This is a genomic window from Pseudomonas haemolytica (genome assembly GCF_009659625.1).
GTDB classification, from domain to species: Bacteria; Pseudomonadota; Gammaproteobacteria; order Pseudomonadales; family Pseudomonadaceae; genus Aquipseudomonas; species Aquipseudomonas haemolytica.
This window is the reverse complement of sequence record NZ_VOIW01000001.1, coordinates 1,023,208-1,080,878: the sequence shown is the minus strand read 5'-3', so window position 1 is coordinate 1,080,878 and position 57,671 is coordinate 1,023,208. Positions and strand designations below refer to the sequence as shown.

Annotated in this window: 54 protein-coding genes (2 of these 54 only partly in view); 16 read left to right on the top strand and 38 right to left on the bottom strand. The window is 57.0% G+C overall.

Translation table 11 applies throughout. From position 1 onward, the window contains the following. Both eat and FRT59_RS05065 read left to right on the top strand, forming a co-directional pair. A protein-coding gene (gene eat, locus FRT59_RS05070; protein WP_034118766.1) for an ethanolamine permease crosses the window boundary here: on the top strand, positions 1 to 548 show its end. 817 nt of this gene lie to the left of the window's left edge; only the last 548 of its 1,365 coding nucleotides appear in the window; its start codon lies beyond the left edge, outside the window; the stop codon is at positions 546 to 548. 111 nt (positions 549 to 659) lie between these two features. Further along, positions 660 to 827 (top strand): DUF2897 family protein, encoded by a 168-nt coding sequence (locus FRT59_RS05065; protein ID WP_153870561.1) that lies wholly within the window; start codon positions 660 to 662, stop codon positions 825 to 827. Between the two features lie 8 nt (positions 828 to 835). On the opposite strand, the gene FRT59_RS05060 is transcribed toward FRT59_RS05065, so the two are convergent. The 3 genes from FRT59_RS05060 to FRT59_RS05050 form a co-directional block, all read right to left on the bottom strand. Continuing rightward, the gene (locus FRT59_RS05060) at positions 836 to 1,684 is read right to left on the bottom strand and encodes an urea carboxylase-associated family protein (protein WP_034118765.1); all 849 of its coding nucleotides are present in this window, start codon (positions 1,682 to 1,684) and stop codon (positions 836 to 838) included. 14 nt (positions 1,685 to 1,698) lie between these two features. Then, positions 1,699 to 2,343: a GntR family transcriptional regulator gene (locus FRT59_RS05055; protein ID WP_034118764.1), complete on the bottom strand. Its 645-nt coding sequence runs from the start codon at positions 2,341 to 2,343 to the stop codon at positions 1,699 to 1,701. A 141-nt stretch (positions 2,344 to 2,484) separates the two neighbouring features. Next, complete coding sequence (locus tag FRT59_RS05050; RefSeq protein ID WP_034118763.1) at positions 2,485 to 2,817, bottom strand: ComEA family DNA-binding protein; 333 nt, start codon at positions 2,815 to 2,817, stop codon at positions 2,485 to 2,487. Between the two features lie 621 nt (positions 2,818 to 3,438). On the opposite strand from FRT59_RS05050, the gene FRT59_RS05045 reads away from it, so the two are divergent. Continuing rightward, positions 3,439 to 3,999 (top strand): acyltransferase, encoded by a 561-nt coding sequence (locus FRT59_RS05045; protein WP_034118762.1) that lies wholly within the window; start codon positions 3,439 to 3,441, stop codon positions 3,997 to 3,999. 257 nt (positions 4,000 to 4,256) lie between these two features. Here FRT59_RS05045 and FRT59_RS05040 read toward each other — a convergent pair whose 3' ends face one another. From FRT59_RS05040 to mtnA, 23 genes are all read right to left on the bottom strand, one after another. Further along, entirely contained in the window at positions 4,257 to 6,251 is a 1,995-nt protein-coding gene (locus tag FRT59_RS05040) for a polysaccharide biosynthesis protein (protein WP_153870560.1), read from the bottom strand. A 128-nt stretch (positions 6,252 to 6,379) separates the two neighbouring features. Then, on the bottom strand, positions 6,380 to 7,558 hold the full coding sequence (locus tag FRT59_RS05035) for a DegT/DnrJ/EryC1/StrS family aminotransferase (RefSeq protein ID WP_034118760.1): 1,179 nt from the start codon (positions 7,556 to 7,558) through the stop codon (positions 6,380 to 6,382). 106 nt (positions 7,559 to 7,664) lie between these two features. Further along, entirely contained in the window at positions 7,665 to 8,288 is a 624-nt protein-coding gene (locus tag FRT59_RS05030; protein ID WP_034118759.1) for an acetyltransferase, read from the bottom strand. Then, on the bottom strand, positions 8,285 to 8,881 hold the full coding sequence (locus FRT59_RS05025; protein WP_034118758.1) for a sugar transferase: 597 nt from the start codon (positions 8,879 to 8,881) through the stop codon (positions 8,285 to 8,287). The genes FRT59_RS05030 and FRT59_RS05025 overlap by 4 nt, the downstream gene beginning before the upstream one ends. A gap of 85 nt (positions 8,882 to 8,966) precedes the next feature. Then, complete coding sequence (locus tag FRT59_RS05020) at positions 8,967 to 10,118, bottom strand: glycosyltransferase (RefSeq protein ID WP_153870559.1); 1,152 nt, start codon at positions 10,116 to 10,118, stop codon at positions 8,967 to 8,969. Between the two features lie 17 nt (positions 10,119 to 10,135). Then, complete coding sequence (locus tag FRT59_RS05015; protein ID WP_153870558.1) at positions 10,136 to 11,110, bottom strand: NAD-dependent epimerase/dehydratase family protein; 975 nt, start codon at positions 11,108 to 11,110, stop codon at positions 10,136 to 10,138. 55 nt (positions 11,111 to 11,165) lie between these two features. Beyond that, complete coding sequence (locus tag FRT59_RS05010; protein WP_153870557.1) at positions 11,166 to 12,218, bottom strand: hypothetical protein; 1,053 nt, start codon at positions 12,216 to 12,218, stop codon at positions 11,166 to 11,168. 52 nt (positions 12,219 to 12,270) lie between these two features. Beyond that, entirely contained in the window at positions 12,271 to 13,533 is a 1,263-nt protein-coding gene (locus FRT59_RS05005; protein WP_153870556.1) for a glycosyltransferase family 4 protein, read from the bottom strand. Between the two features lie 33 nt (positions 13,534 to 13,566). Further along, positions 13,567 to 14,799, bottom strand: a complete 1,233-nt coding sequence (locus tag FRT59_RS05000) for an O-antigen translocase (protein WP_153870707.1) — start codon at positions 14,797 to 14,799, stop codon at positions 13,567 to 13,569. Positions 14,800 to 14,866: 67 nt separating this feature from the next. Continuing rightward, positions 14,867 to 16,003, bottom strand: a complete 1,137-nt coding sequence (gene rffA / locus FRT59_RS04995; RefSeq protein ID WP_153870706.1) for a dTDP-4-amino-4,6-dideoxygalactose transaminase — start codon at positions 16,001 to 16,003, stop codon at positions 14,867 to 14,869. Positions 16,004 to 16,183: 180 nt separating this feature from the next. Further along, positions 16,184 to 17,056 (bottom strand): glucose-1-phosphate thymidylyltransferase RfbA, encoded by an 873-nt coding sequence (rfbA, locus tag FRT59_RS04990; protein WP_153870555.1) that lies wholly within the window; start codon positions 17,054 to 17,056, stop codon positions 16,184 to 16,186. A 540-nt stretch (positions 17,057 to 17,596) separates the two neighbouring features. Beyond that, entirely contained in the window at positions 17,597 to 18,907 is a 1,311-nt protein-coding gene (locus FRT59_RS04985; protein ID WP_198809593.1) for a Wzz/FepE/Etk N-terminal domain-containing protein, read from the bottom strand. 348 nt (positions 18,908 to 19,255) lie between these two features. Continuing rightward, the gene (locus tag FRT59_RS04980) at positions 19,256 to 19,486 is read right to left on the bottom strand and encodes a LapA family protein (RefSeq protein WP_153870554.1); all 231 of its coding nucleotides are present in this window, start codon (positions 19,484 to 19,486) and stop codon (positions 19,256 to 19,258) included. Between the two features lie 24 nt (positions 19,487 to 19,510). Continuing rightward, positions 19,511 to 19,807, bottom strand: a complete 297-nt coding sequence (gene ihfB / locus FRT59_RS04975) for an integration host factor subunit beta (RefSeq protein ID WP_003189779.1) — start codon at positions 19,805 to 19,807, stop codon at positions 19,511 to 19,513. A 131-nt stretch (positions 19,808 to 19,938) separates the two neighbouring features. Beyond that, complete coding sequence (locus tag FRT59_RS04970) at positions 19,939 to 20,223, bottom strand: lipoprotein (protein WP_034118750.1); 285 nt, start codon at positions 20,221 to 20,223, stop codon at positions 19,939 to 19,941. Between the two features lie 160 nt (positions 20,224 to 20,383). Then, positions 20,384 to 22,069, bottom strand: a complete 1,686-nt coding sequence (gene rpsA / locus FRT59_RS04965; RefSeq protein WP_034118749.1) for a 30S ribosomal protein S1 — start codon at positions 22,067 to 22,069, stop codon at positions 20,384 to 20,386. Between the two features lie 119 nt (positions 22,070 to 22,188). Next, complete coding sequence (gene cmk, locus FRT59_RS04960) at positions 22,189 to 22,878, bottom strand: (d)CMP kinase (protein ID WP_012722932.1); 690 nt, start codon at positions 22,876 to 22,878, stop codon at positions 22,189 to 22,191. Beyond that, positions 22,875 to 25,085 carry a bifunctional prephenate dehydrogenase/3-phosphoshikimate 1-carboxyvinyltransferase gene (locus tag FRT59_RS04955; protein ID WP_233094164.1) on the bottom strand — a complete coding sequence of 737 codons (2,211 nt, stop codon included), beginning with the start codon at positions 25,083 to 25,085 and terminating at the stop codon, positions 22,875 to 22,877. The genes cmk and FRT59_RS04955 overlap by 4 nt, the downstream gene beginning before the upstream one ends. Before the next feature lie 28 nt (positions 25,086 to 25,113). Further along, on the bottom strand, positions 25,114 to 26,226 hold the full coding sequence (hisC, locus tag FRT59_RS04950) for a histidinol-phosphate transaminase (protein ID WP_153870553.1): 1,113 nt from the start codon (positions 26,224 to 26,226) through the stop codon (positions 25,114 to 25,116). A gap of 9 nt (positions 26,227 to 26,235) precedes the next feature. After that, positions 26,236 to 27,330 (bottom strand): prephenate dehydratase, encoded by a 1,095-nt coding sequence (gene pheA, locus FRT59_RS04945; RefSeq protein WP_003172650.1) that lies wholly within the window; start codon positions 27,328 to 27,330, stop codon positions 26,236 to 26,238. Further along, positions 27,330 to 28,415, bottom strand: coding sequence for a 3-phosphoserine/phosphohydroxythreonine transaminase (serC, locus tag FRT59_RS04940; protein WP_034118747.1), 1,086 nt, complete (start codon positions 28,413 to 28,415; stop codon positions 27,330 to 27,332). The genes pheA and serC overlap by 1 nt, the downstream gene beginning before the upstream one ends. 110 nt (positions 28,416 to 28,525) lie before the next feature. Then, positions 28,526 to 31,180, bottom strand: coding sequence for a DNA gyrase subunit A (gene gyrA, locus FRT59_RS04935; RefSeq protein ID WP_034118746.1), 2,655 nt, complete (start codon positions 31,178 to 31,180; stop codon positions 28,526 to 28,528). Positions 31,181 to 31,604: 424 nt separating this feature from the next. Further along, positions 31,605 to 32,675 carry an S-methyl-5-thioribose-1-phosphate isomerase gene (gene mtnA, locus FRT59_RS04930; RefSeq protein ID WP_153870552.1) on the bottom strand — a complete coding sequence of 357 codons (1,071 nt, stop codon included), beginning with the start codon at positions 32,673 to 32,675 and terminating at the stop codon, positions 31,605 to 31,607. Between the two features lie 109 nt (positions 32,676 to 32,784). On the opposite strand from mtnA, the gene FRT59_RS04925 reads away from it, so the two are divergent. The 4 genes from FRT59_RS04925 to FRT59_RS04910 all read left to right on the top strand — a co-directional run bounded on the left by FRT59_RS04925 (position 32,785) and on the right by FRT59_RS04910 (position 36,485). Further along, positions 32,785 to 34,116 (top strand): TRZ/ATZ family hydrolase, encoded by a 1,332-nt coding sequence (locus FRT59_RS04925; RefSeq protein ID WP_153870551.1) that lies wholly within the window; start codon positions 32,785 to 32,787, stop codon positions 34,114 to 34,116. A gap of 64 nt (positions 34,117 to 34,180) precedes the next feature. Continuing rightward, positions 34,181 to 34,879, top strand: a complete 699-nt coding sequence (gene ubiG, locus FRT59_RS04920; protein WP_003172645.1) for a bifunctional 2-polyprenyl-6-hydroxyphenol methylase/3-demethylubiquinol 3-O-methyltransferase UbiG — start codon at positions 34,181 to 34,183, stop codon at positions 34,877 to 34,879. 4 nt (positions 34,880 to 34,883) lie between these two features. Further along, on the top strand, positions 34,884 to 35,555 hold the full coding sequence (gene mupP / locus FRT59_RS04915) for an N-acetylmuramic acid 6-phosphate phosphatase MupP (RefSeq protein WP_162524826.1): 672 nt from the start codon (positions 34,884 to 34,886) through the stop codon (positions 35,553 to 35,555). A 189-nt stretch (positions 35,556 to 35,744) separates the two neighbouring features. Further along, positions 35,745 to 36,485, top strand: a complete 741-nt coding sequence (locus FRT59_RS04910) for a YciK family oxidoreductase (protein ID WP_153870550.1) — start codon at positions 35,745 to 35,747, stop codon at positions 36,483 to 36,485. A 69-nt stretch (positions 36,486 to 36,554) separates the two neighbouring features. Here FRT59_RS04910 and FRT59_RS04905 read toward each other — a convergent pair whose 3' ends face one another. Genes FRT59_RS04905 through FRT59_RS04880 form a run of 6 tightly spaced genes read right to left on the bottom strand, consistent with a single transcriptional unit; the run spans position 36,555 to position 42,715 of the window. Continuing rightward, on the bottom strand, positions 36,555 to 38,069 hold the full coding sequence (locus tag FRT59_RS04905; RefSeq protein WP_153870549.1) for an ABC transporter substrate-binding protein: 1,515 nt from the start codon (positions 38,067 to 38,069) through the stop codon (positions 36,555 to 36,557). 32 nt (positions 38,070 to 38,101) lie between these two features. Further along, positions 38,102 to 39,073: an ABC transporter ATP-binding protein gene (locus tag FRT59_RS04900; protein ID WP_153870548.1), complete on the bottom strand. Its 972-nt coding sequence runs from the start codon at positions 39,071 to 39,073 to the stop codon at positions 38,102 to 38,104. Beyond that, entirely contained in the window at positions 39,070 to 40,026 is a 957-nt protein-coding gene (locus FRT59_RS04895) for an ABC transporter ATP-binding protein (RefSeq protein ID WP_153870547.1), read from the bottom strand. Before FRT59_RS04895 ends, FRT59_RS04900 begins: the two co-directional genes overlap by 4 nt. Beyond that, positions 40,023 to 40,880, bottom strand: coding sequence for an ABC transporter permease (locus FRT59_RS04890; protein WP_153870546.1), 858 nt, complete (start codon positions 40,878 to 40,880; stop codon positions 40,023 to 40,025). The genes FRT59_RS04895 and FRT59_RS04890 overlap by 4 nt, the downstream gene beginning before the upstream one ends. Next, positions 40,877 to 41,824 carry an ABC transporter permease gene (locus FRT59_RS04885; RefSeq protein WP_153837767.1) on the bottom strand — a complete coding sequence of 316 codons (948 nt, stop codon included), beginning with the start codon at positions 41,822 to 41,824 and terminating at the stop codon, positions 40,877 to 40,879. Before FRT59_RS04885 ends, FRT59_RS04890 begins: the two co-directional genes overlap by 4 nt. Before the next feature lie 3 nt (positions 41,825 to 41,827). Beyond that, on the bottom strand, positions 41,828 to 42,715 hold the full coding sequence (locus FRT59_RS04880) for a proline iminopeptidase-family hydrolase (RefSeq protein ID WP_153870545.1): 888 nt from the start codon (positions 42,713 to 42,715) through the stop codon (positions 41,828 to 41,830). Between the two features lie 183 nt (positions 42,716 to 42,898). Here FRT59_RS04880 and FRT59_RS04875 point away from each other — a divergent pair, with 183 nt between their 5' ends. Next, positions 42,899 to 43,663, top strand: coding sequence for a LuxR family transcriptional regulator (locus tag FRT59_RS04875; protein WP_153870704.1), 765 nt, complete (start codon positions 42,899 to 42,901; stop codon positions 43,661 to 43,663). A gap of 92 nt (positions 43,664 to 43,755) precedes the next feature. Further along, complete coding sequence (locus FRT59_RS04870; protein ID WP_153837765.1) at positions 43,756 to 44,688, top strand: proline iminopeptidase-family hydrolase; 933 nt, start codon at positions 43,756 to 43,758, stop codon at positions 44,686 to 44,688. 37 nt (positions 44,689 to 44,725) lie between these two features. Here the strand turns inward: FRT59_RS04870 and FRT59_RS04865 are convergent, their stop codons facing one another. Further along, entirely contained in the window at positions 44,726 to 46,228 is a 1,503-nt protein-coding gene (locus tag FRT59_RS04865; protein ID WP_153870544.1) for a nucleobase:cation symporter-2 family protein, read from the bottom strand. Positions 46,229 to 46,386: 158 nt separating this feature from the next. Between FRT59_RS04865 and FRT59_RS04860 the strand changes: the two genes are divergently transcribed. Next, positions 46,387 to 47,220 carry a nucleoside-binding protein gene (locus tag FRT59_RS04860; RefSeq protein WP_153837764.1) on the top strand — a complete coding sequence of 278 codons (834 nt, stop codon included), beginning with the start codon at positions 46,387 to 46,389 and terminating at the stop codon, positions 47,218 to 47,220. 63 nt (positions 47,221 to 47,283) lie between these two features. On the opposite strand, the gene punC is transcribed toward FRT59_RS04860, so the two are convergent. Next, positions 47,284 to 48,474: a purine nucleoside transporter PunC gene (punC, locus tag FRT59_RS04855; protein WP_153870543.1), complete on the bottom strand. Its 1,191-nt coding sequence runs from the start codon at positions 48,472 to 48,474 to the stop codon at positions 47,284 to 47,286. Between the two features lie 122 nt (positions 48,475 to 48,596). Between punC and punR the strand changes: the two genes are divergently transcribed. Further along, the gene (gene punR, locus FRT59_RS04850) at positions 48,597 to 49,511 is read left to right on the top strand and encodes a DNA-binding transcriptional activator PunR (RefSeq protein WP_153870542.1); all 915 of its coding nucleotides are present in this window, start codon (positions 48,597 to 48,599) and stop codon (positions 49,509 to 49,511) included. 121 nt (positions 49,512 to 49,632) lie between these two features. Here punR and FRT59_RS04845 read toward each other — a convergent pair whose 3' ends face one another. Further along, a complete protein-coding gene (locus FRT59_RS04845; RefSeq protein WP_153870541.1) occupies positions 49,633 to 50,802 on the bottom strand; it encodes an acetylornithine transaminase in 1,170 nt (389 codons plus the stop codon). A gap of 102 nt (positions 50,803 to 50,904) precedes the next feature. Between FRT59_RS04845 and FRT59_RS04840 the strand changes: the two genes are divergently transcribed. Beyond that, a complete protein-coding gene (locus FRT59_RS04840) occupies positions 50,905 to 51,810 on the top strand; it encodes a LysR family transcriptional regulator (protein WP_153870540.1) in 906 nt (301 codons plus the stop codon). Here FRT59_RS04840 and FRT59_RS04835 read toward each other — a convergent pair. Together FRT59_RS04835 and fabV are read right to left on the bottom strand one after the other, a co-directional pair. After that, positions 51,807 to 52,430: an HAD family hydrolase gene (locus FRT59_RS04835; RefSeq protein WP_153870539.1), complete on the bottom strand. Its 624-nt coding sequence runs from the start codon at positions 52,428 to 52,430 to the stop codon at positions 51,807 to 51,809. The genes FRT59_RS04840 and FRT59_RS04835 overlap by 4 nt on opposite strands. Positions 52,431 to 52,656: 226 nt before the next feature. Next, complete coding sequence (gene fabV, locus FRT59_RS04830; RefSeq protein ID WP_153870538.1) at positions 52,657 to 53,850, bottom strand: enoyl-ACP reductase FabV; 1,194 nt, start codon at positions 53,848 to 53,850, stop codon at positions 52,657 to 52,659. 275 nt (positions 53,851 to 54,125) lie between these two features. Here fabV and FRT59_RS04825 point away from each other — a divergent pair, with 275 nt between their 5' ends. The 4 genes from FRT59_RS04825 to FRT59_RS04810 all read left to right on the top strand — a co-directional run bounded on the left by FRT59_RS04825 (position 54,126) and on the right by FRT59_RS04810 (position 57,297). After that, positions 54,126 to 54,950 (top strand): aspartyl/asparaginyl beta-hydroxylase domain-containing protein, encoded by an 825-nt coding sequence (locus tag FRT59_RS04825; protein ID WP_034118726.1) that lies wholly within the window; start codon positions 54,126 to 54,128, stop codon positions 54,948 to 54,950. A gap of 148 nt (positions 54,951 to 55,098) precedes the next feature. After that, entirely contained in the window at positions 55,099 to 56,472 is a 1,374-nt protein-coding gene (gene ppnN, locus FRT59_RS04820; RefSeq protein ID WP_034118725.1) for a nucleotide 5'-monophosphate nucleosidase PpnN, read from the top strand. A gap of 175 nt (positions 56,473 to 56,647) precedes the next feature. Beyond that, positions 56,648 to 56,905 (top strand): AbrB/MazE/SpoVT family DNA-binding domain-containing protein, encoded by a 258-nt coding sequence (locus FRT59_RS04815; RefSeq protein ID WP_034118724.1) that lies wholly within the window; start codon positions 56,648 to 56,650, stop codon positions 56,903 to 56,905. Continuing rightward, a complete protein-coding gene (locus FRT59_RS04810) occupies positions 56,902 to 57,297 on the top strand; it encodes a type II toxin-antitoxin system VapC family toxin (RefSeq protein ID WP_034118723.1) in 396 nt (131 codons plus the stop codon). Before FRT59_RS04815 ends, FRT59_RS04810 begins: the two co-directional genes overlap by 4 nt. Before the next feature lie 199 nt (positions 57,298 to 57,496). Here the strand turns inward: FRT59_RS04810 and mqo are convergent, their stop codons facing one another. Further along, positions 57,497 to 57,671, bottom strand: partial view of a malate dehydrogenase (quinone) gene (gene mqo, locus FRT59_RS04805; RefSeq protein WP_034118722.1) — the 3' end only. The gene runs 1,472 nt beyond the window's last position; the window shows 175 of its 1,647 coding nt (coding positions 1,473-1,647); the start codon falls outside the window, past its right edge — the gene reads right to left on this strand; the stop codon is at positions 57,497 to 57,499.

The following is a 57,671-nucleotide window of genomic DNA, read 5'->3' as shown; positions in this document are numbered from 1 at the left end:
GCTCCGGCTGGTTGCACATGCTGGTGTGGATCGGCCTGTTCGGCTTGGTGGCGAGCTTCCACGGGATCATCCTCGGTTACTCGCGCCAGTTCTTCGCCCTGGCCCGCGCCGGTTACCTGCCGCCCTTCCTAGCCAAACTGTCGCGTTTTCAGACACCCCACCGCGCCATCATCGCCGGCGGCGTCGTCGGCATCGCAGCCATCTACAGCGACGGCCTGATCAACCTGGGTGGCATGACCCTGACCGCCGCGATGATCACCATGGCGGTGTTCGGTGCCATCGTCATGTACATCATGAGCATGCTCAGCCTGTTCAAACTGCGTAAGACCGAACCGCTGCTTGAACGCACGTTCCGCGCACCGGGCTACCCCATCGTGCCAGGGATTGCACTGGTACTGGCGGTGGTGTGCCTGGTGGCGATGGCCTGGTTCAACACCCTGATCGGGCTGATCTTCCTCGGCTTCATGGCAGTGGGTTTCATCTACTTCCAGATGACCGCGCAAGACCGCGCCGATGCCCCAGCAGATGCGATGTTGACGGGACTATAGGGCCAGCGAGGCAGAACGGGCCTACACTGAACTACTCAGAAAGCCCGTCACTCAAAGCAGTCATTACCGTGGGAAAAATCTCCCACGGATGTCTGCCTCAAGGAGAGCCTTATGCCGTGGTATGCGTGGTTGATTATGTTAGTAGCGATCGGGTCGATCGTCGGTGGGCTGATGATGCTGCGTGACAGCGCCAACAAGGTGGAACTCACCGACGAACAACGCAAACGCGTGGCCGAGCGTAATGCGCAGGCGGATGCCAAGGATGCGCAGGATCGCTGAACCCTGAGTTACTCCCAATCCGCCTTGGCAATATGCAACCCGTGCTGCCCCTTGTAGGCAGCACGTTCCGGTTGGCTCCAGCCGCTCAGCAACTCATCCTCCAGCCTGTAGATTTCCACCCCCAACGGACGACACACCGTCAGCGGATCCTGCGCGTCCGGCCCCCACATCGGCAGCGACAAATCCCCGCCCGGGCACGTCGACAGCGCACACAGCAGATCAATCTCGGCGAAGAACTCCAGGTAATCGCCCTTCTGCGCCGGACAGGCTTTCATAAAGTACATGTCATCGTGATTGAGGCCGGTGCACTGGAAAATATTCAGTACATCATGCACGTCGAACTCTGTCAGACCATGGGGCAATACCGCACGGGTCAGGTTCGAGTGGCAGTGGTGATGGAAGTCCTCACCGGTCAGCATACGGTTCACATAAGGGTCGCAACGCGTGCCAAGCAAATCGTGCAGGCGGCCGCCGTGCTCATCAATGCCGTAGCTGGCCAGGCTGTCATCGGTGATGGTCACCAGGGGCCGTAAGAATGGCAGATTCGACCACAGCCGGTCATGGGTACTGACATGCGCGCCCTGTAGCTGCCGGGTACGCGCAGCCCACAGACGTTCGCGCGGATCATTGGCGTTCCACACATTGAAGTCACCCACCTGCGGCCCCACCGGCGTGGTCACACGAAACACATGCCCAGCCGGAACCTTCCATGCCCTGCCCGTACGGATCGGTACCTCGAACTGCTCGATCAACGTGCGCTGATCCTTGTGATCACGAATACGCTCATAGAACGCCGTATCCACCTGCAACGCTGAACCTTTACTGACCTGGTAAGCGGCCGGATAGTCTTTGTACATGGGGCAATCCTCCATCAAGAGTGATCAAACAAGGCAAGGGAAAGGCGTTCCGAATCATCCAGGTACAGGCTCATTGCCTCACTAGCGGCCAAGGTGTGGTTATTGACCAGGAGCGTGTAAATCTCGTGGTCCCGCTCCAGCCAGGGTGACTGAAAACGCTGCTCATCAGGCGCAGCGCAGAACACCAGGCGCAACTGCGCAATCACCTGAGCGAAAAACTCATCGAACAACGGGCTGCCCATTAACCCGACAATCTGCTGGTGGAACACCAGGCTGTGGGTGGCCACCGCTCGCCAGTCCTCGCGCTCCCGGGCCAGAGTCGTGGCCTCAATGGCGCTTTGCATACGGTCTGATTGAGCGTCCGCCAGCGGGCCACTCTGGGCAATCGCCTGCAACTCCAGGGTACGACGCACTACGAACAGGTCACGCACTTCTTCTCGCTCCAAGCGCCGAACCATCACGCCCTTATTGCGCACATAGCGCGTGAGCCCCTCCTGGCCCAAGCGATGTAGCGCCTCACGAATCGTATTGCGCGATGCGTTGTACGCTTTGACGAGATCTACCTCGATCAACGGCATACCTGGCAATAACCGCCCACCGATAATGTCGGCACGTAGCTCCAGAGCGATCTGGTCGGCTAAAGACAAATTGAGCGTCATCACCACCTCAAGATTGTTGAACAATCACTGAGTTAGATGTAATCACGTTTCATGCCAATGGCACCTGAGGTTTAAAAGGCGCGAGCCCCGAATAACGGAAAGGCCGGTCGACGACCGGCCTTCTGGACCCTATTCACATCCTCAATTGATAACCAGCCTGTCGCGATTCTTCTCCAGCAACGCCTTGCCGATGCCTTTCACTTCCAACAACTCATCCACCGCCGTGAACGGGCCGTTGCTTTCGCGATAGGCGACGATCGCCTTTGCCTTGGAAGCGCCGATACCGAACAGATCGCGACGCAGGGTTTCGGCGTCGGCGGCGTTGAGGTTGACCTTGGTGGATTGTTCGGTCGTGGTCGTTTGAGTGGAGATCGGTGTCGGGGCTTCGGGTTTGATAGACGGCGCTGCGGTGGTGGCAACGGAGAGGCTGGTGAGGAAGGCAAAGATGAGGGATGAAATGTAGAGGTTTTGCATTGGTGACGCTCCATGACATCGGTAAGAGAAAAGCAGCTATTCCGAAGCTGCTTTTCTACGTTAGGCGATGGTTGTAGGGTGTCAAAAATGGGTGAGTAACAGCGTGTGAACAGTGCCAAATTCACTGTTGTACACCTTGCACAGCGTGTGGATTCGCTAGGTTTTCATTACGCCATAGAATAGCTAAGTCAGCTTCCAGACCTTGGGAAGTTCCATCCTTATACCTGTACAGCCCGCTACTCAGGGATTTTGAGGCACGGATGCCCCCGAGCCTCAGTTGTTCCCTGATATCAGCTGCGGACATAGAAGCGCTCATAGTCTAGAATCGCAGTCGGAAGACGCCATAGATCTGTGCTCAAAAGGCCCGAAATGAATGTGTGAACGTTTTTTTCAAACGGATGAAAACCACCGATCAAACCGTGCAGCGCCCAGTAAAGCCTTGGTGCCCCTGATGCGGTGTAGTTTTGTACCTGCCAATGGAATTTCATGGCTAAAGAATTCACAACGTTGGACGCCGTTGCTCGCGTTAGACATACGAGTCACTCTAACTACCGAAAAGACATGTGCGTTCAACTGAGCAACTTTGCAACACCACCAAATCAAACCAAATGAGTTATCAAAATGGCTTTTATTTCAGAAGCAAAGTTAAAAGAAATGGGTTTTAAAAGCCTCGGAAAAAATGTAAAGATAAGCGACAAAGCTTCTATATATAACTGCGATAGAATTTCAATCGGTGACAACACTCGCATTGATGATTTTTGCGTTATTTCAGGGACTGTCACTTTAGGGCGAAATGTCCATATCGCCATTTTCAACAATGTGGCGGGTGGTGAGCTTGGCATCACCATGGAGGACTTCTCAGGCCTGGCATATGGTTGTCATGTTTTTGCTCAATCCGATGACTACAGCGGAAAAACCCTGACCAATCCAACTGTACCCAGCCAGTACAAGAACGAAGCAAAGTTACCGGTACATATCGGTCGTCACGTCATCATCGGAACCTCCTCCATTGTTTTGCCAGGTGTAACGCTGGCAGAAGGTTGTTCAGTAGGGGCAATGTCAATGGTTACGAAATCTACAGACCCTTGGGGCATTTATTTTGGCGTACCCGCGAAGAGGCTTAAAAATCGAAGCCAAGAACTTCTGGAGCTCGAAAAACATTATTTAGATTCGGAAAAATAATGGTGCTCCAGTCTGATGCCAGAAATCTGGCATCAGATTTTCCGAAATAGAATACGCTCTCCAGTTAACCGCACTATCACGAATATAACCGCCGATGGGTAAGCGCCTGGGTTTGCCATGGCACCGGGGGGGTTGATCAGGTTACCGTTGATGAGCATAAGCCCGAAGAAGGCGCCGATGGCCAGGTTCTCGTCCCCATGCTCATCAACGCCGGCCTCTAGGCGGCATTTGCGCCGCGCGCCATAAAGGTCACGTTCTTAAGGTTCAAGGCGACGCTGCTGGTAGATCCAGTCAACAATTTCGCCATCTGGCGCATAGCCGCTGACAGTATCGCGCAGCAATTGCCGAACTCGCGAGTAATCGTCCTGATCCACAGCAGAAAGCAACTCCGTCAATTTGACCTTGAGTACGTCCCAAGCAAGATTATCTTCATCAGCACTCATGATCATCGGGTGCCGGGTAGCCACCACGTTGTCACCGATCAGCAACTCTTCGTACAGTTTTTCGCCAGGACGCAAGCCGGAAAACTCGATGGCGATGTCGCCATGAGGATTCTTCTCAGAGCGCACACTCAGACCTGACAAGTGAATCATCTTCTCAGCCAGCTCGATGATTCTTACGGGCTCGCCCATATCCAGCACAAATACATCTCCCCCTTGGCCCATGGAGCCGGCTTGAATTACCAACTGGGCCGCTTCGGGGATTGTCATGAAATAACGGGTGATCTTCGGGTGAGTCACCGTCAACGGCCCACCCGACTTGATTTGCCTATGGAATAGCGGGATGACAGAGCCCGAAGAACCCAGTACGTTACCGAAACGCACCATGGTAAAGCGCGTTTTATTGACCCTGGGTACACAGGTGTTGTCGCCGAACAACACGGGAGCGACTTCACGGCTTAGTGCTTGCAAAACCAATTCAGCCAATCGTTTCGTGCTACCCATGATATTGGTCGGGCGTACGGCCTTGTCTGTGGAGATCAGTACAAAGTTGGCAACGCCAGTCTGTAAGGCAGCCTGCGCCGTATTGAGCGTACCTATTACATTATTGAGCACGCCCTCGGCTATATTATGTTCGACCATCGGAACATGCTTATAGGCAGCGGCGTGATACACAGTATCCACCCGCCAGGTGTTCATGACGTCGACAAGCTTGGACGGATTACGTATGGACCCCAGGATTGGCAACAGCTTAACCGGCAATGACTCACGGGTAATGCGCTGCTCAAGCTCGGAAAGAATGCTGTAAAGGTTGAACTCACTGTGTTCGAACAACAGCAGTGTCGTAGGGTGCAAGGAAAGTATTTGTCGACAAAGCTCAGAGCCGATTGAACCACCGGCGCCTGTCACTAAAACGCACTGCCCTTTGATGCAATGCTCCAACAGTTCGTCTTGAGCAGGCACGGCATCACGGCCCAGAAGGTCAGCGATATCAACTTCCTGGATATCGTCGACCTTCACCCTGCCGCTGGCCAAATCCATAAAGCCAGGGACACTGCGCACATGCAGGGGGAAGCCTTCAAGAAAACCGAGGATTTCCCGGCGACGCCCTCGATTAGACGAGGGTATAGCCAAAAGAATTTCCTGAGCGCCTGTAGCGTCGATCATCCGCTGAATATGTTTGGGCTTGTAAACCTGAAGGCCGGAAATAACACGATCAGAGATACTGACGTCGTCGTCGATGAATGCTACCGGGCGCATCACTCTACCCATACGCAGGGCTGCGACCAACTGATTACCCGCTGCGCCTGCTCCGTAGATAGCGACACGGGGCAAGCCATCTTCCCGATTGGTGAACGGCACGTGTTGTGCGGCGGCGAACCAATCGCCCAGGAAATATTGACGCATCCCTAACCGCAGACCGCCCACCATGATGAGGCTTAGCCACCAATAGTTGAATATGATAGAACGCGGGACAACATTTTGGTGGTTGCTGTACCAATAGACAACAACACCCAGTATGAGCGACGAAAGGCTCACAGCCTTGATAATCGCAATCAGCGCATCATTACCGAAATAACGCATCACCGCACGATACATGCCAAAGCGGATAAACAAGGGAATGGCAACGACTGGGGCGCAGATAAACAACCATAAGTGCATCGCGACAGGATTGATCATCTCGTCTACGCCAAGACGTACTACAAAAGCCATCCATAACGCAAACCAGACCACTAACACGTCGGTTATCAGTTGCAGAACGCGTTTTTGTCGTCGGGGCAATCCCACCAAGTACGCACGTATCTTATCCATAACCCCTCTAAACACCCTTGCTAAAACTGAAACGGTTCATGTGCAACAGTTGAACATTTGGATACGGCTGTGATTTTTCATCACATGCCGTACCTATGGACCCTTAACTACTTCCGGGCCTCCAGCGGCTATATTGTTGCTGCCTCGCGCATTACCTGCGTCAACGTCTCACAAGTCCACTCAATTTCCTTGTCCGTCAGCGTGGGATGAACCAGGAACATCAGGCTGGTCTCACCAAGCTCGACCGCATTAGGTAATCGAACGGTAGGGCGCCACCCGGTATTGTCGAAAGCTTTTTCCAAGTAAACCTCGGAGCATGAACCGGAGAACGCCGGAACACCTCGAGCGACCAGCGCTTCGATAATTCGGTCGCGGTTCCATCCATCCTTCAGAGACGATGGCTCCACAAAGACATAACATTTATATGCCGCATGAGTGATGTGCGATGGCACTTGGGGTACACGCAAGCCTACAAGCTGACTGGCTGTATCCCAGATACGCGCCGCATTAGCCTTACGGCTCGCTTCCCAGTCAACCATGCGCCGCAGTTGGATCCTGCCTATCACAGCCTGCACTTCCAGCATCCGCCAATTGGTGCCGAAGCTTTCGTGCAGCCAACGGAAGCCGGGGGCGTGCTGGCGTTCATAGACTGCCTCCCAACTCTTGCCGTGATCCTTGTATGACCACATTGACGACCATAAGTCGCGGTCATTGGTGGTAACCATGCCCCCCTCACCGCCGGTGGTCATAATCTTATCTTGGCAAAACGACCACGCACCGATGTGGCCAATAGAGCCGACGCGGCGCCCTTTGTAGAAAGCACCGTGCGCCTGCGCGCAATCCTCGATTACCTTGATGTCATTTTCTGCGGCAAGATCCATGATCGGATCCATATCACATGGCCAACCGGCCAAGTGAACACAAACGATAGCCCGAGTACGAGGCGTCAATACGGCACGAATGGTTTCGGCGGTAATGTTTTGCGAATCGAGGTCAACATCAGCGAATACAGGTACGGCCCCTGCATTGACGATACTCGAAACAGACGCAAGAAACGTACGGGATGTAACAACGACTTCATCACCGCTACCTATGCCAAGCGCCTTGAATGCCACATCCAGAGCTACAGTGCCGTTGGCCAGCGCAACCGCGTACTCCGTTTCCGACCACGCCGCGAACTCTTTCTCGAAGGTTCGGGCTTCCTGCCCAGTCCAATAGTTGACTTTATTGGAAAGAATCACATCGCGGACGGCATCGGCCTCTTCGTGACTGAACGATGGCCAAGGAGAAAAAGGTGTATTTAGCACTGTGAGTACCCGTCGAAATGACAATTAAGTAAAGAGTAAGAACTATCAAAGGCTTAGCAAGAACGACATTATCGTCCTGAGCAGCCATTTAGGACAGCGTGAGTGCTCATGTCTTGAGAAGAGCGCGGGCAGGCACTCCGACCACGGTCAAAGCGTCAGCGATATCAGTCACCACCGCTGCACCGGCACCAATTACCACCCCTGTGCCTATGCGTAGCGACTGTCGAACGCAGGACCCAATCCCAACCCAACTCAGCTTGCCAACCTCGACCCCGCCAGCAAGTCGTGCACCTGGGCAGATATGCACACCATCGTGCAGGACACAATCATGATCGACACTGCAGCCGGTATTGAGTATTACGCCACGACCGATCACGGTATCAACATTCACGACGACGCCTGCGAGAACCAGCGTACCGATACCAATGGAGGCATATTGACTGATGACAGCCTGGGGATGAATGAGCGAGACAATCTTTGCGCCGGCTGACTCCAATTCAGTCAACTTGCCATAGCGTATCCGATTATTTCCGATAGCGACGAACACTCCATCATAATCGTCCAGCCGAGGTAACAGCTGGGCTAAACCGCCGGTAATTTGCCAATGGCCATTCTGCTGGCGAGTGGGCCAGGCGTCATCAAAAAAATCTATTTGTTTCCAACCGCAAGCTTGGGCTGTGTCGGCCACCACCTTGCCATGGCCACTGGCACCGAGTACAGCCAATTTCATCGGGAGTCACCTCCTGTGAATTTGGACATGGTCGCCTCGCCTTCAGCACTGATACCGTCCTTAACAATCACCTTCTTTACAGTCAGGTAGATGATCTTGAGGTCGAGGAAAAAACTGGCGTTGTCCACGTACCACACGTCCAGCTTGAATTTTTCTTCCCAACTGATCGCATTGCGACCATTGACTTGCGCCCAGCCGCTAACGCCTGGGCGAACTTCATGACGTCGCAACTGCTCAGGCGAATAAAGGGGTAGATACTCCATCAACAATGGGCGCGGCCCGACGAGACTCATATCGCCCTTGAGCACATTCCACAACCCTGGCAATTCGTCCAGGCTAGAGGAGCGCAAAAACGAGCCGAAAGGCGTCATACGCTCCGCATCAGGCAACGTGTTGCCTTGGGCATCCGTTGCATCGCGCATGGTTCGAAACTTTATCATCTCGAAAGGGACGCCGTTGAGGCCGGGCCTTACCTGCCTGAACAGGACTGGCGAACCGAGGTTTTTCTTGATTCTCCAGGCAACCAGTGCAAGCACAGGCCACAGAAAAAACAACGCGGCAAAAGAAGCGACAAAATCAAAACACCGTTTCATCCATCTACCCACATTAAATCATGCTATTGAATTACTAGAGCCTTGAAGCCCACGTTAACCTCAACAGAGGACGCGCCAAAGCGACTTAGCCGACCTTGCTCAATAAGGATGTTATATAGAGATGCATTTCTTGAACAATGAATGCTTGGGAAAAATCCTTATGAGCCCTGAGTTCCGCGGCCTTGGACATTTGATTTCGCATTGGCTCATCGGAATAGAGCTTCAAGATGGCAGCACTCAGTTCATCAACCGCGCCCGCCCGATGAAAGATCCCTGTCACGCCCTCTTTCACCGCATCAGTCAGGCCATAGATCCGGGATGCAATGGCTGGGAGGCCGACACCGGCAGCCTGTATCGTCGCCAGGCTGAAGCCTTCGCGATAACTGGGAATACAAAAAACGTCCGCAGCCGCCATGTAGCTTTCCGGCACCTGCGTGTAACCAATTCGGTGGTATCGGTTACCAAACGGCAGCATCAATTCCGCCAGACGGCCATCAAGGCCATCTTCATCGGGACCCACTACCAGTAGGTGCGCGTCAGGCAGATCAGCCGCTACAGCCCTGAAAGCCTGGCCCAGTTCCGGAACACCCTTCACATGTGTCAGGCGAGCCATGAACAGAAAAACCACATCCGACTCAGGAATACCAAGGGTTTCACGTATCTCCTGACGCAATTGCGCGCTCGGCTTGAAGCGCGCAATGTCGACGCCACTGATGGAACCTTGACCCAAAACACTGATCTTGCTCGGGCTGACTACTCGTTCCGAAACTAGAAACGCCCGCTGAGAAGGGCTGTCGGCTAATAAACTTGTAGCGCAGAAGGATAACAATCGATCTAGGTTTTTCAGGCCAATACGAGCAATTCCCTGCTTGGTAAACCACACTTGGCCCGTGAAAATATGCACACGCACCGGCGTACGCGCGAAGAATCCCGCCAACATGGAAAGCAGGCCAGACTTGGGCATGATCGACAAAACGCAGTCGAACTTCTCTTTAGAAAATATCTGGTACAGCTTGATCAATGACTTCACGTCGCTGAGCAAGGACACCTGGCGCTCAATCGGAAGCGGTAAGAATCGAACGTTTTCACCCAACATTCCGGCCACGTCAGCCTCTGTGCCATTTGCCATAAGCGTAACGCTGTGGGTTTCTGCCAGCTTATTCACATGCTCAAGCATGAACGCTCGGAGGGCGACAGGCACTGTTGCGACAATACAGATTTTTTTGATATGAGCCATACGCTACCACCGTAAATTCAAGAAACTTGCTCAGTTCGAGCTGAAATCAAGCCAGGAACAGCTTCAGGAATAGAACTATTAAACTCAAAGCCCAAAGTGCTTTTAATATGTGCAGCGCTGTAACCAACACGTTTGGTTAACGCATCCACACGCTCTTGGGTCAAAGGCAATCGCACCAAGGGGGAAAGTACACGAGTCAACATGCGTACCGCGCCTTCGGGCATCCTCAAACGCGGGGCCGGTACCCCCTGGCTTCTAGCCATCTGATCAATGACCTCCTTCAAGAGGCAATCATTTGACACTATGAACGTCTCCCCCACCGCCCTGCGATCGGTTGAGCATATCAACAGCGCACGGACCACATCGTCCACATGAACATAAGTCGACAATGCGCCTTGCTCGCCAATATAGAAGAACAACCGCTTACGTACGATATTCGCCATTTGAAAGAAAGACTGATTGGACATGTCCCTCCCAATGACAATTGAGGGCCTGATGATCGTGTAAGTAAATAGCGGTTGTATAGATGCCAGGGCGACAACCAGTTCATCGGCTATCGTCTTCGTCACTTCATACTCCCCGACCGGCGCGGGAGTGAAGTGTTCGTTCACATTCGAGGGAAGGGACGCAGCCTTGGCCTGCGGGCCATATGCCCCTGTGCTGCTGAGCTGGACCCAATGAATCGCTCGGCCCGTACGCAGGATTTCTTCGCTCACAGCTCTGAGCAGATTTCTCGTCCCCCCTACATGCAGGGCGTACATCAAAGCTGTATTTTTAACCTCTCCCGCGCAATGGTAAACAACGTCGCAGTCCTGGACAAACTCCACAAGCGCATCCCCTCCTGTGACAAGGTCCCCCTTTACGCACCTTGCAGAACGCCCCGGCATGCCATCACGACGAGAAAGCTGAGTAATGCGGTCACCGCGCGCAGCTAATGCTGCTGACAGCAGCTTTCCGATAAACCCGCTCCCTCCCGTTATTGAAACATTCATGCACACCACTCCGCTGTTGTGAGGTCCAAATCAAACGAACTGCGCCATTTAGATATCAGCTGGCAGTTTGCTCTTGTAGAAATAGCTTTTTACGCTGATAAATAATCAGACTACAAATAATAAAGCTGACATACGCGTACATGCGCAGCCTCATAGCTGTACCAAGATTATCATTACCCAAAAGCCATATAATTGAATACACAATTGAAAACGCAACCATGAAATTCACGAAAGAATCTGCATACGACCGATTCTTAACAACGTAGAAAAATGCTATCGCAAAAGGAATACTCTCCAGAAAAAAAACAAATATTGCCATGATATTCGGAAAGTAAAGACCAAACAGCTGATACAGAAGGTTCAGCGTAAAATCCGGAATAAACATCAATGCGGAATCGAAGCGAATCCCCAAACTCGCACCGCCCTCCACACCATCAAACAACCCTCGATAAGCCATCAAAGGTTCAAACAGCCCCAATATATAAAAAACATTCAACACAATCAGCATAGGAACAACATGCAGAAAAAATGACAGCTTCCGCACGCGAAACATAAAAAAACCTAAGTAGGAAATAAAAAACGCAAAGCCCAAGTAACCTCGAAACAAGTAAAGCAAGTAGCAATGAGCAAACACAACCAACACATAGAATGTTTTCTGCAACGGAGACAGCGCGTGTATTGACCACTTTACAAACAGCAAACCCGACAAAAAAACAAACAGCATGAATACATCTCGATAAATATCAAGCGTATAGTAAAAAAGTGTCGGGTACATGCTGATTGCTATGGCAATGCCCAAGCAAACCCTTGTCTTGTAAGGGTAAGCTTTAACCAAAGCCAGGCGCCCACACAAAATAGGAATAACTATGACTCCCAGCACCATCAGAAAGATGCTGACACCCACCCGCGAATACAGCCCTACCTCATTCAGCGCCCTCAGCCAGTCAGGCCAGACACTAGACGTCAGAGATTCCTCACCCAACGCATAAGCATCATAAAAGTCAGCATCGCTGCCACCCGAAAAAAGTGTTGTCGGGTTGGAAATAAACACAAAGAAAAAACCGACTTTTACAATGACGAGCGCGATAAAGACAAACAATCTCATCATGCAACAACACTCCAGCAAACCGGCAAAGAACAGCGCACTGAATCGTTAGCACTCACAGAACATGCTCATATTTTTTGCTGTATTTTTCTCCAGAAGTCACTGTCGCAATGAGCTCACAGGCAACAAAGCGGAGCATGAACGAATAGAAAATAAACGACGACTTTTTGATAAATGGAGCCATTTCGAAAGCTTCGACAAAGTTATCCGCACAAGCATTCATGTCGAACGCCTTGCTTCTCACCAGATGGCGCTGTGACAACGCTTCTCTGCCCGCAAGATCAAGGACACTGTATTGCGCGATCAAGTCATAAAACTTGTATTTTTCGAAAGCCATACCCTGCTCATGATAATCGTAACCAGGCAATTCAGAAAAATACCCATAAGAGGTGGAGTCCTGCTCATTTTCAATAGCTGTAATGCACGCAAGACCATTCGCCGCCGCGTGCAGCAATGCGGTTCCTGTACCAATAAAAAGATGGTGCGTGGAGAGTTCCTCATCTAGCCGTGAGTACTCCAGATCGCCCTCGAGAATTACATGCTCCTGCAATCCCAACTCTGTAATCCTGGCGGCCATGACGTCGCTTAAAGGTCCAGAACCGAAGATACTATAGGTGAAATTGATGCCATTATCTTTTAACTCACGGGCAACATCCAACATATACAAATTGTAGGTCTTAAATTCTACAAGTCGTCCTACTGATACAAGCCGAAGTTTATCGTCTGACGTTTGGATCGGTTCGCGACATACACTGGGCATATCCACACCCAGTGGGAATAGCATAGACGGATAAGCGGCGAAATTATTTGCTTTCGCGGTTTTGTCTACAGAGGCTTGGTTGAAAAATAAAAGCATTGGGGGGGTGCCAAATAGCTTTTCTCGAAAGTAACCCTCATAGGCAGGGAGTTTCTTCCCGCCCCAGGCAAGTTCGTTAGCGTGATAAATCCCAAAAACGCATTTAAGCTCTTGGGGTAAACAGGAAGCGAGACGTTGAGCACAGAGATAAGTCAAAGCATTGGAAACGTGTATGGCCTCGCAATCAGAAAAAAGTGCTTCGACCTTTTTAGAACTCAGCGGAAGCATTAGCTTCGCCTTTTCCCCCAGTGCGTCGACGGACAAGCCCACCAGGTCTTGCCAATAATAAACATCGGAGTATTTCTGGATTTCAATCAACAGCTTTGGATTAATCAATTTTTTGTATAGAAATACAAATTGGGGACGTACTCCCTTGGCACTGAGCTCTTTTACCAGGCGAACAAAGAAAGTCTCAATGCCCCCTAAACCCAGTGACGACTGTACAAAAAGAACCTTTTTCATGTTATCTCCAACATCAATTTAGTGTCTAAGGCGCTATGCTGCTTTTCCTAGATAGATCCGAAAGCCGACAACGCAAACAATGAAATAAATTATATACGTTGCCATGTATCCCAGCATCACCCCCTGTACACCGCTGTACAAAAATGACACCGCGAATACGGCAGTTAAAAATACAAGACTTTGAAAAAACTCAGCTACTACATAAAGCCTTGTCGCGGCCTTAGCCACGGCAACATAGCCAATGACATAAGCAGATATTCTAAAAAAGTCGCCCGACAGTTGATAGATGATTAACTCTTCAAGCTCTTTGAAGTCGGACGAGAGCGCCAGCGGTAGAAAAAAAGAACGCCCAATATATAAAACAGTGCCGCCAACAACAAACAATATCATCACAAACGCCAGATACTTAAAAACCAAGCGTGCTATAACAGACTTGTCATGCTGCTCAGATATCATGGGCATAAAATAATACCCAAGAAACATGCTGAAAAAACCAAGGTATGCACTGGAGAGTTTTATCGCACCCTGCCAAAGACCCGCCTGATGGTATCCCTCACTCGTAATAAGATAATTCCTTACCACCATCTCCACGACTGGAAAAGCAACCGCACTGGTAAATAACATAAGCGAAAATGGCGCCAACAACTTTACCGGCAACTTACGTAACGACAGAAACTTTACTTGGCCATTGAAGCGTGATTTGAGAAAAACAATCACACCCGGGACCAATGGAAAAACCACTATCACGCAGAGCGCGATGACGGCACCCTCCCATCCAAACTTCGCGATAAGCGCCCATGCAATCGGAATGGCCAGAAAACCACCAACGATCTGTATGATCGCGAAAACTTTCGTCTCCTTCAGACCGTTAACTACGCCTACTATCAAATTTGTTAACGCAAAGCCACATTGTGCGACGCCAACGAAAATCACTACCCAGGCGTATTCCGCCCCACCCATGATAACCTTGGCAAGTGGCGCTGAGAAAATCAGGCAAATGGCCAACAGCGCGATAGAGAAATATGACGCATACGAAAATGCTCCAGATACAAAATGGAGCATCTTCGGCGGCAGGCTTTTGTATTCAGCTACATATTTAATGACGCCATTGGTTATCCCACCGCCCGCAATCAGGGATAAGATGGTAATTAAACTCATCAACTGGCCCAAGCTACCCAAGCCTTCAGCCCCCAGATACACCGCGACTAATTTTAGCACGATGAATCCCGCGAGTATTTTCGTTAGATGAGCGAACCCTGTCCACATGGCACTATATAAACCAGACACAAAACCCACCTGAGCACTTTAAGACTACAATTTACATAAACCCGCTTCAGAGGGTACCGTAAAAGCTTTTTACTGCTGCAATAACAGTTTGGATCTGTTGATCGCTCAAGCCATACCATACTGGCAGGCGAATTAAGCTTTCGCTTTCAGCCGTAGTGAAACGATCTACGCCTGCAAACCGACTGAACTTCTCGCCGGCAAGAGCCGAGTGAAGCGGCACATAATGGAACACCGCGCCAACACCCTCAGACTTTAAGTGGGCCAGCAGCGCTGCCCGCGTATCGAGGTCGCAGACTTTGATATAGAACATATGACCATTATGTTCACAATCGACTGGAATGGTAGGCAATCTCAATTTGCCAGCCTCCATCAAGCCTTGTAAACCGGCTTTATACGCATTCCATATTTTCAATCTTGTTTCGTTGATCAGGTTACAGTTATCCAGTTGCCCCCACAGATAGGCGGCTTGGATATCTGATGGAAGATAACTACTCCCTACATCGACCCAGCTGTATTTATCAACCATGCCCCGGAAGTATTGATTGCGATTAGTACCCTTTTCACGAATGATTTCGGCCCGTGAAGAAAAGCGCTCATCATTGATAATCAGGCCCCCACCCTCGCCCGCGCTCGTATAGTTCTTGGTTTCATGAAAACTAAAGGCAGCCAAATGGCCGATCGTCCCCAGAGGACGCCCTTTATACGTTGACATCATCGCCTGCGCTGCGTCTTCAATAACGAAGAGGTCGTGCCGCCGAGCGATATCCATGATCGTATCCATTTCACACGCTACGCCGGCGTAATGAACAGGGACAATCGCCTTGGTCTTTTCGGTAATGGCCGCTTCAATAAGCGTCTCGTCCAGATTCATGGTATCGGCGCGTACGTCTACGAAGACAATGCGTGCGCCGCGCAACACAAAAGCGTTCGCGGTGCTGACAAACGTATAACTGGGCATGATGACTTCGTCACCGGGCTGAATATCCACCAGCAATGCCGCCATTTCCAACGCCTGGGTACAGGAAGGCGTCAACAGGAATTTTTTGCAGCCCAGCGTTTCCTCAAACCATTTTTGGCAAAGCGCAGAATACTTGCCATCACCAGATATTTTTTCACTTCTCATCGCAGCGAGAACATATTGATCTTCGCTGCCGGTGTAGGGTGGTCTATTAAATGGAATCATCATTCATCTCTTAAAAGCGTCAAAAAGCCCAGCTTTTTTCTATACTCAGCAGACTAGTATACGACTAGCTCGCTTCTCGACTCAGAATTTTCAGGATACGGCCCGAGAAATGCCCTATGAGCCAGCGCCTGGAAAATTATGCCACATAGCCAGCCTGATCTGAGTTGATCAACGTAAACCTTATTTTTTTTCTCGTGCAATGCTTAGCAAATACTGACCGTAGGCATTCTTACTGAGGGTTTCTCCGATCCGGACCAACTGATCGACCGTCAGCCAGCCGTTATGAAAGGCGATTTCTTCAAGGCATGCGACCTTGTACCCTTGACGTTTCTCCAGGGTTTCTACGAAGTGGGCAGCCTCAAGCAGGCTCTCATGCGTACCCGTATCGAGCCACGCAAAACCACGCCCTAGAAGCTCGACCCTAAGGTCACCCCGCTTCAGATAGGCTTCATTGATGCTAGTGATCTCCAGCTCACCACGAAGGGACGGCTTCACTTGCTTAGCTATCTCCACAACATCATTGTCGTAAAAATAAAGCCCCGTCACGGCGAAATTGGACTTTGGTTCAGACGGTTTTTCTTCGATCGAGATCGCACGCTTTTGTTCGTCAAACTCCACTACACCGAAGCGTTCCGGGTCTTTTACCTGATAACCGAAGACACTTGCACCATTCGCTTGCCCGGCAGCCGAACGGAGCATCGGGCTGAAACCCTGACCATAAAATATGTTGTCGCCCAGCACCAGGCACACCGAATCATCGCCAATGAACTCTTCACCGATAATGAAAGCTTGAGCAAGGCCATCAGGCTGTGGTTGAACCGCGTAGCTGATATTCACGCCAAAATCACTGCCGTCGCCGAGCAAGCGCTTGAAGCCATCAATATCCACCGGCGTGCTGATAAGCAAGATGTCGCGGATGCCTGCCAAAAAAAGAACTGACAATGGATAATAAATCATTGGCTTGTCATATACAGGTAACAGCTGCTTGGAAACACCCTTGGTTATCGGGTAAAGCCGCGTCCCGGAACCACCAGCCAAAACAATACCTTTCATTGGATTAAAATTTCCCTTTCATGCCGATAAAATTAACGGGCAGCGGAGGCGCTGGCCTTGAGGATTACTAATATTGACGCAGTTGACCGACCCCAGCAGCGCCAGGTTCCATGATAAAGGTGTGAATTTCATCACGCCTGCGCGCAGCCATGCCTCCATCAATCTGACCCTGACCCGCCAAATCTCTCATTCTCCTAGCGGGCCAGAGCCAGTCATACCTTTTTGCGGTGCATCGAAACACAAGCGTAGTTGAGGGGTGGGAGCTTCGTTCGCATACCTGGAAAATCCGACAAAGCGAAGGCTGCCGAGCGCTTTGCATGCATAGATAAAGCTTCAACAAGCACTGAATGACAGGCACGAAGCCTGATTAAAGTTAACACGCTGGCTAAACACATCGCCTACAGGACACGCTATACGCCTGAGCCAATAACGGAACAGCCAAAAGGTACGCGCCGCACCGCAACCAATAATCGAGCCAGCCTGGAAGGAGCACACACTTTTTAAGCTGATAGCTCCAGGCAATGCAATACGCTACGAACTTCAAACCATCGAATTATTTACCAACGATACAGGTACTGGTACTGCTGCTCGCTGCTGGCTAAGAATAGAGCGGAGGGCGACAATCGCAACACCGAGCCCGAGCCCGAACAACAAGCCGAATATGATGATCAACTTTCTATTGGGCTTAATCGGGTTAAGAGGCTCCAAGGCCTGCTTATCGATTGTGACCAGTTTCAAACGACTCATGTCAATATCGAGCCCCTGCAACCGCACAGCTTCAGCGCGCAACGACTGGACACCGGCGAGAAACACGTCTTCATTCTGGCGACTATTTAAAATTTCAACTTCGCGATTATTTTCAAGCAACTGCAGTTCCTTGGCAATCTCCCCAATCCTCCTAGCAGTGAAGTCGTCGGATTTCCTCTGCTGCAGAGCACTACGTTCAGCCTCTAATGCCTCCGATCCCATGAAGTAAAGCGGGATCTGCTGATTATTGACTTCGGTTCGCATAGTGGTAGGCGTGCCCACTCGATCCGCCTCACCCAATGAGGTTGGTGTAGTGGGTTTACGGATCCCTAAAGATTTGGCGATGCCGATGGCTTCGTTTAGCTGCGCAACTCGGTCGGCGCGCTCAGTCTTCAACTGGGTACGTAAAGCCTTGAGCTCATCACGCAGTTGAGCACGACGTAGATTGTTGGATTCTTGCAGCGAGACAATCTTGGCTTCTTTGTCATTATCATAACTAGAACGCGCAGCCTTAAGCTTTCCATTCAATTCGTTCAGTCGGTTTTTGACAATAACATTTAGGTCGGCCGCAATATGCTCTCTTTCCGTTGCTATCGCGTAATTCACAAATCCATTGAGGATAGTTACCCCATCAACATCTTTGGGATAGTTCATTTCAATTCGAATAAAAGAACTCAGGATGTCTGCTTTCTTTGGGTCTGGGAGGGACAGACTAATCGAGTTACGGTTGAACTCTTCGAAGCTCTGCTCGAGCGTCCGACCCGGGCGCTCAAACTCTTTGAAGAGCTTCTGGTTTTCACGAAAAAAACCAAGCCTGGTTTCATAGGACTCCAACGCAGCACCAACTCTGGTCAATGCCTCCCCAGGAGGAAGGGCGTAAATCTCAGAGCGATTAAGCGCATCCAGCTCGTTAATAGCCGCAGGCCTCAACACGCTGCTCACCTGATACTCAGGAGTGGCGATAAACGCATATGCCACAGCGATCAAGCCTACTGCGGCAGTTACTAGCGCTATGAATTTCTTCTGTTTGCAGACGGCCTCAGAGACTGCGATGAGGCTGATCTCAAATGGCGGTACCGGGGGCGCGCGGAAGCTACTACTCACAACAAAAACCTGCCTTCAAAGAGAAACTGCGGGCTCGTTATGCAGGCAGAAATTGTGTATTTTTTATTTTAATTGGATGACCGCCAAAAACCCGGCGTCTCTGCCAAATTTTGAGCGCACAAAATGCCTGTTATCGAGAACAGATTCCATTTTGCCATCTCTCTGACATATTACAAGTCTTGACACGTATGTAGGATGATTCTGATTAACCTGTGCGTGCAATCTGAACCATCGGAGCAATGTGAACAGGCCTCCGCGCGAAACTCAAAAAGCGTTGCATCATAAGGTTTCTGACAAACGGTCATCAAAGCCATTAAGACGACGTCACCTTTGCAACAGAACCTATCGCTAGGCAATCGACTTATATCGGCTTCTACGCACAAATACCCCTAACAGCGGCCCTATCAGCATCCCCACAATCAAAGCCGCCACCACAAATACCGCCACCGGCATTTGCGCAGTACTCCACCCCAGGAATGACAGCGCAACGCCCTGCTGATTCTCGAGCACGAATGCCAAAACCACCAACGCCGCAAGCACTGCAATCAATACCGCAACAACGCGCTTAACCCCACGCATAACTTTCTCCTACCCCAAAAACACTCAGACGCCTTCTTCCTCTTCTTCGTTCACCCGATCGCGCAATTCCTTGCCCGGCTTGAAGTGGGGCACGAACTTGCCGTCGAGGCTCACGGACTGGCCGGTTTTTGGGTTGCGACCTACGCGCGGTGCGCGGTAGTGCAGTGAGAAACTACCGAAGCCGCGGATCTCGATACGATCCCCGGTAGCCAGGCACTGGGACATTTGCTCAAGCATGGTCTTGATAGCCAGCTCTACATCCTTGGATGAGAGCAGCCCTTGATGGGTGACAATTCGTTCGATCAACTCCGACTTCGTCATATTTTTCCCTTCTTTTTCAAGCAGCTAGGAAAAGCGCTTCGAAGGTTTTAGCATGACTTGACGATTTTGAACAGCCCATGAGCGAACTAATCTGCTGAGAGAATAAACACCTACGGCGAACACAAACGCCCTCACTTACAGATCACCAACATCGTCCGAGTCACCGCACCTGCAGGGTTCCAACCAAACAGGTAGTCACCCTCTTCATCCTGGGCATCACTGGAGCGGGCGACGACCTTGTAACCCTGCATCTTGCACTCACGGGCAGCACGCTTCTCGCACTTCTCCCATTTATTGCCCAAGCCGGAGCAGTCGATCTCGATGCCACTGGCGCCGCGCTTGGCGTGGGTCGTGGCACTGGTGGAGGAACAGCCTGCAAGCACCACTAATGCGAGTATTACAATAATCCTGTTCATTCAAACCCTTACTGAATCAGCAACGCGAAATAGCATCTTTAACGACTATAGTCAGTTCTGACAGCGAGCTGAACGCCATGGTTCTATGTTGTTGATTCATCAAATTTCAGGCGCAAAAAAGGGCGACCGAAGTCGCCCTTTTTCTATAGCTTTACAGAACTTAGTTCTGCTTAGCCATAGCCTGGCGCAGCAGTGCCGCCATGGTGGTATCAGCAGCAGCTTCCGGGGCCGATTCTTTCAGGCTCTGGATAGCTTCTTTCTCTTCAACTTCGTCTTTCGACTTGATGGAGAGTTGGATTACGCGGCTCTTGCGGTCAACGCTGATGATCTTGGCTTCTACTTCCTGGCCTTCTTTCAGAACGTTGCGCGCGTCTTCAACGCGGTCACGGCTGATTTCGGAGGCTTTCAGAGTCGCTTCGATATCGTCGGCCAGAGTGATGATGGCGCCTTTAGCGTCAACTTCTTTCACAGTGCCCTTAACGATTGCGCCTTTGTCGTTCTCTTGAACGTACTCGGAGAACGGATCGCTTTCCAGCTGCTTGATGCCCAGGGAGATGCGCTCGCGCTCTGGGTCAACCGACAGGATAACGGTGTCCAGCTCGTCGCCCTTCTTGAAACGACGAACAGCTTCTTCGCCAACTTCGTTCCAGGAGATGTCGGACAGGTGAACCAGGCCGTCGATGCCGCCGTCCAGACCAATGAAGATACCGAAATCGGTGATCGACTTGATGGTGCCGGAGATTTTATCGCCCTTGTTGAACTGGCCAGAGAAATCTTCCCATGGGTTAGATTTGCACTGCTTGATGCCCAGGGAGATACGACGACGCTCTTCGTCGATGTCCAGAACCATAACTTCCACTTCGTCGCCGACTTGTACGACTTTCGAAGGGTGGATGTTCTTGTTGGTCCAGTCCATTTCGGAAACGTGCACCAGGCCTTCCACGCCTTCTTCCAGCTCTGCGAAGCAGCCGTAGTCGGTCAGGTTGGTAACACGCGCGGTAACGCGAGTGCTTTCTGGGTAACGAGCCTTGATAGCAACCCATGGATCTTCGCCCAGCTGCTTCAAGCCCAGGGAAACGCGGTTACGCTCACGATCGTACTTCAGAACCTTGACATCGATCTCGTCGCCAACGTTGACGATTTCGGAAGGATGCTTGATACGCTTCCAAGCCATGTCGGTAATGTGCAGCAGGCCATCGACGCCACCCAGATCGACGAATGCGCCGTAATCGGTGAGGTTCTTGACGATACCTTTGACTTGTTGGCCTTCCTGCAGGGATTCCAGCAGAGCTTCACGCTCGGCGGAGTTCTCTGCTTCCAGGACGCTGCGACGGGAAACGACAACGTTGTTGCGCTTCTGATCGAGCTTGATGACCTTGAATTCGAGTTCCTTGCCTTCCAGGTGCGTGGTGTCGCGCACTGGACGAACATCGACCAAAGAACCTGGCAGGAACGCACGGATGCCGTTAACGTCGACAGTGAAGCCGCCTTTAACCTTACCGTTGATAACGCCCTTGACCACTTCTTCAGCTGCGAAGGCTGCTTCGAGAACAATCCAGCATTCAGCGCGCTTGGCTTTTTCACGGGACAGCTTGGTTTCACCGAAACCGTCTTCAACCGAGTCCAGAGCAACGTGAACTTCGTCACCGACATTGATAGTCAGGTCGCCAGCATCGTTGTAGAACTGTTCCAGCGGGATCAGAGCTTCAGACTTCAGACCAGCGTGAACGGTTACCCAGCGAGCTTGGTAATCGATATCAACGATAACACCGGTGATGATGGAGCCTGCCTGAAGGTTCAGGGTTTTTAGGCTTTCTTCAAAGAGTTCCGCAAAGCTTTCGCTCATTTTAATTCCTGTTGATGAGGGCGAAGAATACGCCCATCTCCACACCCCAGACGGTGTGGGTTAGTTTCAATTAGAAGAAGCACCACAGGACTATGACTGGTCCCCTGCGGCCCTCTTGGTCACCCGGCGATATCGCGAATGGCGATTTCACTCATGATGCGTTCCAGCACCTGCTCGATGGACAACTCCGTGGAATCCAGCTGTATTGCGTCAGCCGCCGGCTTGAGCGGGGCTACCGCACGCTGGGTATCACGCTCATCGCGTGCACGGATCTCATCTAGCAGACTCGACAGACTAACACCATCGACTTTGCCCTTCAACTGCAAGTAGCGGCGGCGCGCCCGCTCCTCGGCGCTGGCGGTCAGGAAAATCTTCAGCGGCGCCTCGGGAAATACCACCGTGCCCATGTCGCGGCCATCGGCCACCAGGCCCGGCGGCTCCTGAAACGCCCGCTGGCGCTGCAGCAAGGCATCACGCACGGCCGGCAGCGCGGCAACCTGGGACGCCCAGGAGCCGACTTGTTCGTTACGCAGGTCGTCGGTCACATCATCGCCTTCCAGGATGATGCGCTGAGGATGACCTTCCGTCGCGCCGACGAACTGCACGTCAAGGTGCGCCGCCAGTAGCTTCAGGGATTCTTCGTTGGTCAGGTCGACGCCATGGTTGCGTGCAGCGAACGCCAGCAGGCGGTACAGCGCGCCGGAATCGAGCAGGCACCAACCCAGGCGCTTGGCCAGAATGCCGGCGATTGTGCCTTTGCCCGAACCGCTTGGCCCGTCGATGGTAATCACCGGTGCTTTGATATTCACAATTGAGCCTCTTGGGCAACACGGATGCCGACTTGGGCACACAGTGTAAGAAAGTTCGGAAAAGATGTAGCAACGTTGGCGCAGTCACGGATACGAATCGGCGCTGCCGCCCGCAAGGAAGCCACGCTGAACGCCATGGCAATCCGGTGATCGCCACGGGCGTGCACTTCACCACCGCCCATCGGGCCACCGTCAATGATAATCCCATCGGGGGAGGGTTCACACTTAACACCCAGGGCCAGCAGACCATCGGCCATGACCTGGATGCGGTCGGACTCCTTGAGACGCAGCTCTTCGGCGCCGCGCAGCACGGTACGGCCTTTGGCGCAGGCAGCCGCCACAAACAGCACGGGAAACTCATCGATCGCCAACGGCACCAAGGCTTCTGGAATCTCGATGCCTTTTAGCACGGCAGCCCGGACACGCAGATCGGCAACCGGCTCGCCACCCACTTCACGCGGGTTTTCCAAGGTGATATCCGCGCCCATCAGCCGCAGGATATCGATCACCCCGGTGCGGGTCGGGTTGACACCGACATGCTCGAGCAACAACTCGGAGCCCTCGGCAATCGACGCCGCCACCAGGAAAAACGCCGCAGACGAAATATCCCCCGGCACTTCAATATGGGTAGCGGTCAATTTATGGCCAGATTCCACCGACGCCGTCGCGCCCTCCACCGCCACCGGATAACCAAAACCGCGCAACATGCGCTCGGTATGGTCGCGGGTCGGTGCAGGCTCGGTCACCGCGGTTTTACCTTGTGCATACAGGCCAGCCAGCAACAGGCAGGACTTGACCTGCGCACTGGCCATTGGCAGCGCGTAAGTCAGACCTTTCAGCACCTGACCGCCACGAATGGTCAGTGGCGGACGGCCTTCCGGCCCGGTGTCGATCACCGCGCCCATTTCCCGCAGCGGCTTGGCCACGCGGTTCATCGGGCGCTTGGACAGCGATGCATCGCCCGTCAGCACACTGTCGAAGCTCTGCGCAGCCAGCAAGCCAGCCAACAGGCGCATCGACGTACCGGAGTTGCCCAGGTAGATCGGCCCAGGCGCTGCCTTCAAACCGTGCAGGCCGACGCCATGGATAGTCACGCGCCCATGGTGCGGCCCTTCAATCACCACGCCCATGTCGCGAAACGCCTGCAAGGTCGCCAGGGCGTCTTCGCCCTCAAGAAAACCTTCGACTTCCGTCACGCCCTCAGCCAGCGAACCGAGCATGATCGACCGATGGGAGATCGACTTGTCACCCGGCACCCGGATACGCCCGCTCAAGCGGCCACCCGGGTTGGCGATGAAAGTCAGCTCATCGGTATTCACTGCGGTTTCCATATAGGCCCGGCGCGCCAGGATCTTGCTGAAATGCTCACGCGCCACCCGCGCACGGGTGAACACGCCCAATAATTGATGACCATCGCCGGCATCGACCGCGTCGCGCAAGGCGTCGAGATCACTGCGGAAAGTGTCCAGGGTACGCAACACCGCTTCGCGATTGGCGAGGAAGATGTCGTGCCACATCACCGGGTCGCTGCCGGCAATCCGCGTGAAGTCGCGGAAGCCGCCGGCGGCGTAACGGAAAATCTCGAGGTTCTCGTTGCGCTTGGCCAACGAATCTACCAAGCCAAATGCCAGCAGATGGGGCAGATGACTGGTCGCCGCCAGCACTTCGTCGTGGCGCTCGACCTGCATATGCTCCACATCCGCCCCCAACTCGCGCCAGAGACGATCCACCACAGCCAACGCCGCAGGATCGGTTTGCGCAAGCGGCGTCAGGATCACTTTATGCCGACGGAACAACTGCGCATTGGAAGCTTCCACCCCGCTCTGCTCGGACCCCGCAATCGGGTGGCCCGGCACAAAGCGCGGCGGCATGGCGCCAAACGCCCGCTGCGCAGCACGCACCACGTTGCCCTTGGCACTGCCGACGTCCGTGAGAATCGCCTGCCCCAGGTCCATGCCAGCCAGTACCGCCAGCAGTTTCTCCATGGCCAGGATCGGTACGGCGAGCTGGATCACGTCCGCGCCTTGGCAAGCGATGGCCAGGTCCGCCTCACAGCGGTCCACCACACCCAACTCCACCGCCAACTTGCGCGACTGCGGGTCCAGGTCCACACCCACAACTTCGCCACACAGCCCGCTTTCCCGCAGGCCTTTGGCGAAGGAGCCACCGATCAACCCCAGGCCCACTACCACCAGGCGACCGATCATAGGCACAGCAGGTTGCAATGCAGTGACATCAACCACGGGCCAGAACCTTGGCCAGCGCCTCGAGGAAACGGCTGTTCTCAGCCGGCAAACCGATGGTGATTCGCAGGTGGTTCGGCATACCGTAGTTGGCCACCGGGCGCACGATCACGCCTTCGCGCAGCAAGCCCTGGAATACCGGCGCAGCTACTTGGCCGAGGTCGACACAGATAAAGTTGCCCTTGGACGGAATCCAGCCCAGGCCCAACTCGCGAAAGCCTTCCTGCAATTGCAGCATGCCGCTTTCGTTGATGCGACGCCCTTCTTCCAGGTATTCGGCATCCTTCACCGCCGCACAGGCGGCCGCCAGGGCCAGGCTGTTGACGTTGAACGGTTGACGCACGCGGTTCAGCACGTCGGCAACTACCGCCGTGGACAAGCCGTAGCCAACCCGCAGCGAAGCCAGGCCATAGGCCTTGGAGAACGTACGCGACACCAGCAGGTTCGGGTACGCTGCCAGGAAATCCAAACCATCCGGCAGGTCGCTGCCTTCGGCGTACTCGATATAGGCTTCGTCGAGCACTACCAGCACATGCTCCGGCACATCCTGCAGGAATTCATTCAGCGCCTGCTCATCGAACCAGGTGCCAGTCGGGTTGTTCGGGTTGGCGATAAACACCACGCGGGTTTGCGCATCGATTGCCGCCAGCATCGCCGGCAGGTCATGGCCCCAGTCTTTCGCGGGAATGACACGGGCATCAGCCCCCACGGCCTGGGTGACAATCGGGTAGACCGCAAAGGCATGCTCGCTGAACACGGCATTCAGCCCAGGCGCCAGGTAGGCACGACCGACCAACTCAAGGATGTCGTTGGAGCCATTGCCCAACGTCACCTGATCCAGTTCGACCCGACACTTGCTCGCCAACAGGGACTTGAGCGCAAAGCCGTTGCCATCGGGGTAACGGGTCAATTCAGCCAATTCTTCACGAATCGCCGCCACTACTTTAGGGCTCGGGCCCAGCGGGTTTTCGTTACTCGCCAGCTTGACGATTTGGGACGGATCCAGATTCAACTCACGGGCCAGTTCGTCCACAGGCTTGCCTGGAACGTAAGGCGAGAGTTGTTGCACGCCCGGCTGCGCCAGGGCGAGGAAGTTGCCACTCATGTCAAAGCCTCACAGAACCGCTTTCGGGTAGGAGCCCAGCACCTTGAGTGCCACGGCTTCCTGACTGATTTTCTCCAGCACGCCCTTGACCAGCGGGTCGCGGTGATGGCCGATGAAGTCGATAAAGAACACATAAGTCCATTTACCGCTGCGCGAAGGACGAGTCTCGATGCGCGTCAGGTCAATCCCGTTATCGTGGAACGGCACCAGCAGCTCATGCAGCGCGCCGGGCTTGTTGCTCATGGAGACGATGATCGAGGTCTTGTCGTCGCCGGTTGGCGGCACTTCCTGACTGCCGATCATCAAAAAGCGCGTGGAGTTGTCCGGGCGGTCCTCGATCTTTTCGGCCAGGCGCGTCAGGCCATACAGGCCCGCAGCCATATCACCGGCAATCGCCGCCGAGTTCCACTCACCCTTGACCCGCTTGGCGGCCTCAGCGTTACTGGAGACCGCCACGCGCTCGACATTCGGGTAATGCGCATCCAGCCACTTGCGACACTGGGCCAAGGACTGGGCGTGGGAGTAGATACGGCTGATGCTGTCGGTCTTGGTGTTCTCACCCACCAGCAGGTGGTGGTGGATACGCAGCTCGACTTCGCCACAGATCACCATGTCGTGCTCGAGGAAGCTGTCCAGCGTGTGGTTGACCGCGCCTTCGGTGGAGTTTTCCACCGGCACCACGCCAAAATTCACCGCGCCGGCCGCTACTTCACGGAACACTTCGTCGATAGCTGCCATCGGTTTGCTGATAACCGCGTGGCCGAAGTGCTTCATGGCCGCCGCCTGGGTGAAGGTGCCTTCAGGGCCGAGATAGGCGACTTTCAGTGGCTGCTCAAGGGCCAGGCACGACGACATGATTTCACGGAACAACCGCGCCATCTCTTCGTTACCCAATGGCCCCTTGTTGCGCTCCATCACGCGCTTGAGCACCTGGGCTTCGCGTTCAGGCCGGTAGAACACCGGCACTTCGCCTTCCGCCAGGGACGCCATTTTCACCCGTGCCACTTCCTGGGCGCAGCGCGCGCGCTCACTGATCAGCTCCAGGACTTTTTCGTCCAGGCTGTCAATGCGTACGCGCAGGGCCTTGAGTTCTTGCTCAGACATTAGCCGTGTTCCTTTTCGAACTCTGCCATGTAGGCAACCAGCGCATTGATAGCGTGGATGTCGACAGCATTGTAGATAGAGGCGCGCATGCCACCCACCGAACGGTGACCCTTGAGGTTCAGCAGGCCGCGCGCGTCGGCACCGGCCAGGAACGGCTTGTCCAGGCGATCATCGGCCAGGCGGAATGGCACGTTCATCCACGAACGGTCGGTGAGGTTGATCGGGTTGCTGTACAAACCGCTGGCGTCAATGAAGTCGTACAGGGTGCGCTTCTTCTCTTCGTTGCGCTTGCCCATGGCAGCCACACCGCCCTGCTCTTTCAGCCATTCGAACACCAGGCCCGACAGGTACCAGGAAAACGCCGGCGGCGTGTTGTACATCGAGCCGTTATCGGCCGCGACCTTGTAGTTGAGCATGGTCGGGCACAGCGAACGGGCGCGACCGAGCAGGTCTTCGCGAACGATATTGACCAGGATGCCGCTCGGGCCGATGTTCTTCTGCGCACCGGCATAGATCATGCCGTACTTGGATACATCTATCGGGCGCGAGAGGATGTCCGAAGACATGTCGCACACCAACGGCACGTCACCCACTTCCGGCACCCAGTCGAACTCCAGGCCGCCGATGGTTTCGTTCGCGACGTAGTGAACGTAGGCCGCATCCTTCGACAGCTTCCACTCGTTCTGGCCTGGAATGGCGAAGTAGTCGTAGGGCTTTGCAGTGCCTGCCACATTGACATGACCGTAACGGGAAGCCTCTTCGATGGCCTTCTGGCCCCAGATACCGGTGTCGATATAGTCGGCAGTGCCGTCTTCCGGCAGCAGGTTCAGCGGGATTTGAGCGAACTGCTGGCTCGCGCCCCCTTGCAGGAACAGCACTTTGTAGTCGGATGGGATGGCCAGCAAGTCGCGCAGGTCCTGCTCGGCCTTGGTGGCGATGGACACGAACTCATCGCTGCGATGGCTCATTTCCATCACGGAGAGGCCTTTTCCATGCCAGTCGAGGAGTTCACCCTGCGCACGCTGCAGGACTGCTTCAGGAAGCGCCGCGGGACCGGCACAGAAGTTATAGGCTCTCTTGCTCACATCCAATCTCACTCTGATCTGGTGGGGTGGTGCAATAAATCGGGTTTCAATACTTTCATAAGGGACAAACAACAAGGGGGCGAATCTTCATCCGCCCCCTGTGTGTCCGCTTATTCCTGCGGTTCTTCTTCGTCTGCGGCAGCATCGAGGGTTGGCTCGTCGACGTTGTCATCGCCGGCTGCGATCACCTCGCCTTCAAATTCCTCTCCTTCCAGCTCTTCGCCTTCGACTTCCGATGGCTCCTGTACTCGCTCCAGGCCGACCAGTTTCTCGTCCTTGGCCAGCTTGATCAGGGTCACGCCCTGGGTGTTACGGCCCAGGCTCGACACCTCAGCTACACGGGTACGCACCAGGGTGCCCTGGTCGGAAATCAGCATGATCTCCTCGCCATCGAGCACCTGTACCGCACCGACCAGACGGCCGTTGCGATCGTTGCTGACCATGGCGATCACGCCCTGGCCGCCACGCTTGTACTCCGGGAACTCGCTGATGGCAGTGCGCTTGCCATAACCACGCTCGGAAGCGGTGAGGATCTGGCTGCCTTCTTCCGGGATCAGCATCGAAATCAGCTTCTGCCCTTCCGGCAGGCGCATGCCGCGCACGCCGCGGGCGGTACGGCCCATGGCGCGAACGTCGGATTCCTTGAAGCGTGTCACCTTGCCGCCGTCGGAGAACAGCATGACTTCGCGCTCGCCATCGGTAATGGCGGCGGAAATCAGTACGTCGCCTTCATCCAGCTCCAGGGCGATCAGGCCCACGCTGCGTTGACGGCTGAAGGATTCCAGCGGGGTCTTCTTCACGGTGCCTTTGGCGGTCGCCATGAAGATGTAGTGACCTTCGGTGTATTCCTCGACCGGCAGCATGGTGGTGATGTATTCATCACTGTCCAGCGGCAGCAGGTTGACCAACGGACGACCACGGGCGGCACGGGAGGCTTCCGGGATCTCGTAGGTTTTCAGCCAGTACACCTTGCCCTTGCTGGAGAACAGCAGCAGCGTGGTGTGGCTATTGGCGACCAGCAGGTGAGCGATGTAGTCCTCATCCTTCACGCCGGTGGCCGATTTACCTTTACCGCCACGACGCTGGGCCTGGTAAGCAGCCAGCGGTTGGGTCTTGGCATAGCCACCGTGGGAGATGGTCACCACGCGCTCTTCTTCCGGGATCATGTCACCCAGGGTCAGGTCGAGGCGCGCATCGAGGATCTCGGTGCGGCGCACGTCGCCGTATTCGGCGCGGATCACTTCCAGTTCTTCGCGGATCACTTCCATCAGGCGCACGGCGCTGCTGAGGATGCGGATCAACTCGCCGATCTGGTTGAGGATCTCCTGGTACTCGGCCAGCAGCTTCTCGTGCTCCAGGCCGGTCAGACGGTGCAGGCGCAGTTCCAGGATGGCCTGGGCCTGTTCCGGCGACAGGAAGTACTTGCCTTCGCGCAGACCGTATTGTGGGTCCAGGGTCTCTGGACGGCACGAGTCGGCGCCGGCACGTTCAACCATGGCCACCACGGCGCTGGATTCCCAAGGTGTGCTGATCAGCGCTTCCTTGGCTTCCGACGGGGTTGGCGAAGCCTTGATCAAGGCGATCACCGGGTCGATGTTCGACAACGCAACGGCCTGGCCTTCCAGGATGTGCCCGCGTTCGCGGGCCTTGCGCAGTTCGAACACGGTACGGCGGGTCACCACTTCGCGGCGGTGACGTACGAAGGCTTCGAGCAGGTCCTTGAGGTTCAGGATGCGCGGGCGGCCATCGATCAACGCAACCACGTTGATACCAAACACGCTTTGCAGCTGGGTCTGGGCGTAGAGATTGTTGAGGATCACCTCAGGCACTTCGCCACGACGCAGCTCGATCACCACGCGCATACCGTCTTTGTCAGACTCATCGCGCAGCTCAGTGATGCCTTCGAGCTTCTTCTCTTTAACCAGCTCGGCGATCTTCTCGATCAGACGCGCCTTGTTCAGCTGGTAAGGGAGTTCAGTGATGACGATCTGCTGGCGGCCACCGACCTTGTCGATGTCTTCGATCATCGAGCGGGCACGCATGTAAATGCGCCCGCGGCCGGTGCGGTAGGCTTCGATGATGCCGGCGCGACCGTTGATGATCGCAGCGGTCGGGAAGTCCGGGCCCGGGATGTATTGCATCAGCTCATCGACAGTCAGCTCAGGGTTGTCGATAAGGGCCAGGCAACCGTCGATGACTTCACCGAGGTTGTGCGGCGGGATGTTGGTGGCCATGCCCACGGCGATACCGCTGGAACCGTTGACCAGCAGGTTGGGGATCTTGGTCGGCATGACAGCCGGGATCATTTCGGTGCCGTCGTAGTTCGGCACCCAGTCCACGGTTTCTTTGTGCAGGTCGGCCAGCAGCTCGTGCGCCAGCTTGGTCATGCGCACTTCGGTGTATCGCATGGCCGCGGCGTTGTCGCCGTCCACCGAACCGAAGTTGCCCTGGCCGTCTACCAGCAGGTAGCGCAGGGAAAACGGCTGGGCCATCCGAACGATGGTGTCGTACACCGCAGTGTCGCCGTGAGGGTGATACTTACCGATCACGTCACCGACAACACGGGCAGATTTCTTGTACGGCTTGTTCCAGTCGTTACTCAGCTCGCTCATCGCGAAGAGCACACGCCGGTGCACGGGCTTCAAGCCATCGCGCGCATCAGGCAGTGCCCGACCGACAATTACGCTCATCGCGTAGTCGAGGTAGGACTGTTTCAGCTCGTCTTCGATATTGACCGGGAGGATTTCTTTGGCCAGTTCGCCCATGAGAAGCCTGATTCCTTTTTCGGGTGAAACTTCGTCACATCCATATGGGACGAACGAAGCTCGCCGCTGCCGGCACGGTGCCTGACAACGACTTACGACAAATCAACGAGTTATGACACGGATCTGCACGTTATAGGCCACCCCTCGGGGCAGCCCTGGAAACCGCCGGATGTTATCACAATCGCCGCCACGCACCTATCCCCCTGATGCGCATGGAGGCTAGTAATTTGACGGATGACAGGCTTGAGGGCGACGAGAGGGGCTCAGAAGTGGGGTGGTACTGTTTTATGAGGGTAGATCCGGATGTTTTGTTGACTTTAAGGGCCAATCGGGAGCAAGCCCCCTCTCACATTTGATTTGTGAACACATTCCAAATGTGGGAGGGGGCTTGCTCCCGATGGCAATCTGATAGACACCCAAGCACTTAATGCAAGCGCTTACGGCACATCAGCTTGGCCAACTTTGCGGTGTCCGGCCGTTCGACAATGCCCTTCTCAGTCACGATCACATCGATCAAATCCGCCGGCGTTACATCGAACACCGGATTGAATGCATCCGCCCCCAACCGCTGCCCTACAATTTCCAGCAGCTCGGCCGGGTCACGCTCTTCCAGCGCGACGTCATCGCCAGTGGCCATCATCATGTCAATGGTCGAACTCGGCGCCACCACCATAAAGCGCACGCCATGATGCATGGCGCAGACGGCCAGCTGATAAGTGCCTATCTTGCTGATCACATCGCCGTTGGCCGCAATGCAGTCGGCGCCGACGATCACCCAGGTCACGCCCTTGGTCTTGAGGATATGCGCGCCCGCCGAGTCAGCATTCACCGTCACCGGGATGCCCTCGCCCGCCAGCTCCCAGGCGGTCAGCCGCGAACCTTGCAGCCAAGGCCGGGTCTCGTTGACATAGACTTGTTCGACCAACCCGTCCAGGAACGCTGCGCGAATAACCCCGAGGGCCGTGCCGACTCCCCCCGTGGCCAAAGCGCCAGTGTTGCCATGAGTCAGGATCGCCTGAGCGTTACCCTGGTGCTTGCGAATCCGCTCTACGCCCAGTTGGGCCATGACGAAATTGGCCTCCCGGTCGCTTTCATGGATCGCGATGGCTTCGGCTTCCAGCACTGCCAGCGGGTCGGCGTGCTTCTTGAGGCGGTCCAGGCGGTCGCGCATGCGCTTCAAGGCCCAGAACAGGTTCGACGCAGTAGGTCGGGTATCGGCCAACAGTGCGTAATCTTCTTCCCATGCAGCCTGCCAGTCGCCACCTTCGGCGAGGCGCTTACGGGCAGCCAGGACCAAGCCATAGGCGGCGCAGATGCCGATGGCCGGTGCGCCGCGCACCACCATCGAGCGAATGGCCTCGGCCACAGCCTCGACGGTATCGCAGGCCACCCAGCTCTCCCGGGACGGCAAAACACGCTGATCGAGCAGGTGCAGCGCGCCATCACGCCAAACGATGGCCTTCACTTTCTCTGCAGCTAACAGTCGGTCGCGCATCCCTTACCCCGCACTCATGAACAAAAGCCGCGGATTATAGCGATCCGCCAGCCAGGACGCTCGGGTATACTTCGCCCTTCTTTTATAGCTGCCTGGGAAGAAGCCTGCGATGACCTCCACTGCCGCCCCGCTCGACTTGTTGCTGCTGCCGACCTGGCTGGTACCCGTCGAACCCGCAGGCGTGGTGCTCAAGGAGCATGGCCTGGGCATCCGCGATGGGTGCATTGCCTTTATCGGCCCACGGGCCGCGGCAATGAAGCTTGCAGCCGATGAAGTTCGCGAGCTGCCCGGCATGCTGCTCAGCCCCGGCCTGATCAACGCCCACGGCCATGCGGCGATGAGCCTGTTTCGTGGCTTGGCCGACGACCTGCCACTGATGACCTGGCTGGAAAAACACATCTGGCCGGCCGAGGCCAAGTGGGTCGATGAAGCCTTCGTGCGCGACGGCACCAACCTGGCCATCGCCGAACAGCTCAAGGGCGGTATCACCTGTTTCTCCGACATGTATTTCTACCCCAAGGTCGCCAGCGATTGCGTGCATAGCAGCGGCATGCGCGCGCAGATCGCGATGCCGATCCTCGACTTTCCCATTCCCGGCGCCAGCAGTGCCGATGAAGCGCTTCGCCAGGGCATCGAACTGTTTGGCGACCTCAAGCACCACCCGCGCATCAAGATCACCTTCGGCCCTCACGCGCCCTACACCGTGTGCGACGCCAACCTGGAAAAGATCCGCGTGATCGCCGAAGAGCTGGACGCCGCGATTCATATGCATGTGCATGAAACCGCCTTCGAAGTGCAGCAAGCCGTGGAGCAGACCGGCGAGCGCCCGTTGGCGCGCCTGGCTCGCCTCGGGTTACTGGGGCCGCGCTTCCAGGCCGTTCATATGACCCAAATCAGCGAGGACGACCTGGCTTTGCTGGTAGAAAGCAACACCAGCGTTATTCATTGCCCGGAATCGAACCTGAAACTGGCCAGCGGCTTTTGCCCGGTAGAGCGCTTGTGGCAGGCTGGGGTCAATGTGGCCATCGGCACCGACGGCGCCGCCAGCAACAATGACCTGGACCTGCTGGGCGAAACCCGTACCGCCGCGATGCTGGCCAAGGCCGTCGCCGGCTCGGCCACCGCTCTGGACGCCCACCGAGCCCTGCGCATGGCGACGCTCAACGGTGCACGGGCCATGGGCCTGGAAAGCCAGATTGGCTCGCTGGAAGTCGGCAAGGCGGCGGACATGGTCGCCTTTGATCTGTCGGGGCTGGCGCAACAACCGATCTACGATCCGGTCTCACAGCTTATATATGCCACCGGACGCGACTGCGTGAAACACCTTTGGGTCGCCGGCAAGCAATTGCTCGACGACCGGCAATTGACCCGCATGGATGAACAACAGTTGACCGCCACGGCCATCGCCTGGGGCCAACGCATCAGCGGGCACAGCGAATAACGAAGGTGCTGAACCCCGGTGTTCAGCCCCGACCCACCGATTTATCAGATTTAGAGGATTCACCATGAGCAACGTCGACCACGCCGAAATCGCCAAATTCGAAGCCCTGGCCCACCGTTGGTGGGACCGCGAAAGCGAGTTCAAACCCCTGCACGACATCAATCCGCTGCGGGTCAACTGGATTGACGAGCGCGTCAACCTGGCCGGCAAGAAGGTGCTGGACGTTGGTTGCGGCGGCGGTATTCTCAGCGAAGCCATGGCCCAGCGCGGCGCCACCGTGATGGGTATCGACATGGGCGAAGCGCCGTTGGCCGTGGCCCAGCTGCATCAGTTGGAATCCGGAGTGAGCGTGGAGTACCGGCAGATCACCGCCGAAGCCCTGGCCGAGGAAATGCCCGAGCAGTTCGACGTGGTGACTTGCCTGGAGATGCTGGAACACGTGCCCGATCCATCCTCTGTGATTCGTGCGTGCTTTCGCATGGTCAAGCCCGGCGGCCAGGTGTTCTTCTCCACCATCAACCGCAACCCCAAGGCTTACCTGTTCGCGATCATCGGCGCTGAATACATCATGAAGCTGCTGCCCCGCGGCACCCATGACTTCAAGAAATTCATCCGCCCCTCCGAGCTGGGCGCGTGGAGCCGCCAGGCCGGGCTGACCGTCAAGGACATCATCGGCCTGACCTACAACCCGCTGACCAAGCACTACAAGCTGGCCAGCGACGTTGACGTCAACTACATGATCCAGACCCTGCGCGAGGAGTAAGCCTGTGAAGTTGCGAGCGGTTCTCTTCGACATGGACGGTACCCTGCTGGATACCGCGCCGGACTTTATCGCCATCTGCCAGGCCATGCGCGCCGACCGTGGCCTGGAGCCGATCAACCCGCAGCACATCCGCGATGAAATTTCCGGCGGTGCGCGGGCGATGGTTGCCGTGACCTTCTCGATGGACCCGGAGTCCCCAGGCTTTGAAGCATTGCGCCTGGAATTCCTCGAGCGCTACCTCAAGGACTGCGCGGTTCACAGCAAGCTGTTCGACGGCATGGCCGAGCTGCTGGAAGACATCGAAAAAGCCAAGCTGATCTGGGGCGTGGTCACCAATAAGCCGGTGCGCTTTGCCGAACCGATCATGCAGCGACTGGGCCTGGCCGAGCGCTCGGCCGTGCTGATCTGCCCGGACCACGTGAAAAACAGCAAGCCGGACCCGGAGCCGATGATCCTGGCGTGCAAGCTGCTCGACCTGGACCCGGCCAGCGTGTTGTTCGTGGGCGATGACCTGCGCGATATCGAATCCGGCCGTGACGCCGGCACCCGCACGGCGGCGGTCACCTACGGCTATATCCACCCGGACGACAACCCGCGTCACTGGGGCGCGGATGTGGTGGTGGATCACCCGCTGGAATTGCGCAAAGTGCTGGATAACGCGCTGTGCAGTTGCTGATTGCTCCCCGATCTTGCTGACCGATGCAGGGCCAAAATATGGGAGGGGGCTTGCTCCCGATGGCGGTGGGTCAATCAATAAATGCAGTGACTGACACTCTGCTATCGGGAGCAAGCCCCCTCCCACACTTGGATCTTCACTGCTCTCAAAACTGGTGTTGTGACCTACTGAATTTTGTCGAGGCTATTTATGTTTGATTACTCTGCACCTCCAGAACTGCTCAAAGGCCGGATCATCCTGGTAACCGGCGCCGGTCGCGGGATTGGCGCAGCAGCGGCGAAGACCTATGCCGCCCATGGCGCTACCGTGCTATTGCTGGGCAAGACCGAAGCCAACCTGGCCCAGGTCTATGACGAGATCGAAGCGGCCGGCCACCCGCAACCGGTGGTGATCCCGTTCAACCTGGAGACCGCCCTGCCCCATCAATACGATGAGCTGGCGGCGATGATCGAAAAGGAATTCGGCCACCTTGACGGCCTGCTGCACAACGCCTCGATCATTGGCCCGCGCACGCCCATCGAGCAGTTGTCCGGCGAGAATTTCATGCGGGTGATGCACGTCAACGTCAACGCGATGTTCATGCTGACCAGCACCTTGCTGCCGTTGCTCAAGCTGTCCCAGGACGCATCGGTGGTGTTCACCTCCAGCAGCGTCGGGCGCAAGGGCCGCGCCTATTGGGGTGCCTATGGTGTGTCGAAATTCGCCACTGAGGGGCTGATGCAGACCCTGGCCGACGAGCTCGAGGATGTGGCGGCGGTCCGCTCGAACAGCATCAACCCGGGCGGCACGCGCACCAGCATGCGGGCCCAGGCATATCCGGGGGAAAACCCGATGGAAAGGCCGGCGCCGGAAGAGATCATGCCGGTGTACCTGTACCTGATGGGGCCGGACAGTGCTGGCATCAATGGGCAGGCGTTCGACGCGCAGTAAACCCTGACACACCGCAAAAACAAATGTGGGAGGGGGCTTGCCCCCTCCCACATTGATACTCAGTGTTCTTTAGTTTTTCACCACTTCCTCAAGGGTGAAGCGCCCCAACGGGTTCTGCAGGAAGTTGCTCACATTCTTGCGTGAGATATTGATGTACGGGCTGTAATACAGGTCAATCCAGTTCACATCCTGCTTCGCCAGCTTCTGCAACTGGACATACATCTGCTCACGCTTGGCCGGGTCTGCCTCCACTCGCGCAGCCGCGACCAGTGCCTTGACCTCGTCGTTCTTGTAGCGGGTCATGTAGTTCTGGTTGGTGTCGTGGCCCAGCACGAATGTGGTCTTCTGGTCCGGGTCGAGGATGTCGTTGGTCCAGTACATCACCGAAATATCGTAATCACCGTCCACCAGCATCTGCCAGCTTTGGGTCGGGTCGACCTTCTGCAGGTTCGCGGTCACACCGACCTTGGCCAACTGGTCCTTGATGATCACCGCAATCTGTTCGTCAGCTTCGTTGCCGGCGTTGACCACGTAGTTGAGCTTCAAGTCCTTGGCGCCAGCCTCTTCCAGCAGCTTTTTGGCCGCCGCAGGGTCATACGGCCGTTGCAGGTTGTTGGCGTAGTGGTACAGCGAGCCTTTGGGGATGTAGGAATAGGCCACGGTGCCTTGACCGTAAGTGGCGGTTTTCACCAGTGATTGCTTGTCGATGGCCATGTCCAAGGCCTGGCGCACTTGCGGCTTGGCCAGCAGGCCGTGCTCGTGGTTGATCAGCAGGTGATCTTCACGGGTGGACGGGTCGGAGTGGATGACCACGTTCTGGTCTTTCTTGAGTTCTTCAACCCGGGAAAACGGCACGAAGATCGCCGTGTCGAGTTCGTTGTTCTGCACCATGCGCATGCGGGTGTTGTCGTCGGTCACCGAGACCCATTCCACGCCATCCAGGCTGACGGTGTTGGCCTGCCAGAAATTCGGGTTCTTCTTCAGGATCACCCGGTCGCCCTTGCGCCATTCTTCCACGGTAAACGCACCGGAGGTCACCGGGTTTTCCGAGTAGGCGTCTTCGCCCATTTTGGTCATGGCTTTTTCCGACAGGATCGACACCGTCGGCGACGCCAGTTGCGAGAGGAAAGCCACCGCCGGCGTTTTCAAGGTGACCACCAGGGTCTTGGGATCGCTGGCCTTGGCGGTGTTGATCAGGCTGAACGGGTCGCTCCACAACGACGCCTTGTTGTCGCGGATGCGCAGCAGGCTGAATGCGGCATCGTCGGCGGTGATCTTTGATCCGTCGGAGAACTTCGCCTCGCGCAGCTTGAAGGTGTAGGTCAGGCCATCCTTGGAAATCTCCCAGCTTTCAGCCAGGCCCGGCTCCATCTTGGTGCCCAGGTTATCCACGCGCACCAGGGTGTCGTAGACGTTGGCGAATACCCAGGTGTCGCGGTTCTGCGCGCTTTTGATCGGGTCGAAGGTAGTGCTGTCTTCACGGCAGCCGATGGTCAGGACGCCAGCGGCGTGGGCCAGGCCAGCGGTCAACGACCAGGCGGTGAGCGTCGCGGCGGCGAGCAGTTTCAAGTGGCGCGATTGCATATCACAACTCCTTGTTAATGAATGGCAGAGGGTTAAAGCAAAGGTTCTTCAAGCACGCAACTGTACCGATGCTCGTGCAGGAAATGGGTCGGCGGCAACACCACCGAACACATCGTTCGGGCATGCCGGCAACGCGGGTGGAAGGCGCAGCCCGTAGGCAGGTTCAGCGGGCTCGGTGGCTCGCCGGGCAACGGCAGCGCAGGCAACGGGCGCTGCGGATCAATCTCGGGAATCGCCTCGATCAAGGCCGCCGTATACGGATGACGCGGCGTGGTAAACACCGCTTCCACCGGCCCTTCCTCGACGATCTTGCCCAGGTACATCACCGCTACGCGGTCGCACAGGCGCCGCACGATGGCCAGGTCATGGGCGATAAACAGGATTGCCAGGTTCATGCGCTGTTGCAGTTCCAGCAGCAGGTTGATGATCTGGCCCTGGATCGACACATCCAGCGCCGCCACGCATTCATCGGCGATGATCAACCGCGGCTCCACCGCCAGCGCCCGGGCGATGCCGACGCGCTGGCACTGGCCGCCGCTGAGGGAGCCCGGCTTGCGTGCGGCCAACTCGGGACGCAGGCCAACCAGACCCAGTAGCTCGTTGACGCGCGCCGGGATCTGCTCCACAGCCACCTTGCGCTGCACGCGCAGCACCTCGGCAATGATCTCGCCGACGCTCTGGCGTGGGTTCAATGCGGCGTAAGGGTCCTGGAAAATCATCGCGGTTTCATGACGCAGGCGGGCGATGTCGATGGCGCTGCCATGGGCCATGTCGATACCGTCAAACAGCACCTGCCCGGCGCTGATCGGGCTAAGGTGCAGAATCGCCCGGCCCAGGGTGCTCTTGCCGCTGCCGGACTCACCCACCAAACCGAGGGTTTCCCCCGCGGCAAGGTTCAGCGACACACCGTTCACCGCCCTCACCCACTGCTTGTTCAGGCCGAACAGGCCACTGCCGGACGCGGCAAAACGCACCTCCAGGTCCTTGATCTGCAATAGGCTCATGGTCGCCCTCCCAACGGATAGTGACAGGCCACGCGTGCGCCTTGCGGCAGCAACTCAGTGCACAAGGCACCGGCCTGCGGACAACGCGGGTTGAAGCGGCAACCCGCGGGCAACTCATCGAGCAACGGCGGCTGGCCGGGGATCGTGCGCAGCAAGGCATGGCCGCTGCCATGGGCCGGCTGGCAGTCGATCAGGCCAGCGGTGTACGGGTGTTGCGGGTGGGCCAACAGCGCGTATTTGCTGCCGTGCTCGCACAGGCGCCCGGCGTACATCACGGCGATGGAGTCGCAGGTTTGCGCGACCACGCCCAGGTCATGGGTGATCATGATGATCGACAGGCCACGCTGGTCGCGCAGGTCGAGCAACAGGCGCAGGATTTGCGCCTGCACCGTCACATCGAGGGCGGTGGTCGGCTCGTCGGCGATCAGCACTTTCGGGTTGCAGCCCAGGGCCACGGCGATCATCGCGCGCTGGCGCATGCCACCAGAAAACTCATGGGGGTAGTTGTCGACCCGCGCCTGGGGGTCAGGAATCCCGACCTGGCGCAGCACCTCGATGGCCTGCAAGCGGGCGTCTTTTTTCGAAGCACCTTGATGCAGGCGAATGCCCTCGGCAATCTGCTCACCGATGCGCATCAGCGGGTCCAGGTGGCTGCTGGGGTTCTGGAAGATCATGCCCAGTTGCCCGCCTCGCACCGCACGCATGCCGGCATCATCCAGTTGCAACAGGTCCTGGCCGGCAAGCCGCACGGTGCCACCCTGGACCCGCAGGTTTGGCGATGGGAGCAAGCGCATCAAGCCGCGACAGGCCATGGTCTTGCCCGAACCGCTCTCGCCCACCAGCCCAAGGATTTCACCTTCGGCCAAGTCGAAGGACACGCGGTCTACCAAGGTAACATCACGCCCGGCGTTGTTGGCGATCACACTGAGGTCGCGCACTTGCAGCAGGCTCATGCGCGATCCCCCAACACTTGTGCGACGCCGTCAGCCAATAGGCTGAAGCCCATCGCCAGGGTCACGATGGCCAAGCCCGGGAAGGTGCAGATCCACCAAGCCGTGGTGATAAAGGCTTGCCCTTCGGCCACCATCGTCCCCCACTCGGCGGTGGGGGGTTGCACGCCCAGGCCCAGGTAACTCACGGCGGCGCCATTGAGCAGCACCAGCACTGCGTCGGACATGGAAAATACGACGGAACCAAACAGGGCATTGGGCAGCAAATGCCGGAACAAAATGCGCCCATGGCCAAAGCCCAGGCTCTTGGCGGCCAGGGCAAACTCGCTTTCCTTGAGCACCAGGATCTGCGAGCGAATCAGCCGCGCATACGACACCCAGCCCACCAGCGCCATGGCGATATAGAAACTCTTTAAGCCCGGCCCGAGAATGGCCATGATCGCCAGCATCAGCACCAGGAACGGAAACGCCAGGACGACATCGATCACGCGCATGCAGAAACTGTCGAAACGCCCGCCTACGTAGCCGGACACCGCACCGACGAAAGTGCCGATGATGAACGGGAAGATCACCCCGACAATCGCCAGTTGCAGGTCGATGCGCGCGCCCCAGATCACCCTCGATAAAACATCCCTGCCGTAATTGTCCGTACCAAACGGGTGCCCAAGGCTGGGCGCCAGCAAACTCATGTCGGTGTTCTGCGCGATGGGGTCAAAAGGTGCGATCCACGGCGCAAACAGCGCCAGGGCCAACCACGCAAGCAGGATCAACAGGCCCCACGCGGCGGTCAGCCGACCATTGCGAAACCCGAAGCGCAGGCGCAAACGCCATGGGGCAATCAGTGGGCGGCTGCTCATTGCATCTTCACCCGTGGGTCGAGGGCCACCGTTACCACGTCGGCAACGAAGTTGACCACCACCGTGGCACACGCCAGCACCATCGCCACGCCCTGAACCACCATGTAATCGCGGGTAAAAATACCGCGCACCAGCAACTGGCCGATGCCCGGAATGGCGAACAGACTTTCGATAACCACCGTGCCGCTGATCAGCCAGCCGATGTTGACCGCCAGCAGGTTGACCGCCGGCACCAGGGAGTTGGGCAACACATGCCGACGAAACACGGCGGCTTCCGACAAGCCCCGCGCACGGGCAGCGGTGACATGATCGGCCTGCAACTCCATCAACATGCTCGCCCGCAGGTTGCGCACCAGCACCGCCGACAGCGCCAGAGCGATGGTCAGGCAGGGCAAGACCATATGGTGCGCCTTATCCACCCAGGTGCGACCGTAGCCGGACACCGGAAACAGGCCCCATTGCACGCTGAGCAGCAAGATCAGCATCAACCCCAGCCAGAATGCCGGCATGCCCAGGCCGACCGTGGTGAATACGCGGATCAGGTTGTCCGCCCAACCGCCCTTATTGCGTGCCGCCACTGTCGCCAGCGGCACCGCGATCAGCAACGCCAGGACTACGCTGCCCAGCACCAGCACCAGGGTCGGCTCGATACGGGTGACGATCAGTTTCAGGGCGTCAACCTTGTAAAGCAGCGATTGACCGAGGTCGCCCTTGAGCAGGTTCTTCAGGAAATAGAAATATTGCAGCCACAAGGGCTGGTCGAGGCCGAACTGGGCGCGGATTTTCAGCAGGGCATCCGGCGTGCTGCGCGAGCCCAGCAGCGCCCGCGCCGGGTCACCCGGGATCGAGCGCACCAACACGAAGGTAATCAGGCTGATGCCAAACAACACCGGCAACAATTGCAGCGGCCGGGACAAGACAAAACGGTAACGCGCCAGGTTCATGCGTCAGCCTCGGTGGCGGGCGAGAAAGTCCAGCAGCACGGGGAAGTACGCATGGGGTTCCTCATAAAACGGCATATGGCTGCTATTGGGAAATACGTGCAGTTCGGCGTGAGTGGCCGCGAGCTTCATGCGCATGGCGCAGGCGGGGGTGAGTTCGTCGTGCTGGCCGGTGGTGATCAGGATCGGCATCTTGAACTCGGCCATTTCGTTGAGGCGGTTCCAGTCCTTGAGGTTGCCGATATAGAGGAACTCATTGGGGCCTTGCATGGTTTCGTAAGGCCCCATGTTCCAGTCGCCCAGGGAGCGCTTGAGCGGCTCCGGCCATTCGTCGAGGCGGCACACGTGGCGATAGTTGAGCAAGGTAATGGCGGCTTGGTATTGCGGGTGGTCGAGGGTACCCATGGCTTCGTGGCGTTGCATCATGGCCACGGTTTCGCTGCCCAGGGCGCCACGCAGGCGTTCGAGTTCCTGGGACAAATGCGGAATGTCGCCGACGGTGTTTTCCAGGATCAGGCTTTTCAGCGCATCGGGGTAATGAATGGCGTATTCGATACCCAGCCAACCGCCCCAGGAATGCCCGAGCAAATGCACGCGGCCCAGATCCAGCGCTTGGCGCACGGTCTCGACTTCTTCGACATAACGGCGGATTTCCCACAGGGCAATATCGGTCGGTCTGGCTGATGCGCCCGTGCCAAGCTGGTCGAATGCAACCACTCGCAGGTTATGGGCTTTGAGCCAGCCATGGGCGTCACGCAGATAGTCACACGGCAGGCCCGGCCCGCCGTTGAGACACAGCAGTACCTCATCGCCTTCGCCGAAGCTGTAGACCACGAGGTTATGGCCGTCGACTTGCACGTTGTACTGCTGGTCGGGGGCAATTTCACGCCACATGCATACATTCCTTGTGTTGTATCGGCCTGGCGGGTAGCGGCCGTTTATCAGGTCAACACTACCGAGGATGCCGTGCGTCCATAACCTAGTATTTCTTATAGGTTTGGCCTGGCAGTCCTTCGCCGGGGCGTGGCATTCTACTTGCCGCAAGTCGAGATTCAAATGAATTCGGGAGCAGAACGGATGCTGGCCAAGCTGACCGCCTTCAATAATCGTCTCATGCCAGGCAGGAGCCTGGATGAACAGATGGACAATACGTTTATCCTTGCCCAACAACTGGGCTTCGATGCACTGGTGTATGACTACACCCCGGTGCCCATTGACCTCGATGGTGCACTGATTACGCCCTCGCTTCTGCAACTGCGTAACACCCCGACCGACTGGTACGCCTTATGGTGCAGCGAAGGGTTTTACCAGATCGACCCGGTGCAGCACCTGGCGTTGAGCACGGTATCGCCGTTTGTCTGGTCCTATGAAGCGAAGACCGAGACTGCCCTGCAAAAAATCATCGACCCCTGCCACGCCCCCGTGTCCTCGTACCTGCATGAACGGCAATTGACCTGCGGCGTCAGCGTACCGATTCATCTGCCCCGGGGCGGCTTCGCGTCGCTGACCGGGTTGCGCACCGGCAAGGCGCGCACGGTATTGAAGGACGCACAACATACGCTGGCCGATTTCAGCCTGATTACCCATGCCTTGCAAGAAGCGGCGTACCCGCTGTTCAGCAAGGAGCTACGCGCCTACCCGCATATCCACCTGACCAAGCGCGAACGCGAATGCCTGAAATGGGCCGCCGATGGCCTGACCGCCGCCGAAATCGCCACGCAATTGAGCCGTTCACTGGCGGTGGTCACCCTGCACTTGGCCTCGGCCATGCACAAACTGGGGGCCAAGAACCGTGTACAGGCGGTTGTGCGGGCCACCCACTACCGCTTGCTGGAAGGTTGAGCTTTAGAAAAAACCTAGCTGTTTTGCTAGTTACCTAAACTTTTTGTTCAGACTATCGTAGCCCTGATCCTTTTTTCAGAGCGGGGCACGAAATGGAATTCATCGAGAAAGTTCGCGAAGGCTACGCGCCCTTTGGCGCCTATCAGACCTGGTATCGCGTCACGGGCGACCTGACCACAGGCCGTACGCCGTTGGTGATCATCCATGGTGGCCCGGGTTGCACCCACGATTACGTGGATGCCTTCAAGGATGTCGCCGCCAGCGGCCATGCGGTGATTCACTACGACCAACTGGGCAACGGCCGCTCTACGCACTTGCCAGAGAAAGACCCGTCGTTCTGGACCATCGGCCTGTTCCTCGAAGAGTTGAACAACCTGCTGGACCACCTGCAGATCAGCGAGAACTATGCAATTCTCGGCCAATCCTGGGGCGGCATGCTGGGCAGCGAGCATGCGATCCTGCAACCCAAGGGCCTGCGCGCGTTTATTCCTGCCAACTCACCCACCTGCATGCGTACCTGGGTCAGCGAAGCCAACCGTCTGCGCAAACTGTTGCCTGAGGGTGTGCACGAAACCCTGCTCAAACACGAGCAGGCTGGCACCTATCAAGACCCGGAATACCTGGCCGCTTCGCGGATTTTCTATGACCAGCACGTGTGCCGGGTCAACCCTTGGCCGGAGGAAGTGGCGCGCACCTTTGCCCAGGTCGATGCAGACCCGACGGTGTACCACGCCATGAGCGGCCCGACCGAGTTCCACGTGATCGGCAGCTTGAAGGACTGGAACGTGATCGGCCGCCTGTCGGCGATAAAGGTACCGACCCTGGTGATTTCCGGCCGGCATGACGAGGCCACGCCATTGGTGGTCAAGCCTTTCCTGGATGAGATCGCGGACGTGCGCTGGGCACTGTTTGAAGACTCCAGCCACATGCCCCATGTGGAAGAACGCCAAGCGTGCATGGGGACAGTGGTGAAGTTTCTGGATGAGGTGTGTTCACTGCCGCACACAGCCCTCAAGGCTGGCTGAATTCCCAATGTGGGAGGGGGCTTGCCCCCTCTCACATTTAGACCTCAGTGGCTTCAGGTTTTGCGGCTTTCTTCAAGGTATCCGATACCAAAGGAATCTCCTTGCCCTCGGCATCGAACAACTTCCCACCCCGGTAGTAATCTCCGTCGCGCAACGCGGCCACATCACGAAAGCACAAGCTGCGCTCAGTCCCCGCTACAAACACTGACTGCTGGTCAGAGTTGCCGGCGGTGAAGTGGTTGAACGCCAGGTTCAGCAGGATCGCCATGATCGCCGACGAACTGATGCCCGAGTGGAAAATGGTCGCGAACCAGGTTGGAAAGTGATCGTAGAAGCTCGGCGCGGCGATGGGGATCATGCCAAACCCGATACTCGTCGCCACGATGATCAGGTTCATGTTGTTGCGGTAGTCCACCTTGGACAGCGTGCGAATACCACTGGCCGCCACCGTGCCGAACAACACAATGCCGGCACCGCCCAGCACAGAGGTTGGCACCGCTGCGATCACCCGGCCCATGAACGGCAGCAAGCCGAGCACCACCAGGAATACCCCGCCGGTAGCCACCACAAACCGGCTCTTCACCCCGGTAACGGCCACCAGGCCGACGTTCTGGGCGAACGCGCTCTGGGTGAACGAACCGAAGATCGGCGCAAACATGCTCGATAACATATCGGCGCGCAGGCCATTGCCAAGGCGCTTGGAGTCAACCTTGGTGTCGATGATCTCGCCCACGGCCAGGATATCCGCCGAGGTTTCCACCAGCGTCACCATCACCACGATGCACATGGAAATGATCGCAGCCACATGGAAGGTTGGCATGCCGAAGTGGAAAGGTGTGGGGAAGCCGAACATCGGCCCCTGGGTCACACTGGAGAAGTCAGCCATGCCAAGAAGCACCGCGATCACCGTGCCGATCACCATCGCCAGCAGAATCGACAAGCGCGAAATGGTTGCGCTGCCGATTTTGCTCAGCAGCAGCACCAGCACCAGGGTCAACGCGGCCAGGCCGATATTCGACATGCTGCCGAAGTCCGCCGCACGGCTGTTGCCACCCATGGCCCAGCGTGCTGCCACAGGCATCAGGGTCAGGCCGATGGTGGTAATCACAATGCCCGTCACCAGCGGCGGGAAGAATTTGGTGATCCGCGAGAACACCGGGGTGATCAACAGGCCGATTAACGACGCGGCCATCACCGCGCCGAGAATCGCTGGAATCCCTCCGGCACCGTCACTGCCGACAATCGCCACCATGGTCGCCACGCCCGCGAACGACACGCCCTGCACCAGCGGCAACTGACAGCCGAAGAACGGCAGGCCAAGGGTTTGCAACAACGTGGCCAGGCCGCCAGCAAACAGCGAAGCGGCGATCAACAGGCCGATATCCGCCGGCGACAACCCGGCTGCCTGGCCGACGATCAACGGCACGGCGACGATGCCGCCGTACATGGTGAGCACATGCTGCAGGCCGTAAGCCATGTTGGCGGCGACGCCCAGATTCTCATCTTCGGGCCGCTGCGGTGACGCCTTCGGGATAGTCATGGTGAGGGGTTCTCTGTTTTTGTTGTGCGCTCACTGTATGCAATGTACAGACTGTATGTCCATAGAGTTGTATACAATCAATCGAACAAGATACCCTCCAACGGCGTTACAAAAACAATTCGGCCGTTATGAGCCAGAACGCCAAAGGACTAAAAATAATGAAAAAGGCACTACAGGGCGCCACCGTTGCTTTAACCCTTCTCGGCGGCGGGGAGGCTGTCGCGGTGGAATGGATGAACAACAGCGTAGGTTTTCGCTACGGCCAGCACTTCACCAACCCGAACAACCCCGACGATTTCAGCAAGCGCATCTACAGCTTTACCCACGCCAGCGGCTACCGCTACGGCAGCAACTTCCTCAATCTGGATGTGTTCCTGTCCGACAGCCGCGACCCACGCAAGGGTACCGACCACGGCGGCAGCGAGGTGTACGCGGTGTACCGGCACCAGCTGTATGCCTCGCGGGTGTTCGACCTGCCGCCGGGCACTGGCCTGATCAAGGATTACGCGCTGACCCTGGGTTTCGATGCCAACCGCAACAACAACTTCGCGTCAGCCAAAAAGCGCGCCCTGGTGATCGGCCCGACCTTGAAGTTCAACACCGTCGGCGTACTGGACCTGAGCCTGATGTACTACAAGGAAAGGAACCACACCGGCATCCCTGGCGCGCAAGAGTCCAATCACACGTTCGACGACACCTACATGCTCAACCTGACCTGGATGCGCCCGTTCGAGGTCGGCAACCATGCGGCGAAATTCCAGGGGTTTATCAACTACGTCGGGGAGAAAGGCGAGGACTACCACGGCCGCAATACTGCGCCAGAAGCGCTGATGCGCACGGCGTTGATGGTGGCGGTGCGGCCGGGTAAAAGCGTCAAGCCGAACCTGTACCTGGGGGTGGGGTACGAGTACTGGCATAACAAATTTGGCGTGGATGGTGGCCGGGGGAGCCGAACTTCAACGCCTACGCTGAATATGGAAGTCACGTTCTAACTGAAGACACTCAGGACCCATGTGGGAGGGGGTTTGCTCCCTCCCACATTTTTGACCCCATTGTCACTTCAGATCAGTTGCCAACTCAGAGCGATCTACTTTCGGCCGCGCCAACCAATAACCCAACACCGCCAACGGTGCAGTCGCCAACATCACAATTGCCGTAATCAACAGCGGTTGCTCGATCATCGACGACACCAACAAGCTGGCCAGGAAGCACAGGCCCAACTGCAGGGTGTTTTGCAGCGCCGCCGCCTTGCCGGAGTTTTCCGCAAACGGCATCAGCGCATTCGCCACCACAATCGGGTAGCTGGCGCCGTTGCACAGCGCCATCAGGCAGAACGGAATCAGCAAAGTGGTGAGGGTCGGCACGCTCAAGGTGGCAACCAGGTACAACGCCACCATGCTCAGGCAATACGCCGCCAGCAGCCACGGCAGCAGGGTTTTGCCCGCCAAGCGCTGCAAGGCACTGCGGCAACTGTAGCCGCCGACGAGAAACGCCAGGGTCGGCAGCACGTAGCTGAGGCCGATGTCATTCGGGCTGTAACCCATGCCGCCGAGGATGAACGGCGAAGCCGTGAGCCAAGCAAAAAAGCTGGCCGAGCAGGCGGCGAAAATCATCACATTGCCGGTAAACACCCGGGAAGTGAGCAACTGCCCATAACCGAGGCGCGTAGGGCCGCCCTTCTGCTCCAGACGCTTGGGCACGCTGCGCAGGAACAAAGTCGGCAACAGCAGCAGCAATGACACCACCAGCAACACGCCGAAGATCGCCTGCCAGCCAAAGTGATTCAGCACCAGGGCGCCCAACAACGGTGCGAGGGCCGGTGACAGCGACATCAACGGCATGATGCTGGCGAATACGCGGTGGGCCTTGTCAGCCGGATAGCGGTCGATCACCAACGCCTGCCAGCTCACAGCAGCGGCACACACGCCAATCGCCTGCATAAAGCGCAGGGCCAACAGTTGCGGTGCGGTCTCGACCCAGAACATGCCCAGGCAACCGAGCACAAACAGGCTCAAGCCCGCGAGCAGGATTGGCTTGCGCCCCAGGCGGTCCGAGAGCGGCCCCCACAGCAACTGCCCCACCGCAAAGCCGGCGAGGAAAATACTCAAGCTGGCGCCTACCGCGCCGGCACCAATCTGTAACTGCTCACCCATGGCGCCAAACGCGGGCAAGTACATGTCCATGGCGAGATAACCGAGCATGCTCAGCCCCGCCAGATACCAGGTAAAACCAAAAGAATTTTTCATCGAAGCCTTGTGAATACTGCCATCAAACTATTTGCTGACTGGCGCCCATTATGAAGCTGACAAAATGTGTGTGAAGCGATAATAATTGGACACTTCTATCAATAATTTTGAAGGCTAGCGCCATGTGGTCCGAATATTCCCTGGATGTGGTCGATGCGGTCGCCCGTCACGGCAGCTTCAGCGCCGCCGCCCAGGAACTGCACCGCGTGCCATCGGCCATCAGCTATACCGTGCGCCAGCTCGAAGAATGGCTGGCCGTGCCCCTATTCGTGCGCAGGCATCGCGACGTGGAGCTGACCCCCGCCGGCCGCCTGTTTATCGACGAAGCCCGCGCCGTGATGAAAAAAATGCTCGGCACCCGGCGCTTGTGCCAGCAGGTGGCCAATGGCTGGAGTGGCCAATTGAAGGTCGCTGTGGACTCCATCGTCAAACCCCAGCGTTGCCGCCAACTGGTGCTGGACTTCTACCGGCAGTTTCCCGAAGTGGAATTGCTGCTGGAGTACGAGGTGTACAACGGCGTGTGGGATGCGCTGGCCGATGAGCGCACCGACATCGTGATCGGCGCCACCAGCGCGGTGCCGGTAGCCAGCCACTTTACCTTCCGCGACATGGGCCTGTTGAACTGGCTGTGTGTGGTCAGTGCCCGGCATCCGCTGGCGGCAGTGGAAGGGCTGCTCAGTGATGACCAACTGCGGCCTTTCGCCTCGCTGTGCATGACCGACACCTCGCGCAACCTGCCCAAGCGCGACACCTGGACCCTGGATAACCAGCGCCGCCTGGTGGTGCCCAACTGGGCTTCGGCGCTGGATTGCCTGCGCGATGGCCTGTGTGTCGGCATGGCGCCGGCCCATCAGGTGCTGCCGTGGGTTGAGCGCAGTGAGTTGGTGGCGTTGCAGTTGAGCCGGCCGTTTCCGGCCAGCCCGTCGTGCGTGGCGTGGGCACAGAACAAACTGTCGCCGGCCATGGCGTGGTTGCTGGAGTACCTGGGAGATACCGAGACCATGAACCAGGAATGGTTGAATGGCCCTTCTCCCTGAACCCAACACAGAACCACTGTGGGAGGGGGCTTGCTCCCGATAGCGGTGTACCAGTCAATATCTTCAGTGGCTGACACACTGCTATCGGGAGCAAGCCCCCTCCCACACTCTGATTGCATATTCAATCCAGCAGTCTGGTGATAGCGCGCACAATCATCTCGACTTCCTTGGCATCCAACGTCAGCGGCGGCAGCAGGCGAATAATCTTGCCCCGCGTGACGTTAATCAACAGCCCATGCTCCTGAACAGCACGTTGGGCCAGGTCGCGGTAAGGGTTGGCCAGTTCAATCCCGATCATCAGGCCCTTGCCACGAATCGCCCGTACCTGCGGGTGCTCATCCAACTCCATGCGCAACCGCGCCAGCAGGTGTTCGCCCTGGCGTGCCGCGTTCTGTAGCAAGCCTTGCTGCTGGATAATCTCCAGCACCGTACAACCAACACGGCAAGCCAGCGGGTTGCCGCCAAAGGTGCTGCCATGACTGCCTGGCGTGAACAGCTCGGCAACGGCGCCGCGGGCCAGGCACGCGCCGATGGGCACGCCATTGCCGAGGCCCTTGGCCAGGGTCATCACGTCCGGCACGATGCCTTCGTGCTGGAAGGCGAACCAGGTGCCGGTGCGCCCGATACCCGTCTGGATCTCGTCGAGCATCATCAGCCAGCCGTGGCGCGTGCAGTAGTCGCGCAGGGCTTTCAGGTAACCCGGTGGCGCGACCAGCACGCCACTTTCGCCCTGGATCGGTTCCAACAGCACCGCTGCGATGCGTGTACCGAACTGCGCGGTGATTGCCTCCAACGCGGTCATATCGCCAAAACCAACCTTGATAAAGTCCCCGGGCAGGCGCTGGAACCCCAGGCGCACTGAAGGCCCGTCGCTGGCAGCCATGGTGCCGAGGGTCCGGCCGTGAAAGGCGTTCTCCATCACCACCACCAACGGCTGTTCAATGCCTTTTTTCCAGCCGTGCAAACGCGCGAGTTTCAGCGCCGTCTCGTTGGCCTCGGCCCCGGAGTTGTTGAAGAACGCGCGATCCAGGCCGGACAACTGGGCCAGGCGCTCGGCCAGCCGTTGTTGCCAGTCGATGCTGTAGAGGTTGGAGGTATGCAGCAGCAGGCTGGCCTGCTCACTGATGGCCGCCACCAGCCTGGGATGGGAATGGCCGACATTGGTCACCGCCACACCGGCGACGGCGTCCAGGTATTCGCGGCCCTGCTGGTCCCATAGGCGCGTGCCCAGCCCACGGGTGAAGCTCAGGGCCAAGGGTTGGTAAGTACTCATCAGGCAGACGGCGGTCATGGTGGCGGCTCCAGTGCATCGTTGTGGTTGTGGAAGTATCGTTAGCCACCTGAGCTGGATAAACTGCGATTTTCTGCAATGACTTTAAATCAGGACTTGATAATGGACCTGTTCCAGGCGATGTCGGTGTACGTGAAAGTTGTCGAAACCGGCAGCATGACCGCCGCCGCTCAGGAGTGCGGGATGTCGACCACCATGGTGGGCAACCATTTGCGTGCGCTGGAGCAACGGCTAGGCGTCAGCTTGCTCAAACGCACCACCCGTAAACAGCACCTGACGGAATTTGGCGCGCAGTATTATCAGCGCTGCCTGGAAGTGCTGGGGCTGGTGGCCGACTCCGAGCTACTGGCGGAGCAGATCCACAGCGAAACCCCCAAAGGCAGCCTGCGTATCACCGCACCCCCCGTGTTCGGCACCGAACGCCTGGTACCGGCCTTAAGCGAGTTTTCCCAGCGCTACCCGCTTATCAACCTGTACGTGGTGCTGAGCAATGAGCGGATGGACCTGGTAGACAGCGGCTTCGACGTGGCGATCCGCCTTGGCGAACTGGAAACATCCAGCCTGATCGCCAGGCCAATGCAGCCCTACACCCTCACGCTCTGCGCGTCACCTGCGTACCTGGCGCGACGTGGCGTGCCGCAGACCCCAGATGATCTGCAGCAGCACGATTGTCTGGCGTTTGCCTATCCTGCGAACGATAACTGGCGCGACACCGACAAACTGTGGCGCATGACCGGGGATGACGGCGAGGTGGAGGTTCCTGTGGCCGGCTCATTGACCATCAACAGCTCGCAAGGCTTGCGCCAGGCGGCCGTCAACGGCATGGGAATCATCATGCTGGCCGATGCTCTGGTGCAACCGGATCTGGAGAGCGGCAAGCTGGTGGCCTTGTTAACCACCTATAAACTGCCCAGCCGCCCCATGCACCTGCTGTATCGCCAGGACCGCTATCGCCTGCCCAAGCTGCGGGCGTTCGTCGACTTTGTCATGGAGAAATGGGCGCGCTAGAAAGCCACGCCCAACTCCCGCAAGCGCGCAGCGGTACGCTCGGCCGACACATGGTGGATACCTTGCCAACCCAAGGCGACGGCAGCCTCGATGTTGCCGGCGACATCATCGATAAACACCACTTCACCCGGCTGGATATCCGGTAGATGGGCGCGGACCTGATCAAGGCTGGCGTGGTAAATCGCCGGGTCAGGCTTGATCAACTTCAACTCGCCGGACACTACGATGTCGCGAAAACGTTGCAGGAATGGGTAATTGGCCAGGGCGTAGGGGAAGGTTTCAGCCGACCAGTTGGTGAGCCCGAACAACGGCACATCGGCCTGGTGCAGCGCCTCGAGAATCGCCACGCCGTCGGGTAATTCACCGCGCAGCATCTCGTGCCAACGCTCGTAATAAGCCTGGATCAAGGTGTGGTGATCAGGGTGTTGGTGAATCAGGGTTCGAGTGGCTTCAGCCAGGGTACGACCGGCGTCCTGCTCGGTGTTCCAGGCTTGGGTGCAGATGTTGTCGAGGAACCATTGCCGCTCTGCATCATCGGCAATCAGCTTGCGGTACAGGTGCTGCGGGCTCCAATCGAACAGGACACCGCCGAAATCAAAAACTACTGCACGAATCGTCATCAGATCCTCCGTTAGCGTGGCTTGATAGCCGCAGGAGTCTGGCAGATTAGGAGCGGTAGTGGGAATGCAATGGTGGGTAGGACGCGTCTCAAAAAGAAGGGTCTACGCAGATCAAATGTGGGAGGGGGCTTGCTCCCGATAGCAGTGTGTCAGTCACTGAAGATATGGACTGGTACACCGCTATCGGGAGCAAGCCCCCTCCCACATGTTAGGCCTGGCGCAGGCCTTAGGCTTGGATCAGGCCGTTGATTTTAACGGTCGGGTTCACGTCTGCTTCGTAATCTACGCCGTCGATCTCGAAGCCGAACAAGCGCAGGAACTCCGCCTTGTAGCCGGCAAAATCGCTGATCTCGTTGACGTTGTCGTCGGTGACCTGGTTCCACAGCGCAGCCACGGCGTCCTGGACCTTAGGCTCCAGCTCAGCCAGGTCGGCACGCAGGCGGCCATCGGCGTCGAGCTTAGGCTCGTTGCCGTACAGGCTGTCCTTGAACAGGCCGTAGACCTGCTCGATGCAGCCTTCATGGGTGCCCTGCTCTTTCATCACCTTGAACAGCAGCGACAGGTACAACGGCATGATCGGGATTGCCGAGCTGGCCTGGGTGACCACGGCCTTGAGCACCGACACACGGGCGTCGCCCTTGAGCGCAGCGAGGTTTTCGCGCAGGGTCAGGACTTTCTTGTCCAGGTCTTTCTTGGCTTCGCCGATGGAACCGTTCCAGTAGATGTCCTGGGTCAGCTTCTCACCGAGGTAGGTGAACGCAGTGGTCTTGGCGCCTTCGGCCAACACATCGGCGTCACGCAGGGCGTCGATCCACAACTGCCAGTCTTCGCCACCCATGACCTTCACGGTGCCGTCGATTTCTTCCTGGGTCGCAGGCTCAAGGGTGGTGTCGACCACGACGCCCTTGTCGGTGTTGATACCGCGCAGGGTCACGGCCTTGCCGATTGGCTTGAGGGTGGAAGTGTGCACCACGCCTTGCGGGTCGGTACGGCGTGGCGCGGCCAGGCTGTAGACCACCAGGTCGATCTTGCCCAGGTCTTTCTTGATGGTGTCGATGGTCAGGCGCTTGATCTCGTCGGAGAACGCGTCGCCGTTGATGCTCTTGGCGTACAGGCCTTTTTCCACGGCAAACTTCTCGAACGCCGCGCTGTTGTACCAGCCGGCGGAGCTCAGCTTGCCTTCCTCGCCTTCTTTCTCAAAAAACACGCCCAGGGTGTCGGCGCCGCAGCCAAACGCGGCACTGATGCGCGCGGCCAGGCCGTAACCGGTGGAAGCACCGAGGACCAGCACCTTCTTGGGGCCGCCCTCGATTACGCCATTCTTGGTTACGTAGTCGATCTGCTCTTTGACGTTCGCTTCACAGCCAACAGGGTGGGCGGTCACACAGATAAAGCCACGAACCCGCGGTTTGATGATCATAAAAATTTCTGCCTCTTCCAAGGTGCCGAAGGCCAATGGTGGCCATTCAACTTCAATCGTACCGGTCTATGACGCCTGAAAAACCGAAGCGTCACGATAGTCGCAAATCTTCTGTTCTCAAAATTCAATCCACAAACCCCGGACGGTGCGGGGCGATGGTTACAAATTGTGCAGGGGCTTCACAATTTCGCACTATTTAAAAACGCCGGTCGGCTCCAGAACCCCCTATCATGACGAGATTGTTTCACTATGTTTCAAGTTTGGAGCCGTGTTTCATGAGCAAAAGTGCTGTTGGCAAAAAGCTGGTATCCCTGGCCTGGGTACTCGGCGTTCTGCTGCTGATCTACTGTTTTCCGCGTACGTGCCTGGTATTTCTGCTGCTGGTGGTGTTCTGCGGTGTTTATGATTTCCTGCGCAACGGCCTGTACGACCGCGACACCATCAAGAAATATTTTATCGGCAACGGTCGCAATACCTGGGTGCTCGCCCCCTTCAACACCTTGCTCGACCTGCTGAGCAGCCGCAATCGCCATGTCTACACGATGCAAGACCTGCCGCCCGCCTGGCGCGAAGACCTGCAGCAAGTGATAGACGACGCCATGGCCCGCAAGGATGAAATCATCGGCTACCTGGACGAACGCATGGCCGAGAAGAAACGCGGCATGTTGTTTTTCCAGTGGTACGGTCGCCCGATCGAGACCACTCTGGATATTCCGCAACTGCGCAAGAAGCTACCATTCGTGAAGACCATCGGTGTCTCGGTATTTAACGAGAACCGCTCGACCTCCTTCCACTTCGGCCCCCTGCGCATGATGTTTCGCGTGCTCTACAACATGGCACCAGCGCCGCATCACGAGGGTGTGTATATCCAGGTGGGCAAGCACAAGCACTACTGGCATGACGACCCGCTGTTTATCTTCGATGACACGCTGATGCATGCGTCCTTCAATAAAAACGATGCAAAACGCTACTGCCTGTTCATTGATATCGTGCGCCCAACCTTGCTGCCGTCGTTGCTCAACGCCGTGATCGCAGGGTTTGCCGGCCTGGTCTTTACACTGCGTCGGGTTTTCTACAAAAACTGGAAGCTGATTCAGTAAGTTCTGCGGCATGATGGTGCTGGACGGTGTTTGCGCTTGGCCCGGTGCCTGCGGTAAATAACCGTCTCGTGCGACCGTAATCGGCGCCCACCATTCTCAAGCCATCGCCTCTCAATGGGCGCGATGGCTGTGCTTTCAAGGAATCAGAATGCCCCAACGTCAAGTCATCAACGCCTCCGTCAGCCCCAAGGGCAGCCTGGAAACCCTGTCCCAACGTGAAGTCCAGCAACTGAGTGAAGCCGGCAGCGGCAGCATCTATACCCTGTTCCGCCAATGCGCCTTGGCCATCCTCAACACCGGCGCGCACATCGACAATGCCAAGACCATCCTCGACGCCTACAAAGACTTTGAAGTGCGTATTCACCAGCAGGACCGCGGCGTACGCCTGGAATTGCTCAACGCCCCGGCCGATGCCTTCGTCGATGGCGAAATGATCGCCAGCACCCGCGAGATGTTGTTCAGCGCCCTGCGCGACATCGTCTACACCGAGAACGAGCTGGACAGCCAGCGCATCGACCTGAGCAACTCCCAAGGCATCACCGACTACGTGTTCCACCTGCTGCGCAACGCTCGTACGCTGCGCCCGGGTGTCGAGCCGAAGATCGTGGTGTGTTGGGGCGGCCACTCGATCAACACCGAAGAATACAAATACACCAAGAAAGTCGGGCACGAACTGGGCCTGCGCAGCCTCGACGTGTGCACCGGCTGCGGCCCCGGCGTGATGAAAGGCCCGATGAAAGGCGCGACCATTTCCCACGCCAAACAGCGCATTACCAACGGCCGCTACCTGGGCTTGACCGAGCCGGGCATCATCGCCGCCGAAGCGCCGAACCCCATCGTCAATGAGCTGGTGATTCTGCCGGATATCGAAAAGCGCCTGGAAGCCTTCGTGCGCGTAGGCCACGGCATCATCATCTTTCCGGGCGGCGCCGGCACGGCCGAAGAGTTCCTGTACCTGCTGGGCATCCTGATGCACCCGGACAACCGCGACCTGCCGTTCCCGGTAGTCCTCACCGGGCCGAAACACGCCGCCCCGTACCTGGAACAATTGCATGCGTTCGTCGGTGCCACCCTGGGTGAAGCGGCGCAGAAGCACTACCAGATCATCATCGACGACCCAGCCGAAGTGGCGCGCCAGATGACCGCCGGCCTCAAGGCCGTGAAGCAATTCCGCCGCGAGCGTAACGACGCGTTTCACTTCAACTGGCTGCTGAAGATCGATGAAGGCTTCCAGCGCCCGTTCGACCCCACTCACGAAAACATGGCGAGCCTGCAACTGAACCACGCACTGCCACCCCACGAACTGGCGGCCAACCTGCGCCGGGCGTTCTCAGGGATCGTGGCGGGCAACGTGAAAGACAAGGGCATCCGCCTGATCGAGGAAAACGGCCCGTATGAGATCCATGGCGACCCGGCGATCATGAAGCCATTGGATGAGCTGCTCAAAGCATTTGTCGCCCAGCACCGCATGAAGTTGCCGGGCGGCGCGGCGTATGTGCCGTGTTATCGCGTGGTGCAGTGAACTAGCGGCGGTCGGTCATAGCTTGTATCTGTTTGAAGTGCGGCCAAAGGTGTGAGGATCAGGAGTTCGGACTAGGGTTTTTACTAGTACGACTCACCCACACCTCTGCGAGCAACCTATGGACCAACGGATATTGTGCTCCATCACTCCTTACCCTAAGGTAAGGAATATCACGATGGAGATCTTCACTATGGCGACCGCCACGCTGACCTCGAAAGGTCAAATCACCATTCCTGTCCAAGTCAGGGCAGCCCTGGGCCTGGAAACAGGCGATCGGGTTGAATTCGTCGAAACGGAAGATGGAAAGTTCTCCATCATTGCCGCGAGCAAAACGGTGCACGACCTCAAAGGCTTGATCCGCAAACCGGTCAAGGCCGTCTCCATCGAGGAGATGAACCAGGCCATCGCCACCCGGGGGGCAAAAGCCCGATGATTGGCCTGGATACCAATGTGCTGGTGCGCTACGTCACCCAGGATGATCCCGTTCAATCAGCCAAGGCGTCCGAGCTGATCGAATCACTGACCACTGCTTCGCCGGGCTTTGTAAGCCTGGTTTCAATCGTTGAATTGGTATGGGTGCTACAAAGCTGCTATCAGTCGGCCAAGAGTGAAGTGGTGACGGTGCTGGAAACCCTACTGCGCACCCGCGAACTGACCGTGGAACATGCCGAGGTCATCTGGCAGGCGCTGCGTAAGTTTGTGGCGAACAAGGCCGACTTCGCCGACTGCCTGATCGAGCGTTGCGCCCATGCGGCCGGCTGCGAGTACACCGCCACCTTCGACCTCAACGCGGTCAAGGCAGCGGGCATGAAGCGGCTTGGTTGAGCTACTTGGCAACATACAACCCCCTCGGGCTAGAACGCCCAACACCTGAGTAAAATTGCCCCCTTGTTTCAGCCGCGCTCCTGCTTGGCCCTGGGTACTTTTTAACAGGTGGTGTCTGTCGGCTTGCTGAACTGCTCTCGTCGCCACAAAAAAGCCCGCTGACCGTCACCGGTTCAGCGGGCTTTTTCGTAGGTGTTGCTTACAGCGCCAGGTCAGACGCCGGCTTGCTCGGCTCAGCCGCAGGCTTGGCAGCCTCGGTAGCCTTTGGAGCGGTCAACTGCGGAATCGCAGGCGGTGGGGTCAGTTGCAGGATACCGGCGGTGTAGGCCCATTCCTTGGCAACAGCCTCAGGGCTGTCGTTCAGCTTGGTGCCG

Bases quoted from the DNA above. Each gene is read 5' to 3' on its own strand.
- punR (WP_153870542.1), top strand. From the start codon at position 48,597: ATGTGGTCCGAATATTCCCTGGATGTGGTCGATGCGGTCGCCCGTCAC.
- FRT59_RS04845 (WP_153870541.1), bottom strand. From the start codon at position 50,802: ATGACCGCCGTCTGCCTGATGAGTACTTACCAACCCTTGGCCCTGAGC.
- FRT59_RS05030 (WP_034118759.1), bottom strand. From the start codon at position 8,288: ATGAAATTGGCTGTACTCGGTGCCAGTGGCCATGGCAAGGTGGTGGCC.
- FRT59_RS04825 (WP_034118726.1), top strand. From the start codon at position 54,126: ATGAGCAAAAGTGCTGTTGGCAAAAAGCTGGTATCCCTGGCCTGGGTA.
- FRT59_RS05040 (WP_153870560.1), bottom strand. From the start codon at position 6,251: ATGGATAAGATACGTGCGTACTTGGTGGGATTGCCCCGACGACAAAAA.
- FRT59_RS04890 (WP_153870546.1), bottom strand. From the start codon at position 40,880: ATGAGCAGCCGCCCACTGATTGCCCCATGGCGTTTGCGCCTGCGCTTC.
- hisC (WP_153870553.1), bottom strand. From the start codon at position 26,226: ATGAGTGGCAACTTCCTCGCCCTGGCGCAGCCGGGCGTGCAACAACTC.
- FRT59_RS05045 (WP_034118762.1), top strand. From the start codon at position 3,439: ATGGCTTTTATTTCAGAAGCAAAGTTAAAAGAAATGGGTTTTAAAAGC.
- FRT59_RS04925 (WP_153870551.1), top strand. From the start codon at position 32,785: ATGACCTCCACTGCCGCCCCGCTCGACTTGTTGCTGCTGCCGACCTGG.
- ubiG (WP_003172645.1), top strand. From the start codon at position 34,181: ATGAGCAACGTCGACCACGCCGAAATCGCCAAATTCGAAGCCCTGGCC.
- FRT59_RS04875 (WP_153870704.1), top strand. From the start codon at position 42,899: ATGCTGGCCAAGCTGACCGCCTTCAATAATCGTCTCATGCCAGGCAGG.
- rffA (WP_153870706.1), bottom strand. From the start codon at position 16,003: ATGATTCCATTTAATAGACCACCCTACACCGGCAGCGAAGATCAATAT.
- FRT59_RS05010 (WP_153870557.1), bottom strand. From the start codon at position 12,218: ATGATGAGATTGTTTGTCTTTATCGCGCTCGTCATTGTAAAAGTCGGT.
- FRT59_RS04815 (WP_034118724.1), top strand. From the start codon at position 56,648: ATGGAGATCTTCACTATGGCGACCGCCACGCTGACCTCGAAAGGTCAA.
- FRT59_RS05055 (WP_034118764.1), bottom strand. From the start codon at position 2,343: ATGACGCTCAATTTGTCTTTAGCCGACCAGATCGCTCTGGAGCTACGT.
- FRT59_RS04905 (WP_153870549.1), bottom strand. From the start codon at position 38,069: ATGCAATCGCGCCACTTGAAACTGCTCGCCGCCGCGACGCTCACCGCC.
- FRT59_RS05015 (WP_153870558.1), bottom strand. From the start codon at position 11,110: ATGAATGTTTCAATAACGGGAGGGAGCGGGTTTATCGGAAAGCTGCTG.
- FRT59_RS04885 (WP_153837767.1), bottom strand. From the start codon at position 41,824: ATGAACCTGGCGCGTTACCGTTTTGTCTTGTCCCGGCCGCTGCAATTG.
- FRT59_RS04880 (WP_153870545.1), bottom strand. From the start codon at position 42,715: ATGTGGCGTGAAATTGCCCCCGACCAGCAGTACAACGTGCAAGTCGAC.
- FRT59_RS04835 (WP_153870539.1), bottom strand. From the start codon at position 52,430: ATGACGATTCGTGCAGTAGTTTTTGATTTCGGCGGTGTCCTGTTCGAT.
- punC (WP_153870543.1), bottom strand. From the start codon at position 48,474: ATGAAAAATTCTTTTGGTTTTACCTGGTATCTGGCGGGGCTGAGCATG.
- FRT59_RS04910 (WP_153870550.1), top strand. From the start codon at position 35,745: ATGTTTGATTACTCTGCACCTCCAGAACTGCTCAAAGGCCGGATCATC.
- ppnN (WP_034118725.1), top strand. From the start codon at position 55,099: ATGCCCCAACGTCAAGTCATCAACGCCTCCGTCAGCCCCAAGGGCAGC.
- FRT59_RS04980 (WP_153870554.1), bottom strand. From the start codon at position 19,486: ATGCGTGGGGTTAAGCGCGTTGTTGCGGTATTGATTGCAGTGCTTGCG.
- FRT59_RS05020 (WP_153870559.1), bottom strand. From the start codon at position 10,118: ATGGCTCATATCAAAAAAATCTGTATTGTCGCAACAGTGCCTGTCGCC.
- FRT59_RS05000 (WP_153870707.1), bottom strand. From the start codon at position 14,799: ATGTGGACAGGGTTCGCTCATCTAACGAAAATACTCGCGGGATTCATC.
- fabV (WP_153870538.1), bottom strand. From the start codon at position 53,850: ATGATCATCAAACCGCGGGTTCGTGGCTTTATCTGTGTGACCGCCCAC.
- FRT59_RS04955 (WP_233094164.1), bottom strand. From the start codon at position 25,085: ATGATCGGTCGCCTGGTGGTAGTGGGCCTGGGGTTGATCGGTGGCTCC.
- FRT59_RS04840 (WP_153870540.1), top strand. From the start codon at position 50,905: ATGGACCTGTTCCAGGCGATGTCGGTGTACGTGAAAGTTGTCGAAACC.
- FRT59_RS04860 (WP_153837764.1), top strand. From the start codon at position 46,387: ATGAAAAAGGCACTACAGGGCGCCACCGTTGCTTTAACCCTTCTCGGC.
- FRT59_RS05050 (WP_034118763.1), bottom strand. From the start codon at position 2,817: ATGCAAAACCTCTACATTTCATCCCTCATCTTTGCCTTCCTCACCAGC.
- FRT59_RS04895 (WP_153870547.1), bottom strand. From the start codon at position 40,026: ATGAGCCTGCTGCAAGTGCGCGACCTCAGTGTGATCGCCAACAACGCC.
- FRT59_RS05065 (WP_153870561.1), top strand. From the start codon at position 660: ATGCCGTGGTATGCGTGGTTGATTATGTTAGTAGCGATCGGGTCGATC.
- FRT59_RS04865 (WP_153870544.1), bottom strand. From the start codon at position 46,228: ATGACTATCCCGAAGGCGTCACCGCAGCGGCCCGAAGATGAGAATCTG.
- pheA (WP_003172650.1), bottom strand. From the start codon at position 27,330: ATGTCTGAGCAAGAACTCAAGGCCCTGCGCGTACGCATTGACAGCCTG.
- FRT59_RS04870 (WP_153837765.1), top strand. From the start codon at position 43,756: ATGGAATTCATCGAGAAAGTTCGCGAAGGCTACGCGCCCTTTGGCGCC.
- FRT59_RS05025 (WP_034118758.1), bottom strand. From the start codon at position 8,881: ATGAAACGGTGTTTTGATTTTGTCGCTTCTTTTGCCGCGTTGTTTTTT.
- gyrA (WP_034118746.1), bottom strand. From the start codon at position 31,180: ATGGGCGAACTGGCCAAAGAAATCCTCCCGGTCAATATCGAAGACGAG.
- FRT59_RS04970 (WP_034118750.1), bottom strand. From the start codon at position 20,223: ATGAACAGGATTATTGTAATACTCGCATTAGTGGTGCTTGCAGGCTGT.
- rfbA (WP_153870555.1), bottom strand. From the start codon at position 17,056: ATGAAAGGTATTGTTTTGGCTGGTGGTTCCGGGACGCGGCTTTACCCG.
- FRT59_RS05060 (WP_034118765.1), bottom strand. From the start codon at position 1,684: ATGTACAAAGACTATCCGGCCGCTTACCAGGTCAGTAAAGGTTCAGCG.
- FRT59_RS05005 (WP_153870556.1), bottom strand. From the start codon at position 13,533: ATGAAAAAGGTTCTTTTTGTACAGTCGTCACTGGGTTTAGGGGGCATT.
- rpsA (WP_034118749.1), bottom strand. From the start codon at position 22,069: ATGAGCGAAAGCTTTGCGGAACTCTTTGAAGAAAGCCTAAAAACCCTG.
- FRT59_RS04810 (WP_034118723.1), top strand. From the start codon at position 56,902: ATGATTGGCCTGGATACCAATGTGCTGGTGCGCTACGTCACCCAGGAT.
- FRT59_RS04900 (WP_153870548.1), bottom strand. From the start codon at position 39,073: ATGAGCCTATTGCAGATCAAGGACCTGGAGGTGCGTTTTGCCGCGTCC.
- mtnA (WP_153870552.1), bottom strand. From the start codon at position 32,675: ATGCGCGACCGACTGTTAGCTGCAGAGAAAGTGAAGGCCATCGTTTGG.
- ihfB (WP_003189779.1), bottom strand. From the start codon at position 19,807: ATGACGAAGTCGGAGTTGATCGAACGAATTGTCACCCATCAAGGGCTG.